This window comes from Bacillus tequilensis KCTC 13622 (assembly GCF_000507145.1).
In the GTDB taxonomy this organism is placed as follows: Bacteria; Bacillota; Bacilli; order Bacillales; family Bacillaceae; genus Bacillus; species Bacillus tequilensis.
This window is the reverse complement of sequence record NZ_AYTO01000041.1, coordinates 518,179-573,833: the sequence shown is the minus strand read 5'-3', so window position 1 is coordinate 573,833 and position 55,655 is coordinate 518,179. Positions and strand designations below refer to the sequence as shown.

Below are 55,655 nucleotides of genomic sequence, written 5' to 3'. Positions count from 1 at the left end.
AGAAAATCCAAGCTGTATCATTAAAAGCATGCCTTTCACTTTTGCAGACCTCCAAATCTATAAACATAGGAAAAGCAAATATATCCTACCATGATATGGTTATGCGGGGCAATTTCTCTTTGTGTTCTTACATGCAAGACAAAAGCCTGTTTTTCTGTTTGATTTTGGCTTATAATACCTGATGATGGAAAAGGTGTTCGGTTTTATAGATTGGAGATTCTGTTGTATTTCTTAGCAATTTTACTATTGTACTTTAGTTTACACCCGATAGCTGGCTGGGGGACGTGCTGTCTTTTCGTTTATCGGTTTATTTTTTCTTGTATTAGCTTTAAGAAAAAAGCGCATTTTCCCGATTCACTTATTAAGGATATATTTTTTTATGCCATTATTCCGCCGCTTAGTTTATCGCAAAAGATATGCTTTTACACTCAAGCGGTTTTCATCTGTTCGCCTGAGCTTTGCAAATGGCTTGTTAAACAAAAACTAGGATTTCAGTCAATCAAAACGCCCAACGCTGAGGACACGGTATGTACCTAGCTGCATTTTATTTCATCTGTTATTTTGTATTTCAGTAATCATTTTCAAGAAAGCGATGGTATTTCATGAACAAAGAAACGCTAAAAAACATACTTATGATTTTTTCCATATGCGTAAGCCTTAGAGAAACCGATGGTATGCGCATTGCTGATAGCTGGATTTTGAGTGAGATTGTCCGATTTTTGATTTGCATGGCTGTGTTTTTTGCCGTGACATTTCTATTAGATGCTGTTTTTCCAAACAAAAAAGAGTCACATTAAATGTGTGACTCTTTTTTCATCATTTGATCAAAAACATCACAAATGTATCAATCATCATGATCAAAAACAGCAAGCAAAAATAAATGAGCGAGTAGATAAACATATCCTTTGCCCATCTCACGTCATCGTCTGTTTTAAATCCTTGGATGCTTTTTTTGATCCATATGCCTCCGAGAACCAAGGCAGCTAAGAAATAAAAGGGGCTGATACGGCCGGTGCCGAGAGAAAAAGGCAATAATAGCGTGACCGGCACAAGAACTGCAATATATCGCATCATTTTTACTTTCGTTACTTGATTCCCTTTTACAACAGGCAGGAGCGGAATACCCGCTGTCCGATACTCCTCTTTGCGTCTGATCCCAATCGCCCAAAAATGCGGGGGCTGCCATAGAAACATAATCGCATACAACAGCACCGCAGCCGTACTGATTTCTCCGGTTACGGCACAGTACCCCATTAACGGCGGCGCGGCTCCCGGAAAGCTTCCGACAAATGTGCTCCACACAGAGGTTCGTTTCACCCATACTGTATAAATAATCGCATAAAAAATAAAAGCGGCCAGTCCGAGAAGGGCAGTTAATAAATTGAGGGAATACAGCATTGCGAGACCTGCGATCCCTAAAACGGAGCCATAGGTTAAAATCATGGCTGGCGGCATTTTTCCAGTGACTGAGGCTCTGCTGCGGGTGCGTGCCATTTTTGCGTCCATATGCCGATCAAAAAAGTTGTTATAAACAGTGCCGGAAGCCATGACAAAGGCGGTTCCAAGCATTGCTGTCACCATTGTCATCAAAAAAAACATTCCGGTTAATGGTTTTTCTGCGCTTGTAAACGCGATCCAAAATCCGCCAAAGGCTGCGATCGAGTTTGATATGATAATGCCGGGTTTTGCAAGTTTGATAAAATCATAAACTGTTACCCGGTTCGAAGCTTTTATGTATTTCGTTTCAGATATAGCGGCAGAATCTCTCGTATTCTCCAAAAATAGACGCCTCCCCCAAAACTGCATGCTTTTGTTATCGTAACAAGAGGATTAGGGAATCACAATTATTTCCTATATTTGTCATGATATTGTCATTTTTGAATTAAAAAATGGGGAGCTGGACTGCCCCCATTTTGGCAAACGGCACTTAGTACCCGTATCCTCCGCCGTATCCTCCGCCATATCCTCCGCCGTAACCATACCAAGGGTAGTAAGGCGGGCGTGGACGCGGGTAATAGTAAGGCGGACGCGGATAAAACGGATAAAACGGTCTTGGGTAATAATAAGGCGGTCTCGGGCGCGGATAATAATAAGGCTGTCGTTCATCATAAGGTGTAATTTGTTCAAATTCATTTAAAAGATAATCCAAGAGGAAAACCTCCCTAGTTTTTTGTCTCCATTTACCATATTCTTGATGTGTGAGTTGGGTGTATGTACAATCGTGAAATCGATTGTTTTGAGGGTGAAATCCATGAAAAAGGATTGACAAGAACTTCTAAATCTCATAGTATTACAAATGTGAAATGTATGTTACTTTAATATTACAAAAATATTTCAAATAGATGCAGTTCTATCTGATGAAGAATAAATCGAAATGGTTACGAAAGAAGGAGTTTTGGTTGTTGGCAAAAAGAATTAAATGGTTTTATGTATTGATAGCAGTTGGATGTGTGGCGGGCCTTATCGGCTTTTTTCATAATTCATTGGAAAAAGAAACGGTCATGAATAAAGTGAAAACTGATTCTCAGTATGGAAATGTCGAGATCGCAACGCTTGTGAATGACGGGAAAACGTTCAATTATGCGGTGAACTATCCCGTTTTCAAAAATAAAAAAATGGATGCGGCATTAAAGAGTTTCGCAGAGAAAGAGGTTCGCCAATTTCAGAAGGAAACAAAAGATGTTGATCAGGAGCATACGACAAAGCGAAACGAGTTAAATATTGATTATAAAATTGTCCATTATGCCAAGCAGACGGTAGCGATTGTGTTTCATGAATATAAATATATCGGCGGCGCACATGGACAAAATGTGACAAAAACGTTTAACTATGATTTTAGTAAGCAAGCTTTCCTTTCAATTGATGATATATTCAAAGAGGACGCCGACTATTTACATAAGCTTTCGCTAATTGCTTATCATGAGCTGAAAAAAGATAAAGCCATTGCTGCGGACGATGCGCTGTTAAAGGAAGGAACGGCACCGAAAAAAGATAATTTCAGCCGCTTTGCCATCAAGGAAGATTATATCGAATTTTATTTTGATACATATCAGGTCGCAGCAGGCAATCTAGGAGAGCAATCGATTGCCATTAAGAAAAGCCTTTTGAAAGATATCATGAAAGAACAATATATTGATAAAGAAAAAAACAAAAATAAAATCAAAGAACAAAAGCCGAAGCATGAAGTGATTTCATTACCTAAAGAGGAAACAATTGATCCAAACCAAAAAGTCATTGCGCTTACTTTTGACGACGGCCCGAATCCTGCGACAACAAACCAGATTCTAGACTCCTTGAAAAAATATAAGGGGCATGCCACTTTTTTTGTTTTGGGGAGCAGGGTGCAATATTATCCTGAAACGCTTAAAAGAATACTGAAAGAGGGAAATGAGGTAGGCAACCATTCATGGAGCCATCCGCTTCTCACAAGACTTTCAGTGAAAGCAGCGTTAAAGCAGATCAATGACACGCAAGACATCGTTGAAAAAATAAGCGGATACCGTCCGGCGCTTGTAAGACCTCCATACGGCGGCATTAATGATGAGCTGCGGAGTCAATTGAAAATGGACGTCGCGTTATGGGATGTTGATCCGGAAGATTGGAAAGACCGGAACAAGAAAACAATCGTTGACCGTGTCATGAGCCAGGCGGGAGATGGAAGAACCGTCTTGATTCACGACATTTACCGAACTTCTGCTGATGCGGCTGATGAAATGATCAAAAAGCTCACAGATCAAGGCTATCAATTGGTGACGGTCTCTCAGCTTGAAGAGGTTAAAAAACAAAGAGAAGCGAATTAATACGAAAAGGCTGCCGCGGATATTGCCCGTTTGGACAGCCTTTTTTCTATTTAATAAGAGCCTGTGGTGGCCCAAACATTCAGATTGGGTCCTGAATACTTGCCGAAAGCATAGGAAGTCCTTGGATCTAAATCATATACCATTGGTGTATAACACGACTTTTGGCCGGCCACCGCTTTCCCGTTGCCCCCTGCAGAATCACAGTTATATCTCTTTCCGTCCGTGTTTCGGGTGATTTCGGCATTCGCTTCAAAGCCTGTCGTCAATGTATGGTTCATCGTGATTTTTGCCCAAGCCGTTTTACATGTACTGCTGAATTTAAGCTCGACCACTCCGATGACTTGATTGTTGGCATTTACTAAGTTTGAGGATTTTTTTGTAGAGCCGCTGGACGCGCAATCATTGTAATAAGGGCTTTTTCCATCATAGGCATGGGTTTCCGCATTGGCGGGCGCTCCGTTGGCGGCAAAAATAAATAGTACTGCGAATAACACCAATGAAGCCTTTGTTAAAAGTTTTTTCATGTCCTTTATGACCTCCTTCATATGGCAAACAATACATCATACGAAGGAACAATCGAAACATGCATGCTTTTTTGTGAACAATAAAGGCGGCCGGGAGTATGGAGCTCTTGGCCGCCTTTGGCGTGAGATTAAGCTTTTATATCAATGGTTTGTCCGAGTGTCGGATGCTGAATCATCTTCAAGGTTTGATCGGCATTTTGCTGGGCGGTGTCCAGCATTTTTTTCGTTAAAGCGATATCAACATTTTGGGCAAGGGATGCTTGATGCATCGCAACTGATAAAGCAGGAATATCCATCGTTCCACCTCCTATGCCTTACCTATCGGCGGCTCTGGCTGAATTTACAGTGAAAATCGGCTTAATTTCTCTGTTGACCCTTACGCTGCGGCATACCGTATGTTTGTGGCAAGGAGGGAATCAGGATGAATCTTGTAATGGAAAAGACCTTTGAGCAATATGAAAAGCTGTTTTCGATGGAAGAACAGAAAAGAGAGGATGAATTTCGGTATACGATGATGAAACCGTTTGAAAACATGTGGAACGCCATCCAAGTTCCGCTGAAAGCGAAGGAATCAAACGGCTATGATGTGATGATGGCTGTGAAAATGCTTGGCTATTTGGATGTCCGTGATGCTGAAACCGGGCTGAAAGCACTGCAAAAACTACAAAAATCACATGCTGCAGAGACAGCTGCATCTGCGCTTCGTCAATGCATGCGTTTTGCTGAGCGCGGACAGCTGCGGATAAATGCTGACGAGATCAGATTCGGCCTTTACATCGCTGATCCCAAAAGGCTTCAGCTGCAGAAAGGCTACTGCGGGTTTGGCGGGATACCGGGATTTATTCATGTATGGATTGATCCGAACAGTTATAACCTGCCAAGGATTCCATCTATTATTGCTCATGAGTTTCATCATAATTTGCGGTTTTCGTATGCTAACTTTCATCATGGCTCAGTGAGTGTCGGGGATTATCTTGTGATTGAAGGGTTGGCTGAGTCATTTGCCAAAGAGCTGTTCGGCGAGGAGCAGTTGGGTCCTTGGGTCACACGTTTTGATCAAGAAGACTTGCAGTATTCCATTGAAGTCATCCATGAGGTGCTGGATGTAAAAGGCTTCTCGGAAGTAAGCCGTTACATGTTTGGTGATCCAATTGCTAAAGAACAAGGTTTTGAGCCTGCAGGATTATCGGCTTTTGCCGGTTATGCAGTAGGATATCATGCCGTTCAGTCATTTATGGATAAACATCAAGTCACGATAAACGAGGCCACACTCTTGGATACGGAGACCGTTCTTTCTCAGTGCGGGCTGTTTTCTAAATGAAAAAAAGCGTCACATATTGAGACGCTTTTTGATTTCCAAAATGAGCAGCTCTATAACGGTACACGCCGCTATTCCAATTGTATACGCTTCGATATCGCTCCATAAAAATCCGTACCCCAGTACAAGTCCGCCAAGAGAAGTGTCTCTGATCCGATCGATCCATTCGGCGTGATACAGCTGGCTGATTTCAATGAAAAAACAGAAAGAAAGGCTGATAAGGCCCGTTTTCATTGTTTTCATCTTCTGAAATAGAAACCCGCATCCCGTAAAGATCATGGCAGCCCACAGCGAATCTCCCAGATACGTGTTGAGAGTATCCGGAAGAACATAGGAGAACGCTCTGGATCCCAGCCCCAGCCCAATAATCAGTATGGTGAAAGCTGCATATATCCATCGATTTCGCTTCATTGACAATTCATACCCCGTCTCCAATTCATCTCCCATGTATTGTAAGGAATATACCAGTTGTTTGTCCAATAAAAAAGCGGCTGCACAGCCGCGAAAGGGTTTATTTTGCTTTAAGGTTTACATGGTCGGCGGTTTGATCCTTGCCGATTACAAAATGAAGTTCATATCCGCCTGTGTCATAAACATAGTCGATTTCATCGGTAAACGGGACGGTTAACACTCGGTTCGCGGGACCGATTTCATTCCACAGCACTTCCGGGGTAACGCCGCCTAAATTCTGCTGCCGTTCGACCCCGGTCCCAAAGTATCGGATTTCTGAAATCGTCATGTCTTTATGATAGGAAAACCCGTAACCAGGCTGGCCCATATTCCAGGGAAATAAATCAAACCGATTGTCTCCTTCGGCCGGCCGTTCTGGTTCCCCTAGTACAGCGTGGACATCGCCTTTTGTGCTTTTGTTAACAGTTAGGCCTTGCACTTGCTGAGGCATTTCTCCTGTGTAGGCGGTGTTGTAAAGGTTTTTGACAAGCTTAGCGGCTGATTGGTTTTTGTTTTCAGTGAGCGTATTTGTTTGCGTTACGGCTTTTGCCGGTGTTGAAAAGGACGTCGCTCCCAAGCCGGAAAGAGAGCCTGTCAGTGCAGCAGCAGTTAAAACGGATATAGCTTTTTTCATGCTGATCCCTCCTTTTTTGTCTATCATTTCGTTTCCCCGTGTTTATGCAATAAAACATGCGGGTGTGCTTTGTATGTTTTATTGATCTCTTGTAAGGGAACAGAAATGGGTAATTCGGTATATACATAAGCAAGAAAGGGGAATGGAGATGGCTGGACAGAAAAAAATCACAATAAACGGCGTCGAAATGGAAGCGTCCGAAGAGCAGACGGTGCTGCAGCTTTTAAATAACAGTTCAATTGAAGTGCCGCAAGTATGCTATCATCCAAGCTTAGGGCCGATTGAAACATGCGATACGTGCATTGTCAGCATCAATGGCGAGCTGAAGAGATCGTGCTCCGCTGAGTTAAAGGATGGGGACGTCATTGATACACTTTCATCTGATGTCAAAAAAGCTCAGGTCATCGGGATGGATAAGATTTTATATAATCATGAGCTTTATTGCACAGTTTGCGATTACAACAACGGAGGATGCGAAATACATAATACGGTGAAGGAAATGAAAATCAATCACCAAAGCATCCCGTTTGATCATAAGCCTTACCATAAGGATGAATCCCATCCGTTTTACCGGTATGATCCAGATCAATGTATTTTGTGCGGCCGCTGCGTCGAAGCGTGCCAGGACGTTCAGGTCACAGAAACACTGACCATTGACTGGGATCGGAAACGCCCGCGCGTCATTTGGGACAATGATGTGCCGATCAATGAATCGTCGTGTGTGTCTTGCGGCCACTGTTCAACCGTCTGTCCGTGTAACGCGATGATGGAAAAAGGAATGGAAGGGGAAGCCGGATATTTAACAGGCATCAACAACGAAACGCTGCGTCCGATGATCGAAGTCACGAAAGGCGTAGAGACAGGCTACGGTTCGATTCTCGCCATTTCTGATATGGAATCCGCCATGCGTGATGAACGAATCAAGAAAACGAAAACCGTCTGCACGTATTGCGGCGTCGGCTGCAGCTTTGATGTCTGGACAAAGGGCAGAGACATTCTAAAAGTCGAGCCGCAGGAGGAAGCGCCGGCCAACGGCATTTCTACCTGTGTGAAAGGAAAGTTCGGCTGGGATTTCGTAAACAGCGAGGAGCGCCTGACAAAGCCGCTGATCCGTGAAGGCGACCGTTTCCGTGAAGCGGAGTGGGAGGAAGCGTTATCGCTGATTGCCAGCAAGTTCACAGATTTAAAAGAAGAGTTTGGCCCGGATTCACTTGCCTTTATTACCTCTTCTAAATGTACAAACGAAGAATCCTACCTCATGCAAAAGCTGGCCAGAGGGATCATCGGCACAAATAATGTGGATAACTGCTCGCGCTATTGCCAATCTCCTGCGACTGCTGGCTTGTTTCGGACAGTCGGTTATGGCGGTGACTCAGGTTCAATTACAGATATCGGGCAAGCGGATCTTGTTTTGATTATCGGTTCAAACACGTCAGAATCGCATCCGGTCTTGTCTACTCGCATTAAACGCGCTCATAAGCTGAGAGGACAGAAAGTGATCGTAGCCGATATCCGAAAACACGAAATGGCAGAGCGTTCCGATTTATTTGTTCAGCCGCGTGCCGGATCGGATATCGTCTGGCTGAACGCCATCGCCAAATATTTAATTGAAAACGGCAAAGCCGATGAACGCTTTCTGCGTGAAAGAGTGAATGGCCGGGATGAATATGTGAAAAGCCTGGCACCATATACCCTTGAATATGCTGAGGAGAAAACCGGAATTGATCAACAAACCTTGATCCAAATGGCGGAGATGATTAGCCAAGCTGACAGTGTGTGCGCATTGTGGGCGATGGGCGTGACACAGCATATTGGCGGAAGCGACACGAGCACGGCAATCTCAAATCTGCTGCTTGTGACAGGAAACTACGGGAAACCGGGAGCAGGCTCCTATCCATTGCGCGGCCATAACAACGTGCAGGGAGCAAGTGACTTCGGAAGCATGCCTGACAAACTGCCGGGCTATGAAAATGTAACCGACGAACAAGTCCGCCATAAATACGAGCGGGCGTGGGGTGTGCCGCTGCCGAAGGAGCCGGGCATGACCAACCACGAAATGATCGAAAAAATCCATTCCGGCCAGCTGAAAGCGATGTATGTCAAAGGTGAAGAAATGGGTCTGGTCGATTCAAATATCAATCATGTGCACGCCGCCTATGAAAAGCTTGATTTCTTTGTGGTGCAGGATATTTTCCTTTCACGTACAGCCGAGTTTGCCGATGTTGTTCTTCCTGCGAGCCCGAGCCTTGAAAAAGAAGGAACCTTTACAAACACTGAGCGCCGGATTCAGCGGCTGTACCAGGTGTTTGAACCGATGGGGGAATCAAAGCCGGACTGGCAGATTATTATGGAGGTAGCCAATAAGCTTGGCGCCGGCTGGCACTATGAGCACCCTGGAGACATTATGGAGGAAGCGGCTAAGCTGTCGCCGATTTATGCCGGCGTCACCTATGACCGTCTTGAAGGCTATAACTCCCTGCAATGGCCTGTAAGCGCTGATGGAAAGGATTCACCTTTACTGTTTACCGAGCGCTTTCCATTTGCGGACGGCAAAGCCATTCTCTATCCGGTTCAATGGACAGAGCCTGAGGAATTCGGTGAGGAATATGATATCCACGTCAACAATGGGCGGCTCTTGGAGCATTTCCACGAAGGGAACTTGACCTATAAATCAAAAGGGATATCGAAGAAAACGCCGGAAGTGTTCTTAGAAATTTCTCCTGAGCTCGCGGCAGAAAGAGGGATTCAGGACGGCACTCTTGTCAGACTCACATCGCCTTTCGGAAATGTGAAAGTGAAGTGCCTGATCACAGATCGTGTCAAAGGGAAGGAAGTATACCTGCCGATGAACGATTCGGGAGAAGCCGCGATCAACCTGTTGACAGGCAGCCATGCCGATAAAGATACCGATACGCCTGCATACAAAGAAACGTCAGCCAAATTGGAAATTTTGAAGCGCGAAGGAACCAATCCGCTGCCTAAGATCAATCATCGCAACGGCAATCCGCAGCCGCAAATCGGTGTGCAGGTACAAAAGAAATGGGCACGGAAGGATTATATTTTTCCTGGCGACGCAGTGAAAAGGGGGATTGGGCATAATGGCTAAAGCGATTAAACGGATTCAGAAAATCGAAGTAACGGAAGAGGATCAGCGAAAGCGTGACCTGCGGGAGATTGAAGATGCGCTAGTTGATCACAAAGAAGCGATTCTTGAAACCTTGCATATGCTGGGCCATATGAACGAGCGCGGTGTCCTGCCATTGCTCCGCGGCCTTTTTGGCCAAGGGGACAAAGTTCTTGATATCCTGGTGAAAAAGGCAGATACAGAGGAAACAGCCAACACGATGAAAAATCTGCTGCTTCTGTTTGGGACGCTCGGCATGCTGGATGTGAAACAGCTCGAGCCTCTCATTTTGAAAGTGAATGCAGGTGTGGCAAACGCTGTAGAGCAGAAAAACAGCGAAGAAAAGACAGGTTATTTTGATATTATCCGTTCGCTCAAAGACCCGGAAATCAACAAATCCATTACATTGCTCTTTTCGTTTTTAAAAGGAATGGGACAAGACACCAATGAGCTGGAACGGACAACACAGCCTCCGGAGCACCAAAAACACCATCAGGAACCCCGAGAAAAAAGAGGAATGAATAAGCGAGATTGACCACCCGCCCGAGCCGGCTGCTGCCAGCTCGGGTTTTTTGATGAAAAGGTCTAATGAACTAGTAAAAAGTATTCATATTCTAGAAATAAGTAAGTTTGTAACGGATGAAATAGAAATAATTGATGCTTTCTTACCTGTTGAGAAAAGGAAAAATCTGATTATAATAGAAAACGATTACTTTAGATGGGGGAACGATCATGAAAAAAGTCTTATTGCTATTATTTGTCTTGACGATCGGGTTTGCACTTTCTGCGTGCAGCCAATCAAGCGATGCGTCTGAAAAGGAAAAGCCGAAAGAAAAAAAATCACAGGAAGAGCTTGAAAAGGAACTTGATAAGGAACTGAAAAAAGGCGGTGAGCCGAAGATTAAAAAAGATGATCAAATACATAAAATTGGAGAAACGTTTAAAGCAGGACATACGAATTTTACAGTGAATAAAGTTGATAGAGTGCAAAAAGGTGAATATTCCGAATTGGGAGGAGCTGTAGACTCGAAGCCAAAAACAATAAAAGATAATGAGGAACGGCTCATTATAGAAGTTACGATAGAAAACATAGGGAAAGATTCAATGCAATACAATTTTCTCGGGTTAGACTTAAAAGACAAGAACAATAAATCAGTCCGGCCGGTTTTTTCAATAGAAGAGAAGAGCAGGATCCTGATGACAGGAACACTGACATCAGGGAAAAAGGTTACAGGTGTACTCAGTTACGTCATCCCTAAAGGAGAACAGAAACATTACACACTGGTATATAATCCGTTTTTAGCTGATACAAATAGCAGTAATACTGAAGAGAGAGTAAAGGACGATATGGATTATTTGGTGAAGTTAGATTAGAACTTGATTTGCAGCTGCACGTTTTCATTAGTGAAACGTGCATTTTTTATAGTGAAAATTAACATGAAAGGATGAGTGATAAGAATGCAAACCAAATGGCTGGAACGGGCCCAGCGGATTCAGGCGATCGCGCAGGCGGGGCTTGCTTTTTCCAAGGATGTATATGACAGGGAAAGGTTCGAAGAGCTGATGAGGCTAAGCCAAGAAATGATGGCGGATTACTCGCAGACAGAAATTGAACTTATCACTGATTTATGAGATGGGGAGAGCGGCTATCCAACACCGAAAGCCGATGTTCGCGGCGCCGTATTTCAGGAGAATCAGATTCTGCTTGTCCGGGAGAAGCATGATGAGCTGTGGTCGCTGCCGGGCGGGTTTTGCGAGATTGGTTTATCACCGGCAGACAATGTGGTCAAAGAAATTAAAGAAGAGTCGGGGTATGATACAAAACCGTCTCGATTGCTGGCTGTGCTGGACAGCCATAAGCACCCTCATCCGCCGCAGCCCTATCATTACTATAAGATCTTCATTGAATGCAGCATAACCGGCGGGCAGGGGGAAACCGGGATTGAGACAAATCATGCCGCTTTTTTTCCCGAAGACAGGCTCCCGCCGCTCTCACCGAAACGTAACACACCTTCACAGCTCAGCATGCTGTTTGACTTTCTCCGCCATCCGGGCAAGAAAACGATATTTGACTAAACAAAGAAAGAGCCTGAAAGGCTCTTTCTTTGTTATAGCGCAATATGTTTTTTACTGGAGAGCTTCAGAAGGGTCAAAATAGAATCGGCTTGTTTATGGCCGAGCTGTTGCTTTAATTTATTTTCTTCAACAAATCGGCTGCCGTAAATCTCGACAGAAGCCTTGTCGACGATAGTATGCCAGTTTTCCTGATTTTTTCCTTCAACAAGCGGTTTTCCATGTCTCTCAGAAAAAGAGAACACAAATAATACAAATGCGAGGGAAAGCAGGGTGCCGACAACTATTTTTTTGAAATCAGTCTGTGCTGTCATGTTGTTCTCTCCTTCACCTTTTACTTTCTATTCAATCACAGAATCAGCCTGCTTAATATAATGGAAAAGTCATTTTTTTAGGTTAGTGCTATTGATTGAGAGTAAGGGTGTTTTTTTTGGGTGTGTGTGCAATTGAATGCATATTGAATATGTATGTTTATGCCTAAGGTCACGTTCTGAGCCAAAACGGCAGCGCTGAATAGAAAAAAATTGAGAGATTATGGTAAGATGAACGAAATTCGAGAGGGAATATATGATGCCTGCATCGGACATCGTGATCGCCTGCCTGCTGTTATCAATCTGTCTATACTTACTTGTCCCTCTCTTTTTTGAAAGCGGGAGGTGAAGAAGAACGTCAATTGCTGAATTCTTTCAAGAGGAGTGACAATACATGAATGTGTTAAACCGCCGGCAAGCTTTGCAGCGTGCGCTGCTCAATGGGAAAAACAAACAGGATGCTTATCATCCGTTTCCGTGGTACGAATCGATGAGAAAGGATGCGCCTGTTTTCTTTGATGAAGAAAGCCAAGTGTGGAGTGTTTTTCTTTATGATGATGTCAAAAAAGTCATTGGGGATAAAGAGCTGTTTTCCAGTTATGTGCCGCCGCAGCAGTCCAGCTCTATTGGGAATTCCATCATTAACATGGACCCGCCAAGGCATACGCAAATCCGTTCTGTAGTAAATAAAGCCTTCACACCGCGTGTGATGAAGCAATGGGAACCGAGAATTCAGGAAATCACAGATGAACTGATTGAAAAATTTCGGGGGCGAAGCGAATTTGACCTTGTGCACGATTTTTCATACCCGCTCCCGGTTATTGTGATATCTGAGCTGCTGGGAGTGCCTTCAGAGCATATGGATCAGTTTAAAGCATGGTCTGATCTTCTGGTGAGCACACCGAAGGATAATAGTGAAGAAGCGGAAAACGCCTTTTTGGAAGAACGAAACAAGTGCGAGGAAGAACTGGCGGCGTTTTTTGCCAGCATCATAGAAGAAAAGCGGAGCAAACCGGGACAGGACATCATTTCCATTTTAGTGGAAGCGGAAGAAACGGGCGAAAAGCTGACCGGAGAAGAGCTGATTCCGTTCTGCACGCTGCTGCTGGTGGCCGGGAACGAAACCACTACAAACCTGATTTCAAACGCGATGTACAGCATATTAGAAACGCCGAATATATACGATGACCTTCGCACCCATCCTGAACTGATGCCTCAGGCTGTCGAGGAAGCCCTGCGTTTCAGGGCGCCTGCTCCGGTTTTAAGGCGCATTGCCAAGCAGGATACGGAGATCGGAGGGCATCTCATTAAAGAAGGTGATATGGTTTTAGCGTTTGTGGCATCGGCAAATCGTGATGAAGCAAAGTTTGACAGACCGCACATGTTTGATATCCGCCGCCATCCCAATCCGCATATTGCGTTTGGCCACGGCATCCATTTTTGCCTTGGGGCGCCGCTTGCCCGTCTTGAAGCAACGATCGCGTTAACGGCTTTGATTTCTGCTTTTCCTCATATGGAATGCGTCAGTATCACTCCGATTGAAAACAGCGTGATATACGGATTAAAGAGCTTTCGTGTGAAAATGGATTAGATAAGGAGACTGGAGATTCATGAAAAAGCACCATATTTCGATGATCAATATCCCTGCGTACGGACATGTCAATCCTACGCTTGCTTTAGTAGAGAAGCTTTGTGAGAAAGGGCATCGTGTCACATATGCGACGACTGAGGAGTTTGCGCCTGCTGTTCAGAAAGCCGGTGGAAAAGCGTTGATCTATCATACTTCCTTGAGTATTGATCCTAAGGAAATCAAGGAGAAGATGGAAAAGAATGAGACGACGCTCAGTTTCTTGAAGGAATCACTCAGCATTCTGCCGCAGCTTGAGGATTTATATAAGGGTGATCAGCCAGATTTGATCATCTATGATTTTGTCGCCCTGGCAGGTAAATTATTTGCAGACAAGCTTCATGTACCGGTTATCAAGCTCTGTTCATCATATGCTCAAAATGAATCCTTTCAGCTCGGAAGTGAAGACATGCTGAAAAAGATAAAAGAAGCAGAGGCTGAATTTAAAGCCTACTTGGAGAAAGAGCAACTGCCGGCTGTTTCATTTGAACAATTAGCTGTGCCGGAAGCCTTAAATATTGTCTTTATGCCAAAGTCTTTTCAAATTCAGAACGAGACGTTTGATAACCGCTTCTGTTTTGTCGGGCCATCTCTTGGAAAACGGACGGAACAAGAAAGCTTGTCGATTGAAAAGGATGATCGCCCGCTTATGCTGATTTCCTTGGGTACGGCGTTTAATGCATGGCCGGAATTTTACAAGATGTGCATCGAGGCATTTAGGGATTCTTCATGGCAAGTGATCATGTCGGTCGGGAAAACGATTGATCCTGAGAGTCTGGGTGATATCCCTGCTCATTTTACCATTCGCCAAAGCGTGCCGCAGCTTGAGGTATTGGAGAAGGCCGATTTGTTTATTTCTCATGGCGGGATGAACAGCACGATGGAGGCAATGAATGCCGGTGTGCCGCTAGTTGTTATTCCGCAAATGTTTGAGCAGGAGCTCACCGCAAAGCGTGTCGATGAATTAGGGCTCGGCATTTATTTGCCGAAAGAAGAAGTGGCGGTTTCTAGACTCCAGGAAGCGGTGCAGGCCGTATCCGGCGATCGAGAGGTGCTCAGCCGCGTCAAGAATATGCAAAAAGATGTAAAAGAAGCAGGCGGAGCGGACCGTGCGGCTGCTGCGATTGAAGCGTTCATGAAAAAATCTGCTGTTCCCCAATAAATCAAAAAAACCGAAATCGAACATTCGATTTCGGTTTTTTGTTAAATGTTTTTTTTCATCCCGCATCTTCGGCATTCTCTAAGGAATTTTCCGCCTTTTACAGAGCTTTTGAACAGTGTGTAATCACAATTGTCACAGCGCCCGCTGCGGGCGTCCGGATATTCATTAAATTCGTAAACGATCGATGTATCGTAGCCTTTTGTTTCATATTCTTCTTTTTTTGTCTCCATGATCGATCCTCCGTTAGCAAACGTGTCTGCTGTTTATATTACAGCAAGCTGCAGGCGTATTCAAATGGATTTTAGAGGCTTGAGTTTATCTTGATTTCTCCCTTGGTTTACGCCACAATAGCTTTATTACATAAAAAAGCCTATGCAAAGAGGAGAGGAAACGGGTATGGGAAAAGGGTTACATGGTAAGCGCGTGGCGATCGGGGGCTCCCGAAAAACCGAAGAGATCAGCACGATCATTGAAAAACAGGGCGGAACTCCTGTCATCCGGCCTCTCCAAGGAACGGTTTACTTAGCAGAGAAGCAGGTGGAGCCGGACTTGCGAACGTTTGTCGAGGAAAAAGCTGACTGGGTCATTTTCACGACAGGCATCGGAACGGAAACTCTTGTCGATATAGCAGAGAAAATCGGTCTGAAAGATGAGTTTCTGCAGGCAATTCGCCAGGCGAAAGCGGCATGCCGGGGATACAAAACGCTGGCTGCGCTGAAAAAGCTTGGGATCACACCTGAAGCTTCGGATGAAGACGGGACAACAAGAGGTTTAATTCGTTCCTTGGAGCCTCATGACTTTTCAGGGAAAAAAGTCATGGTACAGCTACATGGAGAAAAAGCGCCGGCCCTCATGGCATTTTTTGAAGAAAAAGGCGCGTCTGTCCTGCCGATTCTGCCTTATCAGCACATCCCGCCAGAGGAGGAAACGGTGGAGCGGTTATGCCGAGAGCTGATGGGCGGCGAGATCGACGCTGTTTGCTTTACAACAGCCATTCAGGTTCGTTCTCTGTTTGATTTTGCCAAGGAGCGCGGCTATATCAATGAAGTGAAGGCTGTATTCGAAGAGCGCGCCATCGCAGCGGCTGTCGGAAAAGTGACCGCTGAAGCGCTGCGGGAAGAAGGCATCACGAGGCTGCTTGCGCCGGAGATTGAGCGGATGGGCGCGATGATTGTTGAGCTGTCCAAGTATTATGAAGAAAAGTCATAATCAGACCAAAAAGCCGCTTTCTAAGGGAAAAGCGGCTTTTGACTGTCACCCATTTTCCTTCAGCTGCTGATGCGCGGTGAATAATGACGGGGATGTCAGAGCGCTTAAGATTACACATGTCAGCGCGGCGGACGCCATCGTGGTAAACACGATCAAGAGCTGAAAGCGAACCGCTTGAATCGGGTCCGCTCCGGCTAGAATCTGGCCCGTCATCATGCCTGGAAGCTGAACAAGCCCCAGCGTTTTCTGGCTTTCCAGCGTCGGGATCATACTCATTTTCATTGCGGAAGTAAGAATACGCTGTATGGATTGCTTCGGTGTGCCGCCCAGAGACAATATTAATTGAATTTCTTCTTTGCGAATGCCGACTTCTGCGCTCAACCGGTTTAAAAACAAACTTGAGAGCACCATCGAATTTCCGATGACCATCCCGCTGATCGGAATGACATAGCGGGCCGTAAGCGGAATGATGTGAAGAGACAGCAGAATTCCTTGCGTTACAATTTCTACAATCGCTAACGCGGCGAACACTCTCCAAAACGAACCGATTGTATTTTTCTTTCGTTTGATGACATTTTGCGCCGCCACCGCCAGCATTAACAGCACCATCAGCAGGATAAAAACAGGATGGTTTCCTCGAAAAATCAGCGAGAGTACATAACCGATGATAAGCAGCTGCACCGCGGCCCGGATGGTGGCAATGATCATGTCTTTTTCTACGCCGGCTTTAAAGGATTTTGATAAAAACAAGGCGATCAAAACAAAGATCATCGTTAAAGAGAGAGAAAGGTAATCCATTATCGGGTTCCTCCTTTCAAAAACTCCTTGGCGGCTTCATGCTGCGGAGCGGAGAAAAATGCTCCGGTTTCAGCGATTTCCAGCAGCCGGCCATCCGCCATAAACCAAATGGTATCGGCTACTCGTTTTGCCTGCTCCATATTATGAGTGACCCACATGACTGTCCATTTTTTCTCTCGATGATGACGTTTGATCAGCTCTTCAATCTCAAAAGCAGAAACTGGGTCCAAGGCCGACGTGATTTCGTCCAGCAGCAGAATAGAGGAAGGGTTTGCGAGCGTTCTGGCCAGTGACAGCCTTTGCCGCTGTCCGCCCGATAAGTCCCTCGCACTTCTGTCCAACAGCTCTGGCGGCAGCCCTGCAAGAGAAGCGAGCTCTTCAGGAGGGTATAACTGGGATTGATGCAGCCTTTGGACAAGACTTAAATTGTCACGCACTGTCCCGTCGAGGACGGGCGCAGATTGAAACGCAAGGGCAGCGGTTCGCCTCAGCTTATTGACATTCCATTCTCGGACTTCCTTTCCGTATATGTTGACTTCGCCGCTGTCAGGCGTTCTCATTAAATTGCACATGGACAGGAGGCTGCTTTTTCCTGAACCGGAAGGACCTAAAACGGCGACGATTGCGCCCTGGCGAATGTCTCCGCTGACATCCCGCAGTACATCATAAGTTTGTCAGTCTTGTTCATAGCTTTTTCGGACTGATCTGAAGGAGATGGCTGGTATGTTTTGTGTTTGATCGTTTGCTTCCATAACAATAATCACCTTTCAATATAAGTAGGCTGACAAGATATTTAACTATCACGTGTAACAGATTCTTAGTAGCACAAATAAAGGAGAACAGATTTTCACCCATACTCTTGCAGCTGCTACGCAGTCAGATTTGACTGTGCTTTCTTTCTCCGCTTTCTCGGCTGTGATGTAAAGGTATGTAATACCATCCCCGCAATAATAATGAATAAACCGGCAAATGATAAAAGGGACGGGAAAACGCCTGACAGAAGAACAATTTCGCCAAGCAGCGCGAAAATCACTTCACCGGATTGAGTGGCTTCAACGGCCGCGAGTTTTTGCGGGCTGTCTCTAACCATATCAGTGGCCCAAAAAAATAAAACAGTCGCAATGATGCCTGAGCTGACGGCCACGATAAAGGATTGAACGGTTTGACCCGCTGTCGGCAGGCCGTCTGACCACCAGCCGTAAGCTGCTAATAGAAGCCAGAACGGAAGGCTTGCCAATGTCATTCCAAGCACACGCTGAAATGTATCAAGCCGGCCTCCGTATTGTTCAAGCATTCTCCGGTTTCCTAACGGATAGGCAAAAGCCGCAATAACAACCGGCAGCACACTGAAAAGCAGCATCTTCCCTGAAAGCGATTCGGCATGCTGAAGCTGAATCAGCGCCGCTCCGATCAGGATGATCATGGAAGTGCCAAGTGAAACAAGGGGAATCTTTTGCCGAACAAGCTGCGGCCCGCCCGGCATGTCTTTTTTGACATGGAAAAAAGGAGATAAGAGCACACCGGCTACAATGGTAATTTGCCAAGTTCCGGCTACAAGCCATCCGGGACCATATCCTGCCGCAAATGTGATCGGCGCGTAAAAAAGCACGAAGCCGACAAAGCTCCATTTAATCCAAAAGATCGGCTTTTTCCGCATCTCTTGTAAGAGAGGAGCGAACGTCCCTCTCATGATGACAATCAAACATAAAAACGGCGCCATAAAAATAAAGCGCAGCGAAGAGCTCCAAAGCCAGCTGCCCCCGGCCAACTCCATCGCTCTGTTTAAAATAAAGGTAACGGCGAAAAAGAGTGAAGCTAATATTCCGATAACGATTGCTTTCATGATATCCCTCATTTTGGCATTATTTTTTATACTATACTATTCGGTATCATGCAGGGCAATGGAATCGTGAGAAAAACAGCATGTTTTGCGAACCGCTATGTGTGGAAGACAAAAGAAGGAGGTGACATTGATGGAAGCAAAGACACAGACGTACTTCTTTCAGGATGACGGCAGAATTCCGAATCACCCTGATTTTCCGCTCGTTGTGTATCAAAACGCGCTCAAAGACACCGGCGAGGCAGAGCGGATTGTCAACCGTCATGGCTGGTCAAACAGCTGGTCAGGAAGTGTTTTTCCATATCATCATTATCACAGCAATACGCATGAAGTGCTGATTGCAGTCCGGGGAGAGGCCATGATTCAGTTTGGGGGAGAAAAAGGGTCCGCCATTCCTTTTAAATCGGGCGACGCCGTTGTGATCCCAGCCGGAGTCGGCCATAAAAAAATAAGCGCAAGTCCCGATTTTATGGTGATCGGCGCCTACCCGGAAGGCGTTCAGTATGATTTGAAGACGGGTGAGCCGGATGAGCGGGAGGAAGCGCTGAAACAAATCAAGCAGGTCTCATTGCCGGCTAGTGATCCGGTCACAGGAAGAAGAGCTCCTCTTTTGGCAATATGGGTCAATTGAAGGGGGGAGAAAATTGTTGGATTGTCAATAACTAGTACTGCAGAAACGTTATGACACGGGCTCCATATAAATTAATTTCATAATCGAAGCAATTCACGTTCAAATTTTGTTCAAAAAGTGTTATCATATAGAAGGTAATCGAATTGGAGTTTTTTATGTTTGCTATTTTCAGAGAGAGTAAAGGATTTTGACTTATTCAATTGTTTATTTTTGAGATAAAAATAATACTGAATATGGCAAGATGAAAAACTGGGTAGTAAACATATATTTTTGTAAATGATTGTGCACGAATTCACAATCCTTATTCTTATGCCTTCAAGCGTAAGAGCAGGGAGAGGCACTACCCTTTCCAAAAAAAATCAGCAAACTGCTTATAGTAAAGGAGAATTGGATATGCCAGAAACAATCGATCAAACAAACGCGTCTGTCAGCCAAAGCCAGCAAGATCTTATTGATCAGCTGTTAAAGCCAGAAGTTCAAGAATCACTGACTGTTTTAGTTGACCAGCTTCCAAAGCTGACTGAGTTAGTGAATATTTTAACGAAGTCTTATGATTTCGCTCAGTCTGTAGCAACTGACGAAGTGCTAAAAAGCGACACTGTCGGTGCGATCACAGAAATTCTTGAGCCTGTAAAAGACACAGCGAAAGAAGTAGCTGCGACTGCAATCGAAGCGAAAGACCGCGCGGATGCAAGCAACGAAACAATTGGTCTTTTCGGCCTGTTGCGCATGCTGAAAGATCCTCAAGCTCAAAAGCTGTTCCGTTTTGCTAACAGCTACCTTGAAGTTTTGAACGAACGCGAAAAACAAAAATAATCTCAGATTCAAATTGATATAAAGGACGGAGGATATACGATGTCAAAACATATTGTCATTCTAGGCGCTGGTTATGGCGGAGTTCTTTCTGCTCTAACAGTTCGCAAACATTATACAAAAGAACAAGCACGCGTGACAGTGGTAAACAAATACCCAACTCACCAAATCATTACGGAATTACACCGTCTTGCAGCAGGCAACGTGTCTGAAAAAGCGGTTGCAATGCCACTTGAAAAACTTTTCAAAGGCAAAGACATTGATCTTAAAATCGCGGAAGTAAGCTCTTTCTCTGTTGATAAAAAAGAAGTTGCGCTTGCTGACGGTTCTACATTATCTTACGATGCGCTTGTTGTAGGTCTTGGTTCTGTAACGGCTTACTTCGGCATCCCGGGCCTTCAAGAAAACAGCATGGTATTGAAATCAGCTGCTGATGCGAACAAAGTCTATCAACATGTTGAAGAACGTGTGCGCGAGTACTCTAAAACGAAAAATGAAGCTGATGCAACAATCCTTATCGGCGGAGGCGGCTTAACGGGTGTTGAGCTTGTCGGTGAGCTTGCTGACATCATGCCAAACCTTGCGAAAAAATACGGCGTAGACCATAAAGAAATCAAATTGAAACTGGTTGAAGCAGGTCCGAAAATCCTTCCTGTTCTTCCGGATGATCTTATCGAACGTGCGACTGCAAGCCTTGAAAAACGCGGCGTTGAGTTCTTAACAGGTCTTCCTGTTACAAATGTAGAAGGAAACGTCATTGATCTGAAAGACGGATCTAAAGTCGTTGCCAACACATTTGTTTGGACTGGCGGCGTACAAGGCAACCCATTAGTCGGTGAATCAGGTCTTGAAGTGAACCGCGGACGCGCGACAGTAAACGACTTCCTGCAATCTACATCTCATGAGGATGTCTTCGTTGCCGGAGACAGTGCAGTTTACTTTGGTGCAGACGGTCGTCCATACCCGCCAACTGCACAAATCGCATGGCAAATGGGTGAGCTGATCGGTTACAACCTATTCGCTTACTTAGAAGGCAAAACGCTTGAAACATTCAAGCCAGTAAACTCTGGTACACTTGCAAGCCTTGGACGCAAAGACGCGGTTGCCATTATTGGTGCTAATTCTACACCGCTTAAAGGTCTTCCTGCTTCCTTGATGAAAGAAGCAAGTAATGTACGATATTTGACACATATTAAAGGACTTTTCAGCCTCGCTTATTAATCCTTTTTGTCGACTTGGACATTGCAGAAAGCGTTCCTTTTGGGACGCTTTCCGGCAATGTCTTTTTTGTTTATTTGCTAACCTTAACATTTTGGAATCGAATGAAAGACGGTGGGGACATGGAGCCCTTATAGGCGAAAATTTTTTGTTGGAAAATGAAATCGCTATCACCCTCTATCATAAAGATGCGAAAGACATGCCGATTATTGATTATCACTGCCACTTAAGCCCGAAAGAAATCTATGAAAAAAAGACTTTCAAAACATTACGAAAGCCTGGCTGTATAGGGATCATTACAAATAGCGCATCATGAGAGCCAATGGAATTGAAGAGACATATATTGCAGGCGATGCGGCAGATGAGGAGAAATGTATGGCACGGGCAAAAACTGTGCCGATGGCGAACGGCAATCCGTCTCATGATGCTAACGCAGGCCTTTTTTTAGCGAAGGATGATGTGTTGCGGGAGTTTATCCATTCTATGATTGAGGTGGCGAGCGCAGGCTTGTAAACCATCAGAGAACTTGCCATTTTTACATCGGGTGTGACGTTGTAATGAAAAAGGCTATCCTCCGAGGGGACAGCCTTTTTTATTAAATCAGTTTTAAGCCGCTGATCAAAATGATGGACGCCATAATAAATTGCAGCGGGCGCGGGGAGAATCGAGGCGAGAGGTGGCTCCCGATCAGCACGCCGGGAATCGAACCGAGCAGCAGGTTAGCTGCCAGCATGTAATCCACGCTGCCAAAGCTTGCGTTCAAAATGCCTGCTGCCGTAACGAGAAGAAAAGCATGCGCAATATCGGTTCCGACAATCTGTGACGCTTTCATGTTGAATAAGTAAATCATGGCAATTGCAAATAATGACCCGGAACCAATTGATGTTAATCCCACGATAAATCCAAACACAACACCAATAAGAATCGTCAGTGCCCGCTTGTTTTCAAGCGGCATCAGCTGCCAGCGGTTCGGACGAAGTTTTCGGTCCAAAAACAAACGCACGATGATTGAGATGGCAACCAGGGTTAACACATAGCCAAGAGCGTGCTTAATAATGTCTTCCTGATGCTGATGAAAGGCGGGGAACAAATGCAGTATGCCAATGGCTAGCGAAGCACTCGGAATACTGCCGATGGCTAAGTATTTGACCAGCTTAAAATTAATCGTTTTCTGCCGCCAATGGGAGGCGACGCCAAACAGCTTGGTAATCGAGTTATATACAAGATCCGTACCGACCGCAATGGAAGGATTAATTCCAAGCACAATTAAAAGGGGAGTTAATAAGGCTGCTCCGCCGACTCCTGTCAATCCGACTAAGGCTCCGACAAACAAACCCATCAATATGATGCTTACACTCATGATAAAGGCCTCCTGAAAACCCGACTATTTTTATCAGATTATATATGATTAGGTCATGTTAATCAATTAAATTTTTTGAATTTTTGCACGTCTGATGCTTGAAATTTTGGTTTGCTCAATATCTTTATTCATGAGCCCTTTAATGAGTGTCTGGACGAAATCTGGCAGTGAACGGAAGGCATAAAAAAAAGATACCCATGAACAGGTATCTTTTTCTTGTTTACGTTACATGCGCTGCTGATAGAAAGGAAGCTCCGTGTGGCCCATTTCCCGTACATAAACAAACAGGTTGCCTTTATGGTGTATTTCATGCTCCATTGCGAGCTGAAGCAGCGCGCTGCCTGTGACTTTTCTGCCGAAAGCGGCTGTCAGATCAATTTCTCTGTTCAGCTGTTCTTCAGTCAGCTGTTCAAGGATAGCGGCCGTTTTTTCTGTATATGTTTTTGCCAGAACATTGAGATCTGTTTCTGTTTCTTCCTGCTTGTTTTGAAATGGTGAGCCATTGCCCTCTTTAATGACATTGGCAAACAGGTGGAAAGACGTAAGAATGTGTTTGACCAGCTCTTCCGCTGACATTGACGTTTCAGTCGGCTTGTAGCTGTAATGGTCTTTGCTGATTTTTTCAGCCAGCTCATTGGTCACGTTTCGATGGGATAAAAAATGGCTGACAATTTGAGCGGATTGGCTCATGATGATCTCCTCCATATGTAAAAATAAATGGTGCAATGAAATCCTATATCAACGGTTAGCATTTCACAAGTAATATGCTGTGGTTGAAACAAAATACTGTGTGAGGCACTCCTGCATGTATTCATTTTGTTGCGGTTAGCCGAAATTCGACAATTGCGGTTATTTTGCGTTCTTCTTTTTCTTGCAAATATGATAAAATATGACATATCCTGGGTAGGTCAAAAAGGGGGGATTAATTGAGGATGAAGCAGACGATTCCGTCCTCTTATGTCGGGCTTAAAATTAATGAATGGTATACCCATATCCGCCAGTTTCACGTGGCTGAAGCCGAACGGGTCAAGCTCGAAGTAGAGAGAGAAATCGAGGATATGGAAGAAGACCAAGATTTGCTGCTGTATTATTCTTTAATGGAGTTCAGGCATCGTGTCATGCTGGATTACATTAAGCCTTTTGGAGAGGACACGTCGCATCTTGAATTTTCGGAATTATTAGAAGACATCGAAGGGAATCAGTACAAGCTGACAGGGCTTCTTGATTATTACTTTCATTTTTTTCGCGGAATGTATGAATTTAAGCAGAAGATGTTTGTCAGTGCCATGATGTATTATAAACGGGCAGAAAAGAATCTTGCCCTCGTCTCGGATGATATTGAGAAAGCCGAGTTTGCTTTTAAAATGGCCGAGATTTTTTACAATTTAAAACAAACCTATGTTTCGATGAGCTATGCCGTTCAGGCATTAGAAACGTACCAAATGTATGAAACGTACACCGTCCGCAGAATCCAATGTGAATTCGTTATTGCAGGAAATTATGATGACATGCAGTATCCAGAAAGAGCATTGCCCCACTTAGAACTGGCTTTAGATCTTGCAAAGAAAGAAGGCAATCCCCGCCTGATCAGTTCCGCCCTGTATAATCTCGGAAACTGCTATGAGAAAATGGGTGAACTGCAAAAGGCAGCCGAATACTTTGAGAAATCTGTTTCTATTTGCAAGTCGGAAAAGTTCGACAATCTTCCGCATTCTATCTACTCTTTAACACAGGTTCTGTATAAACAAAAAAATGATGCCGAAGCGCAAAAAAAGTATCGTGAAGGATTGGAAATCGCCCGTCAATACAGTGATGAATTATTTGTAGAGCTTTTTCAATTTTTACATGCGTTATACGGAAAAAACATTGACACAGAATCAGTCTCACACACCTTTCAATTTCTTGAAGAACATATGCTGTATCCTTATATTGAAGAACTTGCGCATGATGCTGCCCAATTCTATATGGAAAACGGACAGCCCGAAAAAGCACTTTCATTTTATGAGAAAATGGTGCACGCACAAAAACAAATCCAGAGAGGAGATTGTTTATATGAAATCTAAATGGATGTCAGGTTTGTTGCTCGTTGCGGTTGGGTTCAGCTTTACTCAGGGGATGGTCCATACAGGAGAAACAGCAGGCACAGATAGCAACACATTTCATATTGCGGCACGCAATCAAACACGATGATGACAAAAAAAGACCCTCTGGGGTCTTTTTTATTTCAGCTTCCATTCCTTTATGATCAGTTCAGAAGAACCTCTTACCACCAGCGGATCGGCATGTCCCAATTTCGCTGCCTCTTTTTGCGAACCTGCTTCGGTGACGTACGTTCCGCCTGTGGCGTCGCTGAAAGGCCCGAACATCAGGCGGTCCAAAAACCATAGTGTCCGGCTACATGCTCTTGATTGAATTGTTCTGTTCTGGTTGTCAGCATTAAGCACGTATTCAAGATTGTTTCCTTCTTTTGAATCTCAGTTTAGCACAATTATCCATATCACGGTGACGGATGATACAAGTTTTTCGTCCTACGAATGCCACCTATTGATGAAAAAGAAAAAGGAGAGATGATAGGTGAGCATTCAAGTGAAGAAAAATTTGGTTTCTGAGGCGAAATACGCGCTGAAGTGCCCCAATGCAATGTCCGCTGAATACATTACCATTCACAACACGGCAAACGATGCGTCAGCTGCTAATGAAATCAGCTATATGATTGGGAACACCAGCTCGACAAGCTTTCATTTTGCAGTCGATGATAAAGAGGTGATTCAAGGCCTGCCGCTTAACCGAAACGCCTGGCACACGGGTGACGGCACAAACGGCCCAGGAAACCGAAAATCAATCGGCGTTGAGATTTGCTACAGCAAATCGGGAGGTCCAAAATATGAAGCTGCCGAAGCCTTGGCGATTTCATTTGTTGCGCAGCTTTTGAAGGAGCGCGGCTGGGGAATCGATCGAGTCAGAAAGCATCAGGACTGGAATGGGAAGTACTGTCCTCACCGCATTTTATCAGAAGGGCGCTGGGATCAAGTGAAGGCGGCAATTGAGAAGGAATTAACAGGTGCAGTATCAGCGAAAAAGGCTCCAGCCTCTGAATATCATGTGAAAAAAGGGGACACGCTGTCAGGTATTGCCGCAGCGCATGGTGTCAGTGTGAAAACGCTGCAAAGCATAAATCATATCACCGACCCGAATCATATTACAGTCGGACAGGTGATTAAACTGCCGCAGGCGGCATCTTCTTCTAAAAGCCATGCCGCGTCTTCCTATCCGCTTCCATCCGGAGTGATCAAAGTGACAAGGCCGCTTACGAAAGGGACAAACGTAAAGCAAGTGCAGACCGCTTTAGCTGCCCTTTATTTTTATCCTGATAAAGGTGCGAAAAATCACGGCATTGACGGCGTCTATGGTCCGAAAACAGCAAATGCGGTAAAACGTTTTCAATCTGTCAGCGGATTGACGGCAGATGGGATTTACGGTCCGAAAACGAAAGCTGAAATTGAGAAAAAACTGTAATGAATTTAATAAACGGAAGCCTGACAGCTTCCGTTTTCTTCTTACATACAAACTGCAGCAAGCACCTTTTGAATATCATAAATGCCTTCATCTTTTTTAAACTGCTTGGAGACAGCGGGAAGCTCCGCGCCGGAAATCCAAATTTTCAGCTCTGAATCAAGGTCAAAGCGGCCGGCGGTTTCCACGCTGAATCTGGAAATGCTTTTGTACGGAATGGATTGAAACTCCGTTTTCTTGCCTGTGATGCCCTGCTTATCGACAAGAATAAGCCGTTTGTCAGTAAAGACAATTAAATCGCGAACCAGCTTAAACGCCGCATCGATCTCCTCACCCTCCAGTAAAATATGGGCCAGCTCTTCTTTCGCCGCAGCCGTTGACAGTGTTGACGCATTGCCGAGTAATCCATCAAAAAATCCCATGTTTAAACCTCCTAATCTGTAATCTATTAAATCATACGATAAAAAGGTTTTCATTCATAGATGAGTAGAGTAAACTGGTGCTGATTGGTAAAGGAGAGCATCTAACATGAAAGATATGTATGACGGCTTTGCAGCCCTTTCTGCTTCTGAATCGGAGTACCGGATTATTTATGAGGAGAAAACCGGAAGTGAGCACATCGTCCTCAGTCCCCACGGCGGAAGAATTGAGCCTGGCGTCAGCGAGCTTGTGCGAGCATTTTCCGATCAATGCTCGATTTATTTATTTGAAGGTGTAAAGCAGCGAAACAACCGTTCTTTGCATCTGACAAGCACTCGTTTTGACGAGCCGATCGCTTTAGAAAAAGTGAACGCCCACCATTACGCATTAGCCATTCATGGGTATCACGATCCAAAAACACCGCATACATTGGTCGGGGGCGCGGATCGAAAAAAGGCCAAGCTTATTTGTGATCGGCTGAATGAAGCGGGTTTCAGCGCCGAGCTCACGAGTGAGAAAGACCGACTGGCTGGTGTGCATCCGAAAAATATTGTCAATCGGACAAAAAGGGAAATGGGACTGCAGCTGGAGGTAAGCACGGCCCAGCGAAAGGCGTTGTTCCGCAATTTTACCTGCCGTAATGAAAGCTACACACAAAACGATTTGTTTTGTCGATATGTGGAAGCTGTTAAGCGTGGTTTTTATGGTTGAATGAACGGACCTGCACGATGTGCTCATTCCTTCATAGGAAATGTTGTGCGATCGTGTGGGGGAGGAATGAAGATGTTATACCACATGAAAGAACTTCAATATCAAGCTAAGCCAGCTCATCCCGATCCGGTTTATACGAAAAAGCGCCAAGAAGTGCCGGGCGGCCGATCCGGTGAGATCAGCTTTATAATGCGGTATTTGTTTCAGGGTTTTTCCTGCCGTGCAGATGCGAATAGAAAAATTTCTTTATGATGTCGGGACAGAAGAGATCGGGCATGTGGAAATGCTTATAAAAGTGAACCTGCTGTGGCAGAAGTGTTGTCAGGAATGATCCTCAGCATGCTATTGTGTTCGGTTTGGGTGCGATGGCTATCCGGGGAATGCAAAATACATTATCTCAAGCGGAAATTTGAACCTCAGGTATTCGCGCCAACTTAAATGTGGAAGCACATGGACGCCTTCAGGTGACACGGCTTTATGCCATGACTGATGATCCTAAGGTGAGAGATATGCTGTCATTTTTGATTGCGCGGGATACTTATCATCAAATATGTGGTATGAAGTCTTTAAAGAGCTGGAAGAAAGGCATTCCTGTGTGAGCTCACAAGGCAGATGGGCTCATGGCGAAGCCTGTGACGGCCGGGGCGAGTTCAGTTATATACAGCTGCTCCGATTGCGGTTCGCATTGCGTTCATCTTAAATCGCCGCTAATGCGGCATTCCTCCGATGTCAAAATATGAATGCCTATGCCGGGCTGGGGGCAGTGTTCCCAGCCCTTTTTTTATCAGCTGTTTTTGCCGATATGATATAACGCTTTTTCTTCGGCAACCTGCAAGTGCTGCTGATCGCTTTCCTCGTACGCATTTGGCCGCTTGTGTGATAATAAGTAAGCAAGCCGCTTCTGAAATTGAATACCTGCTTTACGCCGTTCAAACATGTCAAGTCTTTTTTCCGCAAATTCCTTTGTTACTCGGAAAACCGCTGCAATTGTCGCGAGCGCCTGGCTTCTCCATTGCGGCAATTCAATCTGCAACAGCATAAAGGTTGGCACACAGAAGTGGTACATAAATTGATTCGCCTGAAATTCCTGCAGTTCCCGAAAGAGCTTGTTCATCTGAAAATGATTGCCCGCATGCTTTAACACATGGCACAGTTCATGGCCAAAATCCTCCCATTGCTCTTCACGTGATTTTCTTTGGTTCAATACGATACTGTACATGCCGTCGTGTTTGACCATCATGCTCCCCGTATCCTCGAAATGAACCCAAATATCCAGGTCCTTTGCGATTTTCAGCATGTCAATGTGATGGGGGGAGGTGATGCCCAGCCGGCTGTATAAATTTTTTACGTATTCCTCCAGATGTGATAAGTAATCGCCCAATTGAATACTCCCTTTCGAACGTTTGTTCTGTTTTTGGCGAGAAAGAAAAGCCCATAAAGGACTAGAAAGTATGTTGAAATCTTTCCCTTTTCTTTAAAAAATAAACACTTTTTTCTTTATATCGGTCTATTTTTTATATGTTTTAGAGAACAGAGACAGATTATTTATTTTTCGGTTTGCGGTTTTTCTCTTTTTCTTTTAAATAGTTGATAAATTCGATGGCCTGCTGTTTGCTTTCTGGGGAAAAATCCTGCATATCACGGTATGCAACCTGCAAGTCGGGATCTGAAAACATATCGTCGTCGGATTTTTTGTCTTTTCCTGTTAATAAGTAATCAGTGGTTACTTGAAAGTAATCAGCCAGCTTTTGGAGTGTGTCGTAATCAGGTTCGCTCCGCCCGTTTTCATAGTGGGAATATCGCGCCCGTGACACACCGATATGAGATGCGATTTCTTCCTGTGTCCTTTTCCCTCTGAGACTCTTCAATCTGCCGCCTATCATACTATGACCTCTCTTTTTTTAACTCCCTAAGTTACTTATGATTATAGATACAATCCGTATCAAAATAAAGTAATGATAAAAAAAGTATCAAAAATTACTTGATGATACAGAATGTATCGTTTATACTTGGTAACAGTTGATACAAAATGTATCGAAAAAGATCAGGAGAGTGATTCCATGTATCCGATTCACATTGTTTTTAGTGACAATCCCATAGATCAGCGCCATCTCGGACAATCCGGCGGCACCATTTCGTTTACGGCTTGCGGCCTTCCGGTGTTTCGCTTTGAAACGCAAGAACAGCTTCAAACCTACATGATGTTAAAAGGGGAATCGGCAGCATATGAAAACCGATAAAAGCTATCCTTTTCCTATATATTCAGGGCTATTGAATTCAGAACATTATGACAAAATAGGTCCTGCGCTATGGCTGTTTCTCTGGTTCATCAGCTCAACAACAAAAGAAATTGAAAAAGACGGTGTAAGCTGGGGAATCGTGCTTGGCCATAAGCCGTTAAAAGCGAGAGAAATGGCGGCTGTCTTCGGCGTAAGCGAGAAAACCGTCAGAAGATGGCTGGAGCTTCTCGAAATCCATGAGTACATTAAGGCTGTCCGTGCGCCATATGGACTGATGATTTCGGTAAAGCATTCCAAAAAATTCAGCTTCAGATCGGACAAAATCGCACAACGGAGCATAAAGGAACGGTCATTTTTGCCGCAGGCACCGGACACAGATGTCCGCTCAGATAAAGATAAAACAAAAACATATACTGCTGCTGATGATGCAGTGGATTACATTGCGAAGCGGTTTACACAATTACGGTCGGCTCAAGAAGGACGCACCGTGTATCCTTCCTCAAGAGATTATCAAGCCATCGCCCGTATTGTTGCCATCGGCGTTCCTGTGACGCAAACAATCAAATGGCTTGAGGAATGCTTTCAAGCCTTTGAAAACCGGCGTACCGCCGCTTCAGAAACAATCAAGGCCTTTCGTTACTGCTCAAAATTCATTGAAGACCGTTTTTTCGCGGAACAGGCCAAAAAGAATACAGCAATTCAACAAGAGAGGATGGAAAGTGATGACAAAACGAACAATCGAACACATTTTGGACGAGCTGAGAAGAGGGAGACGTCCATTACTGGCGGACAAACCGGCCGAATCAGACGCAAGCCGCTATGATTGCCCGCGATGCAAGGATCAAGGAGGCTATCTCATCCGGCAGAACGGCCTGGAGGTTTGGACGATGTGCAGCTGCATGGCAGAACGGAAAGTGAAGCGGATGCTTAGTGCCAGTGAGATTACTCACGCCTTCAGACAGCTGGGCTTCAAAGAATTCCGCACGGAGGGAAAGCCGCAGGCCATAAAAGACGCGTTTGAATGCGCAAAAGAGTATGTGGCGGATTATGAACAAATCAAGGGCAGCCGGAAAAACAGCATCGCCCTTTTAGGACAGCCCGGATCAGGGAAAACGCATCTTTTGACCGCTGCAGCCAATGAATTGATGAAAACACGCCATGTGCCGGTCATCTATTTTCCATTCGTGGAAGGCTTCACCGATCTGAAAAATGACTTTGACCTTTTGGAACAGAAGCTGAGCCGAATGAAGCAGGCAGATGTGCTGTTTATAGATGACCTATTTAAACCGGTTAACGGCAAACCGCGCGCTACAGATTGGCAATTAGAGCAAATGTATTCGGTACTTAACTACCGCTATTTAAATCATAAACCGATTTTGCTTTCGAGCGAGCTGACGATTGAAACACTTGTCCGGGTCGATGAAGCGCTCGGCACGAGAATCTACGAAATGTGCAGCGACTATTTAGTGATTATCAAAGGAGCAGCATACGAGCTGAACCATAGATTGGAGGGCGTCAGATAATGTGCGAGCTTTGTCAGACAAAAAAAGTGATTGTGGAGCATACCGAGATTGGTGCCGTTTTTCATCCATGCCCGAACTGCCGGTCCGGCACTGATTTAACGCCTGTTATTCGAAAGCTGGAGCAAATGCTGACAGCGGGAAAAGCGAGGCTGAATGTCCGTGATTAAACAGCTGACTGCTCTAATCGCTTTGCTGTTTCGGGCAAAGCAAACAGAAAAAAACATTGAACAATGGTATAAGGACGACGGGAAGTGAAAGTGTTGGCAAAAACAAAACAAGCAGAGAAAAGCCCTGCGCCGTGGCGTGCTGTCCCGTGCGGGGATACAAAACCGATCTATATTTATTCAGCTTACAGCGAAGAAGAAAAAGAAAGATTCCCATATTCAAACGGGCGGCTGATCGCCGCTGTATTTGACCTCAGCTCGTATTCGCAAAAAAGCAATGCCGCGTTGATGGCGGCTGCGCCCGAACTGCTGGAAGCGTCTCAAGCAGCTCTTGAATTTCTGAGAGGGAATTCTGTTCATTCAATGGAGCATATTATTCAGCTATTAGAAAAGGCCAAAAAAAGCGCTGAATCAGAAAGAGAGGAAAAGATATATGATGAATCCTAAAAAACTGCTGCAAATCGATTCCATCACGCTGGAGAGCCAGCTGGAGGAAGGCAAAATCCGCGTCATTATAGTGGATGGCATCAAGCAAGAAGCATGGATCACAGAAGCGCCGGAGCATGGAAAAACGCTCGTCGAAACGAGAAAGGGTGACCTTGCCCGTGTGGAATTTGAAATCGGCTACAAATTAAATTAAAGCGAAAACAGAATACGTCCAAGACGGAAAGCCTGCGGACACTGATCAACTGCACAGCATTTGTGCGTTGATTGGTGTCCGTTTTTTATTGCCAAAAATAAGGAGGATTATAGAATGCAAGACTTATTATTTGAATATAAACGCACGCTCAAACAAACAAGAACACAATATAAAACGTTCGCTGAGGCGGATGAATCCGTGCTCTCAGCTGAAGAGCTGAAGGATAAAAAAATCATCAGAAATATGATTACTGATCTTGAATATGTAACAGAATGGCTTGAAAAAGGAAGACAGCCCGGCATCAGACGGGCGATTGACCGGCGTGACGCCTACCAGCGGCTGATGATCAAAGACCCGAGAATCATCGAATCATTTTCCAGCGCTATGATGTTTGAGCCGGACGGCCAGGTATCAGAAGAAGACAGAGAGAGAATCCAAGAAGCATTATCCCTGTTGACGGACAGGGAAAAAGAAATGTTTTTGCTGCACAAGGTAGAATGCTTTTCCTATGAGCGGATCGCTGATCTTCTCGGCGTAAAAAAATCCACTGTGCAAACAACCATCAAACGGGCGATCATAAAGATGCAAAGACAGCAGGAGGAAATGAATCGATCGCTTGCCTGAAAGCTTGTCATACGTTTGCCACCTATAAGTGAATAGAGCATGACACATAAGCGGCTGGCAAGATCAGCCGCTTTTATGAATAGACATCCATGCTGGAGGTGGCGGTGATGCCGTAGCATGAAAACACAACAGCGCGAACAAGCATTAGCAATCTATCAACAACATCAGGGAAAGATCACAAATCGAGCGATTGCGGACATCATTGGTGTTTCCGCAAAAACAATCGGCATATGGAAAAAACAAGACAAATGGAAAACGGCCTTGTTTTCTGAAGCTGGAAATGAACCAAAACAGCGCCGGATAGACAATGATGAATTAAATGAACGCCAGCGGCTGTTTTGCCTGTATTACGTCAAAAGCTTCAATGCCACACAGTCAGCAATCAAAGCGGGCTATTCTCCGGACAGCGCCCATGTGACGGGCAGCCGTCTGTTAAAGAATGAAAAGGTCGCTGTTGAAATCAAACGCATTAAAAAAGAAATGGTCAATGAAATGTTTATTGAAGCGATGGACGTGCTGCAGGTTTATATCAAGATCGCGTTTGCGGATATTACGGACTATGTGACCTTCGGAAAAAAAGAGGTCCAGGCTGTCGGGAAATCAGGTCCGCTGTTTGATGAAGATGATAACCCGATTATGAAGGAAATCAGCTTTGTCGATGTCAAAGACTCCGGGCTCGTGGACGGCACCATTGTGACGGAAGCAAAGCTCGGCAAAGAAGGCATCGCCATCAAACTGGCCGATAAAATGAAGGCGCTCGAGAAGCTGTCCTTATATTTTGATTTGTTTCCGGATCAATTTAAACAAAAAATTGAAAACGAGAAATTGAAGCTTGCCAAACAAAAAGCGGAGAAAACGGATGACAGCCAAGCGCCGATTGAAATCATGATCAAACGAAAAGAGGACAAGTCATGATTGTCAAAGAAATCAACCCTCATTTCGAAGATTACGTGTTCAATTGGGAGCAGACGTACCAGTTTCTCGTCGGCGGCTACGGCTCATCCAAAAGCTATCATACGGCATTGAAAATCGTGCTAAAGCTGCTGGAGGAAAAACGGACCGCCCTTGTCATCCGCGAGGTGTTCGACACCCATCGGGATTCAACTTTCGCCTTGTTTCAAGAGGTGATTGAAGAGCTTGGCCTCACAAAGGCTGTGGCATCCCTTTCTTCTCCGCTCCAGCTGCGATTTCAAAACGGCAGCCGGATCATGTTCAAAGGCATGGACAATCCGGCGAAATTAAAATCGGTTCATAACATTTCATTAATATGGATTGAAGAGTGCTCAGAAGTGAAGTATGAAGGCTTCAAGGAATTAATCGGCCGTCTTCGCCATCCTGAGCTGAAGCTTCATATGATCTGCACCACCAATCCTGTCGGCACCTCCAATTGGACGTACCGGCATTTTTTTCGTGATGAACGAAATAAACGGTTTGTACTGGATGACAGCGAACTTTACGAAAAGCGGACGATTGTGAAGGGGGATACGTATTATCATCATTCCACAGCAAACGACAACCTCTTTCTCCCGAAAAGCTATGTGAAGCAGCTTGACGGACTCAAGGCGTATGATCCTGACCTGTACCGTATTGCCCGCAAAGGACGATTCGGCGTCAACGGAATCAGGGTGCTGCCGCAGTTCGAGGTGCTTTCGCATGATCAAGTAAAAAAATGTATCGGAGCCATCAGCAAGCCGATTTTTCGCACAGGCATGGATTTTGGATTCGAGGAATCCTATAATGCCGTCGTCCGGCTTGCTGTCGACCCAGAAAAAAAATATCTCTACATTTATTGGGAGTATTATCAAAACAAAATGACAGATGACAGGACCGCTGAGGAGCTGCGTGAGTTTATTGACACACAGGAATTGATCAAAGCCGACTCCGCTGAGCCGAAAAGCATCCAATACTTCCGCCAGCAGGGCTTTCGAATGGTCGGAGCCAGAAAGTTTCCCGGCTCCAGGCTTCAATACACGAAAAAGGTGAAACGATTCAAAAAGATCTTCTGTTCGGACCGCTGTGAAAATGTCATCTATGAGCTCAAGACGCTGACGTACGCAAAAGATAAAAACGGTGCGCTGATAGAGGATGATTTCACGATTGACCCGCATACGCTATCTGCGATTTGGTATGCGCTTGATGATTATGAGGTGGCTGATATGAAAGAGACAGCACACAAACGAATTCGGCCGAACAGGGAAAGGAGGAGGTCATAAATGATACACAATCAAACAGTCAGAGCGACAGTATTTAAAGCCAATGCCGCCGCTCCTCAGACAAAGCAAATCTATGAAGATGACTTTTCTGAGCTATACGGAGAGGATATTATCGCACCGCCCTACAATATCACTGAGCTCAAAACCATTGCTGAGTACTCGACGATTCTTCAGCAATGCATTGATGCGTACAGAGTCAACATTACAGGCTTTGGCTTCGATGTTGAGTACACGTTTGATGTCAACGCTACTGACGTCGACCAGACCAAAAAGAAAAGAGCGGAAAAAGACTGGGCCAGACTTGAGGCATTTTACAAATGTCTTCATTTTGACGAATCGGCTGAAATGATTTTAGGCTATGCCATCGAAGACAGAGAAAAAACAGGTAACGGCTTTATGGAAGTGCTGCGCGACGGGATGGGAAAACCGGCCGGCATCGAATATTTAGATGTGAAAAATATGCGTGTATGCGGAGCCGGCGAGCCTGTTGAAGTATCTTTTATGTATGAAGAAAACGGAAAAATGAAACAAATCAAACGGCAAAAACGCTTTCGGAAATTTGTGCAGCTGATCAATGGAAAGAAAGTATTTTTCAAAGAATACGGCGATCCGCGCAAAATGGACATGCGCACAGGTGAATATGTGAGCACACTGGCAGAGAAGTATCAAGCAAATGAAGCCATTCACCTCAAAATCGGAAGCGGTGTATACGGCGTGCCTCGCTGGGTTGGCAATATCGTCAATTTGTACGGAGCACGAAAAGCGGAAGAGCTCAATTTTATGTATTTTAAGCAGGGCCGTCATGTACCCGCTGCCATCACAGTCGAAAACGGGATGCTGTCGGAAGCTTCTTACCGGGAGCTCCAAGAGTATATGAATGACCTTGAAGGCGTGGAAAACGCCCATAAATTTCTCCTGATTGAAGCGGAAGGAATCGCGAAAGAGAAGGATCTCCACGGGGGCGAGGATATTACGCCGGTGTCCGTGGAAATCAAATCCTTGGCGGAAATTCTCCAAAACGACGCCTTGTTTCTTGAGTACGATGAAAAAAGCAGAAATAAGCTCCGCTCGGCGTTCCGCCTCCCGCCGCTGTACACAGGCGAAGCTCAGGAATACAACCGGGCGACAGCTGATACCGCCAGAAAAATTACGGAGGAGCAGGTTTTTCAGCCGGAGCGAAAAACGCTCGTAAATAAACTGAACACGCTGCTTTTGCCGGAGCTGAATATCCATGACGTCAGGCTGACATTAAAAGGACCGGACTTTCGCGATCCGCTTGAGATTGCGAAAGTGCTCGGTCCTTTTATTACAGCCGGAGCCGTTTCGCCGAATGATTTACGCGACCTTGCGGGGCGGGTGCTTGGCAAAACGCTTGAGGAATGGCCTGAGGAAATCTATAAACGGCCCGCAGGACAGGATGCGGAAAAGACAAATCTGGCTGCGCTCATGCAGGAGCTGAAAGAAAGCATCGAAGCTATCAAAACGTCCTGAAGGGAGGTGAATCAAGCAGGTGGCGCGGGAATTAAGAAATGCGAAAATCAGCTTTGTCAGTTATGTGGACAAGGCAGCTAACCAGACAGAATTTTTCTTTACGAAGTCAGCCGGACCTCCGTCATTTGAAAAAAAGGTTCGGGTATTTACTAAGAGTGAGCTGGATGAACAAAAGCTCGTGTACGGAATCGTGTATGAGCCTGATGTTCCTGATGCCCACGGCGATTTCATGACCGCCGAGGAAATTGAAAAAGCGGCCCACGGCTTTCTCGCGGAGGCGCGGGAGATTGATATCAATCACAGCTTTGAGGGCGGAACCGGCGTCGTAGTCGAGTCATATGTGGCGCCCGATGATTTTATGATCGGATCAAAGCAGATTACAAAAGGCTCGTGGGTGCTCGTGACAAGAGCGTCTGACGAGGTGTGGGAACAGATCAAGGCTGGAATCATCACCGGCTACAGCATGGCGGGCACTGCTGATGTGTATGAGGAAGAACCGGTTGAAAAAGCGGGATTCTTCAGTGTATTTAAGCAGATGCTGGCTGACAAAACAGGAAAGGAGACTGAAGAAATGAGAAAAGAAGACATGAAAGAATCATTCGAGCATGCGCTTTACCCTCTGCTCAAACGGCTTGAGCGGATTGAAAAAAACACAGACACGGAGGAAAAGCCTGAGCAGACGGGTGATGACGAGCGTCTGAAAAAGCTCGTTGAGGATATGCTTGCCCCGCTGATCGAACGCATCGAGGCGTTGGAAAAAGCGCGAGGCGCGTCTAAACAGACAGCGGACGAAGCGGGCAGCAATACAGAGCAAGTCAAAAAATCTATCTGGAGCGGACTGCTGTAAACCAGTCAAAGAGGAGGAAATCAATTGAGAAATCAAGATATCATTCGGAAAGCGGAAATGTCGCTTTCTGCTTTAAAAAGCGGCGGACTCATGAACCCTGCGCAAGCATCGGCTTTTATCCGCATGGTGCAAAACACGCCGACCATTTTCAGTGAATCCCGCGTGATTCAAATGGAAAATGACTCGCAAAAATTTGAGAAAATCGGCTTCGGCCAGCGTATTCTGCGGGCTGCTCAAGAAGGAAAAGCACTGTCAAACGACGAGCTGACAGTTCCGACGACAAGCACTGTTCAGCTGAACACGAAGGAAGTCATTGCGGAAATCAACATTACGTATGACACACTCGAAAACAACATTGAAAAAGACGGCCTGCAGCAGACGATCATGCAAATTTTAGCAGAGCGTGCAGCCGTTGATATTGAAGAGCTGATTGTAAATGGCGATACAGCATCAGCTGATCCGTATCTGGCGCAGCTGGACGGCATTCGCAAGCAAGCGGTGTCCCACATCGTTGACATGAACGGTGAAGAATTGTCCAGAGCGACATTCAAGAAAGGCTTAAAGGCTGTTCCGCCGAAATATTTGCGTATTCCTCAGGAGTTCAGATTTTATACGTCTCACGGCTTAGAAGTTGAATGGAAGGACCGCGTGGCGGACCGCCAGACAAACCTAGGGGACCAGGCTGTTCAGGGCGGCTTATCAACAGCGTTCGGCGTACCGGTGAAAGGGGTATCCAATATCCAGCCGTACACAGTCGGTGAGGGAGACGCGCAATATGACGCTTCTGATATCATTCTCACACATCCGAAAAATATCATTCTCGGCTTCTCCCGCAATATCCGAATTGAAGTCGATAAAGACATCCGCTCCCGTAAATTCATTATCGTCTTAACGGCCAAGCTCGACAGCAAGTTCGAGGAAGAGGATGCCTGCGCGAAATTAATTAACGTAAAAGAATAATAGAAACGGGGTGGTCAGCTCATGCTCATTAAACCGACTGACGTAGCCTCCTATTCGATCTATGATCGAGTAAAAAACAGACCGGAGGAACTGCTGGCCCAGGATATCATCGAGGCGGAAGCAGAAGCGGCTCTGATTACAGGGCACCGCTTTGAAGACAGTGTGTATGATCCGCTGCCCGACAAGGTGAAATTGGCTTTAGTAAAGCTTGCCCAGTATTTTGCACTTGTGAATAGCGATGAATCAGCCTCATCAAGCTATCAGTCTGAAAAAATGGGCGATTATTCCTATACGGTTTCCGGAGAAGGCGGCATTCAGCGGCCGGAGGTGTATCATTTGCTCGAAGAGTTTATTACGCCGGGCTATGTCCCTGAGTCCTCCAGACTGAAGGTGAGGTCTTTATGAGCTATCAGCACATGCTCATTCACCGCTGCGACATTTATCATGAAGAGGCTCAAACGCCGTCTGCTGGCCGGTTCGGGATTCCGGCGGATAAGCTGCAGCCGGTCATTTCATATCCTGACACACCTGATGAACAAGATGTCCCTTGTTATTTTACAGAAAAAACGCAGCAGCTGATCCAGAAGGAGCCGAATCAAACGGTATATCATAGCTTTCTCGTTCATTTTCCGTTGTCCGCGGACATCCGCGTGAACGATAAAGTCATTTGGGAGAATCATAACTATAAACTAAAGCTGCCGAAAAGGATCAGGCATCATCATTGGGAAGTCATCGCAGTCAGGGATGAAAGCCTATGAAAATAGCGGGGCTGAAACAGCTAAACAAGTCATTAAAAGAAGCGGCCTCAGGCGCCTTTTCTCAACAGGCATCCCGTTGGCTCGAGGAGTGCGGGCAAGATTTTCTGGAGATCGTTCAATCTGAACTCATCAGCACACAAACGATTGATACAGAAAAACTGCTCAGCTCGTTCGAGAAAGGCGCAGAGGATAATATCTGGATTGTGCAAAGCGGCGGGCTTTCGCTTGAGGTCGGCACACAGCTTGATTACGCCTCATTTTTGAATGACGGCCATTGGACGTCAAAAGAAAATGTGAGGTGGGTGCCTGGGCGTTTCCAAGGCTCACAGTTTATGTATGATCCAGCGGCTTCAACCGGAATGGCGCTCAAGAGAAAATGGATCCCGGGCACGAGCTACTGGGATCATGCGTTGCTTTTATATGAAAAGCTGTTTGAAAAATCGCTTGAAAGCAAGTTGCGCCAGTGGCTGAAGAAGCTGTAAAGGAGGAGCAGGATGAACAGTGAAACAGGATCGATCATGGCGTTTTTGTACAGCCAGTGGTCTGTTCCCATTTATGAACACGAGCTGCCTGATCAGTTTCAGGTACCGTCATTATATGTCCCGTCGCCATCTGTTTTTGAGGAAACAGACACGGTCTCCACATTTAAAAAAACTTACAGTCTCAATGTCAAGCTGTTTCATCATGACTCCCTTCAGGCGCTGGATGAAGCGGACAGGCTCGCGGATGCTATCAGAGAAGCGAGAAATATGGTTCCGCTGCTCAGTGAATTTGGTGAGAAGACGGGGGATATGGTTCGCATCACCCGAATGGAGACAAGAATTGGGGACAGGGGCGAGGCGGTCATGGTGATCAGGTGGAGCAGCCGATATTATTATCACAAAACAGAACAGCCTGTCTTACAGGATATCGACATGAACAGCGGGGTGAAATAAGCGGTGGCAAAGGACAAACAACAGAAGAAGGCTGTACATACAGAGAGCCATGAAGCTCTTTTTGATACAGCGGATTTGACTAAGCACGCGAAGGAATTGTTCGGCGTTAAGCCGGATATCCTTCAGGGGGCTTTATTTGGCGTGGATCAAACACGTATGACGAAATCAGAAGCGAAACAATTGATTCAAACATTTTTAACTAAGGAGGTCATGTCATCATGAATGGCGGAACATTTACAACAGGTAAAGAAAAAGAACGTGCAGGCATTTATTTTAACTTTAAAACGACAGCACAGGAGCGGGTGTCACTAGGTGAACGGGGGACAGTCGCACTTCCGGTCGCATCAAGCTGGGGCGAAGCGAAAACGTTCGTCTCCATTTCCAGCGTCGAAGATCTTAACAAAAAAGTGGGCCTCAGCATTGATGACCCGTCTTTATTGCTATTGCGTGAAGCAAAGAAAAACGCGAAAACGGTATTGATGTACCGTCTAACCGAAGGTGTCCGAGCGTCTGCTTATATTGCAGAAGGCGTCAAAGCGACTGCTGTATACGGCGGATCAAAAGGAAATGACATCATCATCCGTATTAACCCCAATGTGCTGGATGCCGCTGCTTTTGACGTGACAACGTATATGGATGAAGCAGAGGTTGATAAACAGACCGTCAAAAAGGCTGAAGAATTAAAAGCCAACGGTTATGTCACCTTTACCGGAACAGGCGATCTGTCTTCGACAATTCCGCTCACTGGATCAGAAGAAGACACTGCAGCTGAAACGCTGAATGCATCAGCCGGAATCCGTTTATCCGGCGGTACGGATAAAGCCCCTGTCAACTCTGACTATACAGATTTCTTAGCCGCTGCTGAGACGGAGAGTTTTGATGTGATTGTGCTTCCTGTTGCGGAAGGTGATCAGCTGAAGGCGACATTTGCTGCTTTCATTAAGCGTCTGCGCGACGGTCAAGGCCAAAAAGTGCAAGGGGTCACAGCCAATTATGCTGGTGACTATGAAGGCATTATCAACGTAACAGAAGGTGTGCTGCTGGAAGATGGCACGGAGGTTACACCGGATAAAGCGACAGCTTGGGTAGCTGGAGCGAGCGCAGGAGCAACCTTTAATCAATCACTTACATTTGTAGAGTACGAAGGCGCCGTTGATGTATTACACCGCCTTGACCACGATACGATTGTTGAACGTCTGGGCAAAGGCGAATTTTTATTTTCATTCGACGCCCGCGATAAATCTGTCAGCGTTGAAAAGGACATTAACTCACTCGTTACATTCACAGCTGAGAAAAACAAAAAGTTCGCGAAAAATAAAATCGTCCGTGTCCTGGACGCTGTGAATAATGATTTAACACGCGAGCTGAAAGCCTTAATTAAATCAAGAAAAGGCAGCGGAAGCGATATCCCGGCGTCTGAAGACGGACTGCAGTATGTGAAAACGATGATCACGCAATACATGACAACACTTCAGGATGCGGGCGGTATCACCGGCTTTGATTCTGATGGAGATATCACCATTTCAATGAATGAAGACCGTGACGGCTTCTTGATTGACCTGGCTGTACAGCCTGTCGACGCAGCAGAAAAATTCTACTTTAATGTGGAGGTAAACTAATATGGCATTAAAAGCTCAAAATACAATCTCAGGAAAAGAAGGCCGCTTATTTCTCGATGGCGAGGAAATGGCGCACATCAAAACGTTTGAAGCGAACGTCGAGAAAAACAAGTCTGAAGTAAACATTATGGGCCGCCGCATGACAGGCCATAAAACAACAGGGGCAAACGGAACTGGAACAGCAACGTTCTATAAAGTCACATCAAAATTCGTGCTCTTGATGATGGATTATGTCAAAAAAGGCAGCGACCCTTACTTCACACTCCAAGCCGTGCTTGATGATAAATCCTCCGGACGAGGCACAGAGCGCGTCACGCTGTACGACGTCAACTTTGATTCTGCCAAAATCGCAAGTCTTGATGTCGATTCAGAAGCGTTAGAAGAAGAAGTGCCATTTACATTCGAAGACTTCGACGTGCCTGAAAAGCTTTCTGACACGTTTTAATCAAAACTAAAGTAGCCATATGCAGACCTTTCTCAGAAAGGTCTGTTTTTACACATGATGAAATCAATCAAAAAGAGATAAGGGAGTTTTTTACATGAGCGAGAAGAACGAAAACGTATATGATCTTTCCTTTTTTATGCCGGGAAAAACAATTGAAGCCGAAGAAATCAAAGTACCGATCTCAAAGCGTTTTGTTGATAAAAAAGGGAATGTCATTCCGTTTATTTTAAAACCAATTACAACCGAACGAATTGATGAATTGGAGAAAGAAAATACCACATTTAAAAATGTGAAAGGCCGCGGCCGTGTGAAAGATTTAGACTCCCAGCGCTTTTATGCGAGAATTGCCATCGAATCTACTATTTATCCTGATTTTCGTTCAAAAGATTTAAGGGAAGCTTACAAAACAGCGGATCCAGTAGAAGTGGCGAAACGTGTACTATCTGTGGGGGGAGAGTATGCAAACTGGCTGAATAAGGCTATTGAAATCAATGGGTTTGAGGATGATCTTGAAGATCTAGAAGAAGAAGCAAAAAACTAGTAAAGGATGGCGATAAGGAAGCTGTGTATTTGTACTATGCAATGCATGAGCTTCATTATTCGCCATCCCAGCTTCTTGAATTATACGAAGCACCAAAACATTTCAAAGCTCTTTTATTTGGGTTGATAGGTTATAAGCTAGAACGATTAGAAAAAGAATCAAGGAGAGGAGGGAACTAATATCGCAAAATTAACAGCTCGTTTTGATCTCGAAGACAAGGTATCTAAAAAACTAAAACGGATACATAAAGGATTCCAAGAGGTCGAAAAAAAAGTCAAAACCATTAATCGGCAAATCAAAATCAGTATCAGAGCAGAAGATCAGGCATTTTACCGGCTGAGAAAAATAAATGACTACATCATTTTAAAATTCGCGAAATCACTAGAAATCAAAGTTGTACTTGATGATCAAGCAACTGCAAAGCTGGAAGCGATTGAACAAAAACTAAAACGCCTGCCGAAAGAAACCAAGCTGACTGTATCTTTGGTAGACAGGACAAGAACTGCATATAAAAAAATAAAGAAGATGCTATCTAATCAAAAGCTATCATTTCTTTTGGTTCCAGATGACAAGGTTACGTCAACAGTTAAAAAAATGATTGGTTATATCAAGAAAAATTTAAAAAACGGTTATACTGTTAAATTAAAAGTCATCGATGAAATCACCAAAACCGTTAATCGATTAACAGCACTTTTGAGGAAATTTGAAAAAACGTATTCTGTAAAGATTGTTGTTAAGTCAAAAGTATCAGACAAAATCAATAAAAAAGAAAGCCCGATTAACAAAGAGACATCTAAGAAAGAATCAGACAAATCCTCGGATAAAGGGTCTGATAAAAGCTCAGATCAAAAACCTGGATGGGTCGGAAAAATAAAAGGTTGGCTAAAGGATTGGTGGACCAAATCCGCTTGGCCTTGGATTAAGGATACACTCAACGAAATCGGAAAAGCTTTTTTAGATCGTTTCAAAGAGAGATTATTAGAAAAGCTGAAAAATGATGTGTTCGATAAGATCATTGATAAAATTCTAGGCCCTCAAAAAAAGAAAGATTCAGGCGAGGATTCTGAAAAAGATAAAAAAGTCCTTAATCGTAATACAGGCGGAAATTGTTGTTGCGGCTGCTGTGAAGACGGAGGTATCAGTCCGGGCACTAAAAAGAAAAAAACGTATAGAAAAAAGAAAAGCCCGACAAAGGCTCCAAACAGAACGCTGAAGGTTCCTGGAGAAGTGATAAGAAGACGCCAGGGCGGCACATCTGGTGAAAGTGCCCCTCGGACTTCAGGTTCGAAGGTAAAGAACTGGCTTGGAGGATTAAAATCGCTAGGAAAGGATTCATCCAAACTAGGAAAAGCGTTCAGAGGCATGGGAAAGGCTGTTCCATACGTAGGATCTGCTTTAGCGATGTTCGATTTAGCTGGAATCAATAAAGATAATGCTGGCGAAAAGGTTGGTTCAATCGGAGGACGCATTGTCGGCGCCGAAGCAGGTGCAACTGCCGGAGCAGAAGCAGGTGCGACAATTGGATCCTTCGTTGGTCCGGAAGGGACAGCAATTGGAGGCGCTATCGGTGGAATCGGCGGCGGTTTAGTAGGCGCTATCGGCGGAGAAGAAGCAGGTAAGAACATTGGTAAGATGTTTGATACGTCTAAGTTAAAGGAGAATATAAGCAAATCACTTTTTAACAAAGAGTGGTGGAGTGGAAAATGGGATTCAATCTCTGATACAGCCAATGGGGCAATAACTTGGATTGAAGATACATGGAGTAAAGTTTCAACTTGGTTTGACCAGTATGTGTTTACGCCTATTTATAATGTAGCTGTACCCGTAATTAATTTTATAGTAGGTCTGTTTGCTTATGCTTGGGATGGCATAGTGGCAGTATGGAATGTTGTCTACCCATGGTTTAAGGATAACGTGTGGGATCCAATAAGCGGAGCGGTTACTACTGTGGCTACAACGATATGGACAGGATTATGTAACGCTTGGACTTTTATTTCTGGAATATGGTCTACTGTTTCTACGTGGTTCATGGACAATGTATGGAACCCTGTGAGTGAAGCAGTATCAAATGCGGCAACATGGATTTGGAGTAAGATTAACGATGCATGGACTACTATTTCTGATGTTTGGTCAAGCGTGTCAAATTGGTTTTATGATAATGTATGGAACCCGATAGTCAAAAAAGTAGATGATATTAAAACTTCGATAAAAGAAAAATTTGATGATGCAAGGAAATTTTTTGAGGATGCATGGGATGGAATTGAAACTTGGTTTAATGAACATGTGAAAGATCCATTGGTTAAAGTATCAGAGGCAATTGCTGAGAAATTTTCATGGCTATTCGATATAAAAGATGCAGTTGGAGGTTTCGTTGCAAAAGTAATACACAGGGGAGAGGAAGTTACTCACCTCAAGAAAAAACCAAGCAAAAAGGATTCGAAAGAGAAGAAAACTAGTTCTAAAACTACTACTAATAACATTTTTGCTCAGTCTCCATCAAATAATAATATGACTGTTTTTCAACAAGCGCTGAATCAGAACGCCACAGGCGGCTATATCACCAAACCGACTATCTCGTGGATCGGTGAAGCCGGCAAGGAATTCGTTATCCCGGTTGATAACAACCGAGGTCGAGGCAAAATGCTTCTTTCACAAGCAGCGTCTAAGCTCGGTATGCAAGTCGTAGACGACATGGGAGCCGCTTCATCTTCAGCTGCAAGTCCGGTATCGGTTTCAGGAGGAGCAGCTGCTGCCAGCCCGTTATCAGGATCAGCCTCTCCGTCAATGGACACTGCAAACCTTACAGGCCAAGCGTCCACACTCGGACAGCAATTTTCAGAAGGCTTTGATAAAGGCATCAGCAATCAGCCGGTCAAAATGGAAGACTGGAAAAAGAAAAACATCAATACGCCATTTACACAAATGATTTCTGCTTCACCAAACTACGGAAAACAAATGGTGAGCGGCTATACTAAGGGGCAAAACGGCACTGCAACCGGAACGGACGGCTTTTTGCAATCTAAGGTCAAAACACCATTCCAAGCGACTGTGAACAAATCATCATCATGGGGCACAGGGACGGTCAAAGGCTTTGCGCAAGGGCAAAACTCAACCCAAACAGGGACCGCGCAGTATGTAAGCTCACATGTTGACAAACCGTTCCTGCGTTCAAAAGACACATCCAATAGCTGGGGGTCCGGCTTGGTTGGAAACTTTGTGACAGGCATGAATTCTAAATCCAATGAAGTGAAACAAGCTGCAAAGGATATGGCGAAGCGAGTGGAACAGGCTTTCCGTGAGGAATTAGATATCCATTCACCTTCCCGTGTCATGATGAGCTTGGGGCGTTTTGCCTCTGTGGGTGTTGTAAAAGGTCTAGATTCTGTCGATGTGAAAAAATATGCTGAAAAACAAGCTGGATCACTGGCAGCTGCTTATTCAGGAATGGGTGCAGTAGGCGGAAATGTGAAACAGTGGCTTATGGCTGCAATGATGGCCACAAAGACACCATTGAGCTGGCTCTCGGGATTAATGACGATTGCACAGTATGAATCAGGGGGCAACCCTAACTCTATTAACCTGTGGGATAGCAACGCGAAGGCGGGAAACCCATCACAAGGACTCATGCAGACCGTTCCGACCACATTTAATGCTCATAAAGCACCGGGCATGGGTAACATTCGAAATCCGATTCATAACGCTGCTGCCGCAATCGGCTATATCAAAAGCAGATACGGATCAATTGATAATGTACCTGGTATTAAAAGTCTTAAACGTGGCGGTCCCTATGTCGGTTATGCCAACGGCGGGCTGATCACAAAAGAACAAATCGCCCGTGTCGGTGAAGGAAACAAGCGAGAATGGATCATTCCGGAAGAGCGGGGCATACGCGGCCGCTACCTCCTTCAGAGAGCGGCACAGGCTCTTGGTATGGAAGTGACAGATCCATCTCAATCCCAGCAATCTGAGCTTTCATCAGGGCAAGTTTCAGCTGTTACTTCAGCTAGCCGGCCGGCGGCAGCGGTTTCCGGATCAAAAGAGATTTATATTCAATTTAACGGTGACCAGCACTTCCATAATGGACAAGATGCTGAAAGCCTAGCGGCGAAAATCAAACAGGCGCTCATAGACGAGCTGCAAAAGGATATCAATATTGGAACGAAGGGAGTCGTTGCATTTGACTAAATCCGTATATGAATTTTGGATTTCACAAGGGAAGGACAAACTGCGGCTCCCCGTTCTTCCCGACCAGTTAAATATTTCAAATACGGTTCAGAATGAAACGGTTAAAGTAGCCAAGTTTGGTGACCTTACATTTATTGACGAACAGGGAGCAAAAGAAATTTCGTTCTCTTCGTTTTTTCCGAAGAAATACAGCCCGATAGCTGAATATCAAAACTTCCCATCCCCGGAAAATGCGATAACAAAAATTGAAAAATGGATGAAGGCCAAAAAACCGGTTCAGTTTTTGATTACGGGAACTAAAGTGAATGTAACATGCAGCATTGAAGGTTTTTCCTATAGCGAAGGCCAGCAGGATATCGGCGATCGCTCGTTTGATATTCAATTAAAAGAATACAAAACCGCTTCCCCACGGAAAATCAAGCAGAAGAAAAAAACAAAGGCAAAACGCCCGTCGAAGGCTTCTCCGAAAACCTATACAGTGAAAAAGGGAGACACGCTGTGGGACATTGCCGGCAGATTTTATGGGAACAGCACGCAATGGCACAAAATTTGGAACGCCAATAAAACAGCAATGATCAAACGAAGCAAACGAAACATCAGGCAGCCGGGCCACTGGATTTTCCCCGGCCAAAAATTAAAGATACCGCAATGAAACAGGTGAAGTATGATGATAGAACTGTTCGTTATTAAAGACACAGAGTGGCTTGAGCTGGTAGCTGAAAGCGTATCACTGGAAGGACATCGTTATCAGGCGCCGCGCTCCATTGAAGCGACCATTGTCATCAAACAGGGTAACCAGACATATTACAGCGTCTCAGAAGGAGATACGGTCTTGTTTAAATGGAAGGGAAAAGAGCTTTTTCGGGGCATTGTTTTTGCGAGAACCCCGGATGAGCATACGCTTGCTTTCAGCGCATACGATATGCTTCAGTATCTGGTCAAAAACCAGGGTGTGTACGTCTTTTCCAATCAGCGGGCTGACCAGATGATCAGAAGAATCGCCAATGATTTTCAAATACCGACTGCCTCGATTGCGAACACAGGCCATACAATCAAAAGCCTTGTCATTAAAAATGATACGAGCCTGTATGACATCATCTTAAAAGCGCTGAAACAGACGAAAAGCCAGACAGGACGGCATTACCAGCTGTATTCGGAAAAAGGAAAGCTCGGTTTGCGCGCGTGGCCAGATCCGTCAGAAGTATGGGTGCTCGAAACCGGCGTCAATATTACGGGCTACCAATACAGCACTTCTATAAATGACACTGCAACACGGGTGGTGCTCCGCCGGCAGAAGGACAATAAGACGTATAAAGCGTCTGCCAAAGACAGTTCAGGCTTAAATAAATACGGTGTGCTTCAATATACGGAAACGGTCACAGATGACATCAACCAAGCACAGCTTCAGCGGCGGGCAGATGTGCGTCTTGCTGAAAAAAAGGGCGTGAAGAAAGAACTGAAAAATATTCAGGCGGTCGGCATTCCGGAAGTGCAGAGCGGACTGCCTGTCTATATATCCATTCCGGAAGCGGGAATCAAAAAAACCTATTGGGTAGATACAGACCGGCACGAATTTAAAGGAACGAAACATACGATGACCATTGATGTTGTCGAAAAGAATGCGATGCCGGAAGGAGCGTCCTGATGAGGTTAAGTGAGGCTATTAAACACTTGGCAGTCGGCGCAGTTGGCGCTGAGTCTCCGGTGGAGCTGCTCCCAGCTGAGGTGGTTTCGGTTTCTCCTGTTGAGATCAAGTTAAATGAAAACAGCAAACTGATCATACCGGCTGACGCCCTCATCATCCCAAAACGGATGCAGTCCGGAGGAGACGATGCACTCGAGCCGGGAGACCGTGTTATGACAGCTGCTCTGACTGGCGGGCAATCGTTTTTTATTTTAGATAAAGTATAGACAAACCGCTTCAGCTAGAAGGGGTTTTTTATTTAGTTTGTTATAAAGGAGTGGGCATCATGGCCCTGACACCGGAAGTTGAGTTTGAGGATTTTGAAGATGACAGTGAAGTCATTGAAACCTCGCAAACGTACAAAATCGATTTTGAAAACGGAAGAATTACAAATGAGCTGATTACCGGTCTTGAAGCGATCAGACAGTTTGTGTATATCGCCTTACAGACAGAGCGCTATGCGTATTCCGTATACAGCCATAATGTCGGCAATGAACTTCAGGACGTGCTGACAGATCATGAGACGACTGATGCTTATAAAAAAATGGAGATTCCGAGGCTGATAGAGGAAGCGCTCGTTTATGACGACCGGATATCTGCTGTAACAGATTTTGAGATTGAAAAACAAGGCGATGTGTTTCATGTTTCCTTCGTGGTGGAGACAGATGAAGGGACGCTTGAGATTGAGGAGGTGATTGGCGAAGATGTTTGAGGATCAGACCTTTGAGGAGATTATGGAGCGTATGCTGAACAGCATCTCCGCAGATATTGACACAAGAGAAGGCAGTGTCATTTATAATGCGTTAGCCCCGGCGGCGGCCGAGCTTGCGAAGTCATATATATGGCTGGATACTGTGCTAGAGCTCGTCTTCTCCGATACCGCGCAAGGGGAGTTTTTAGACCGGCGCGCAGCGGAAGCTGGGATTGAACGGACAGCCGCGACAAAGGCGGTCAGAGCGGGAGAGTTTACGTCTGGTGTGACCATTCCGGCCGGCTCCCGCTTCTATGTGGATAATCTTTATTTTCAATATACAGCAGATGGGACGCTCGTCTGTGAAACACCTGGTGAAGCAGGAAACGCCAACCTGACCGGACGCAATTTACTGTCACTGGATACCATTCCCGGATTAGAAACAGCCATTGTCAAGGAAATCCTCATTCCGGGCCGCGAGGAAGAAGGAGACGACAGCTTAAGAGAGCGGTATTTTACAAGGGTTCGGCGTGAGGCTGTCAGTGCCAATAAAATGCATTATAAAGAGTGGGCTGAAGAAGTGGACGGTATTGGGAAGGCGAAAATTTTCCCGCTTTGGAACGGGGACGGCACGGTCAAAATTGTCGTCACGAATGCCAAGCTCGAGCCAGCTTCCGATATCTTAATTCAAAAAGTGAAGGATTATATCGATCCTGAACCGGGACAGGGTGAGGGGCAGGCGCCAATTGGAGCCGTTGTCACAGTGGAAAGCGCGGTCTGGAAGGAAGTTGAGATTTCTGCCGAAGTGCTGCCTGAGATCAATCACTCGATTGATGAAGTCAAGGCGGAAATTGAAGAAGGCGTTTTAAATCTTTTTAAGAAAATGGCGTTTGTAGATAACGTCATCCGTCTATCGCAAATCAACAATATTGTTTATAATTCACCGTCAGTCAGTGACTACGCCAATATTCAAATCAATGGCACGTCTGAAAATCTCGTGCTGAGCGACGTGGAAATTCCTAAGCTTGGGCAGGTGAAGATCATTGAGCAAACAAGATGACATGACAGCGTACCTGCCGCCATTTCTCACCAGCCTTAAAGAAATGGCCGAGCTGCTGAAAGCGGAGGCACCTGAGTTTGACAAACAGAATAACAGCATATTTGATCTGACCGATCAATTATTTGTGCCGACGGCGACATGGGGGCTCAGCCGCTGGGAAAAGATTTTAAATGTCCCGCGGGAATCAGGCGACAACGACGAGATCAGAAGATTGCGGCTTATTTCAAAAATGTCGAACATCCCGCCAATTACTTACAAGGCCATTGAGCAGGCGGTGAACCGCTTTTTGATAAATCCGTCTGCGCAGGTCCGTCTGCTTCCCGGCGAATACAGATTTAACGTCGATATCAATGTTGATGACCTTCAGCACATGAATGAGCTGATCGAAACGATAGAAAACATGAAGCCCGCTCATTTGGCGTATACGCTCAGAGGCGGATTGAATGAGACGCTTCAAATCAAAGACACAGTCATCCTGAATCACCGCAGATACCGAACAGCCAGTGAGCTGAAAGTCGGTTATTCGGTCACCCTTAACAACAATGAGGTGGTTTTAACTTGATTTCAACCATATACAGAGAACGTACAGCGGCAGATCTGAAAAGCAGAATTGATCACGTGCTGCTTAACGGACAAAAAACAGAAATAACAGCACTCGCCATTGACGGAGCGACAGTCACCGTTCTGACAAAACGCGAAGAAGACATTAAGCATATCGAAACGGTCCAAATTTTTGACGAGCTGGGCAACATCATTACAGAAAGAAAAACAGACCTGGACGTCAGCGAAAACCGAACACTCGATTTCAGATTTACTTTTGAGGTGGTGTAAACATGGCATACGATGAAAAAACAGACTGGCTCCCGGACGATCCGATCAACGAAGACGACGTCAACCGCTGGGAAAAAGGAATAAAAGACGCCCACACAGACCTGGCTGCCCACAAAAACGACATGAACAACCCCCACAACACAACAAAGGCGCAAATCGGGCTGGGGAACGTGGATAACGTGCAGCAGGCGGCGAAGAAGGATTTTGACAAGCATATTTCAGATGAAACCATACACATTTCATCCAGTGAGAGAACAAAGTGGAACAACGCACAATTAACTAAGTTAACTGATGAAAAAGGAAAATATCTAGCAAGCATCCAAAACGGTCTGGATTTTCACAAGATTGTGGAAGAATTGGATCAAACCTTTTTCTTTTATACTGATAAGACGGGAATCAATACCCCACCGTTTGCCACTAGAGGATTGTATATTGGCTGCAAATCTTATGGAGAAGCTTTGGCAATGGATTATGAAGGAGGTACATGGCGAAAAACCCTGAATGCTTCCGGCTGGACTGATTGGGTTCAATTAGAAACTTCAGAAGGCGCTCGATTTAAGGTGAGGAGCCATGAAGAAAAAACTGAAATACATGTAAATAAAAGCGATAAAGATAAATGGAATTCGGGACAGTTATTTAAAGTAACTGCCGATAACGGGACACAAAAAATTAACCTGTCATCTGGATCTTTTTATGATTCGCTCAAAGATGTTGGGACTGTTACTTTCTATGGAACAAACGCGGTCACAGATAATCCGTCAAACGCAAGTCTTCGAGGTATGCAATTGGTCGGTCAGCTAGGAATAGGCATTGGATATGCTGTGGATGTGAGAGGTAACGCTTGGTGGTTTTTCTATAACGCTAACGATAGTGCGATCAATTGGTATCAAATTGAGTCTACAACGGAGGCGCAGTCAAAGATAGATGGACATGCCAATAAAACAGATATCCATGTAACACAATCCGATAAAGACAAATGGAATAATGCACAACTATATAAATTAACTGATACTCAAGGCTGCCGGACTAAAATCCCAGATGGGACTGACTTATTAACGCTGCCATCTGGCTTTTATTATGCATTAGGGAATGTCATAATAAACAATCCTGTTTCAGGAGATGGATCATGGTATAACTATGATGTAATCGAAACAGGGAGTAGCGGGCGAAAAACAATTTTGGCCTCTAGAAGTTATGACGGAACTTTTTGGACGGCAACGATCCATACAGACGGCGTGTTTAAAGGTTGGAATAAGATCGAGACTGAGGCAAGTGCTCAAACCATAGCAGATAAAGCGCTGGCTGATGCAAAAAACTATGTTGACACAAATTATACAAATCAAAAGTTAACTGTACTTACAGGCTCTAGTGCAATTCAAGACGCAAGAACTGGAGGTAATGAATATCCCCAAGGGCTAACACTAATGGATGTTGGTCAAGGAAATAAGACGGGTTATCCACTTGGTTATGGAATTGTGAAAAATGAGAAATATCATGATTATAGGTTTACTCAATATTTTTATGGTGGAGGAAACGAATCTGGCAGTTATTTTGATAGTACTGGTACATGGTTACGCCACTGGTGGAGTGGTTCAGGCTGGACGGCTTGGCATAAAATTTCTGGATTTGCACATGCCAATATTCGGGCCAACAGCATACAATATTTAAATAAAGCTAACCATACAAAAATTCAGTTTGAACGCAAAATAAAAGATAGTCACAATGCTTTTGATACAAAAAATAGTAGATTCGTTGCCCCTAATGATGGAATGTTTTTAGTAGGAGTTGGGCTGTATATGATAAATACACCGGCTTACATCAATTTTCATCTGAAACTCTATCTAAATGGATCATTGTATAAACCAATTGACCATAAGAGAGGGGACTTTGTTGATAAGCAAAATGAAATGTACCTTGGATTAAATGGTAATGTAACCGTTCCTATGAACAAAGGTGACTATATAGAGATCTATTGTTATTGCAATTATAGCGGTGATGATAGAAGAGGTGTATCCGATTTTAACGAGCTATACAACTATATAGACGTCCAAGAACTTGGAGGACTTAACTATCCTACAGTATAAGATAGGAGGCAAAATGATGATCGCAGAAGCAATCATGTTTAAATACCCCAGTGCAGACCCAACAAGAGATTTTATCGTTCAAAATGACGGGGAAGGGTCTTATATAGCTGAATGGAACCTGCGTGCCCCCATCCCGACCCAAAAAGAACTCGAATCCTGGTGGGAGGAATCACAAAAAAACCCGCCGTATGAGCCGCCTGATCAGGTGGAGCTGCTCGCTCAGCAATTGTCACAGGAAAAGCTGGCACGCAAGCAGCTTGAAGAATTGAACAAAACTTTAGGAAGCGAACTGGCAGATATAAAGCTTTCACTACTTTCCTTGAAAGGAGATCATGCTGAATGAATTATTGGGTGCTTGCCCTCTATTACGAGTGGGCGACAACAGATATGGTGAAACAAGCTCTAGCATATAAAGACTGTTCGATTGAGGATCTGGCAGAAGGTGTGAACAAACGATTGATTACATCCGACCAGTATAAAGAAATTACCGGTAAAGCCATGTAAGGCTTTTTTATTTTGCCTGTTTTGAGATCAAAAGGAGGATGAAGATAGTGAAGTATCAATATGAATTTCCTCTCGATAAGACTGGAAAAGCTGGAGCTGTAAAGCCCTATAGAGGAGGAAAAAATGACTTTGTGACACCTGTTTCGAACTTATCTGGTGTTGCGGAGATTTTAACAAACGCTGCTTTAAAGGCGACTGAGGCATACAGCCAGCTCGGGCAAGACCGGCTGGGCGCAGTTCTGATTTCGAAGGTAAAGAGCTGGGCGTATGCAGATCGTGAAGGCACGCTCTTCATAGAAGAAAGCGACAATAATAATGCTTGGACGACGACAGCAGCAGTGAATGTCGCAGCAGGTATCCTGACGGAGACGGACTGGGTGTATCTTTCTAAACGCTATTACCGCTTCCGCTATGTGAACGGGAATCTTCAGCAATCAGAGTTTGTCTTGTATCAATCAGTCGGCGCAGGAGAAATGGACGTGCGAGTAAGTAAAAAAGCCCCTTTGCAGATTGATTTTTCAGAGATTCAGACAGATGATGGACGGCTGAAAGTAAAAGCCGGCAACACATTTGACCATGTCTTTCACGAAAATGCTGAGTCCGCCGGCGAAGGCGCCGCTTTATCCGTGGGTAGCGCCGCTCATTTACTCGTTGAAGTATACGGCACAGCGGAAACGAGTGAGGTCAAATTTTGGGGCAAATCGGTGTCAGGACAGAAACGTCCGATCAGAGGCGTGAGATCTGATGATGCTTCCGCTGCCTCAGGTACGTTAGGGAAAGCTGAGGCGTGGGCCTTTGAAATTAAAGGGTTTAAGGAGATCATCATGGAGATCGCCGGTATCACCGGCGGGACTCTATCGATAAAAGGAACCGTAAATTCGTAACCATTTCGGACCTCGGAAGGGAGGTGATCCGCATGTAAAGGAGGAGTGAATATGCAGCAAGAGACAGATGTGAATGTATTTCAGCAGGATTTAGCAGACATGAAAGGCGAGCACAAAGCGCTTGAGCAGAGGGTTTCCGCATTAGAACGCGTGTCTGACCGGCAAGACCAGCAAATCATGACGCTGAATGAAAAATTAAACAAAATTGAAGAAAATACAACATGGATTAAACGCACCATCACAGGTGCTATTATTACAGCAGTTTGTACAGGGATCATCGGTGGAACGATCGCCATTATGTACAACCTGCTGCAGCATTAAAGGGGGATTTTCATGAAAACGTTTGACAAGGGCACGGTCATCAGGACGGTGCTTCTTTTGGTTGCGTTAATCAACCAGACCATGCTGATGCTTGGCAAATCACCATTGGATATTCAAGAGGAGCAGGTCAATCAGCTTGCTGACGCCCTTTATTCAGCAGGTTCTATCGCCTTTACAATTGGAACGACACTTGCCGCTTGGTTTAAAAACAACTATGTAACAGAAAAAGGAAAAAAACAGCGCCACTTGTTAAAGGAAAATAATCTGACGAAATAAGGAGAGATGAAAATGGTTAACATTATTCAAGACTTTATTCCAGTCGGTGCAAATAACCGTCCTGGCTATGCAATGACGCCGCTTTACATTACCGTGCACAATACAGCGAATACCGCAGCAGGAGCGGATGCTGCTGCGCACGCCCGCTATTTGAAAAATCCTGGTACGACGACAAGCTGGCATTTTACTGTTGATGATACAGAAATTTATCAGCACTTGCCTTTAGATGAAAACGGCTGGCATGCGGGAGACGGAAATGGCAGCGGCAACCGGGCCTCTATCGGAATTGAAATTTGCGAAAATGTCGATGGAGACTTTGCAAAAGCAACAGCAAATGCCCAATGGCTGATCAAAACATTAATGAGTGAGCACAATATCAGTCTCGCCAATGTTGTCCCTCATAAATATTGGTCTGGGAAGGAATGCCCGAGCAAGCTGTTGGGTACGTGGGATTCGTTCAAAGCGGGGATTGGCGGAGGCGGCAGCCAAACCTACGTCGTGAAAAAAGGTGACACACTTACATCCATAGCGAGAATGTTCGGGGTTACTGTTGCTCAGCTGCAAGAGTGGAACAATATCGAAGACCCCAATCTCATTCA

At 45.0% G+C, this 55,655-nt stretch carries 67 protein-coding genes and 5 pseudogenes (2 of these 72 only partly in view); 54 read left to right on the top strand and 18 right to left on the bottom strand.

Annotation, left to right across the window (positions count from 1 at the left end; all coding sequences use genetic code 11):
* The 3 genes from V756_RS0121185 to V756_RS0121170 all read right to left on the bottom strand — a co-directional run.
* Positions 1-39: the beginning of a YjdJ family protein gene (locus V756_RS0121185; protein ID WP_024716431.1), read on the bottom strand. It extends 333 nt beyond the left edge of the window; only the first 39 of its 372 coding nucleotides appear in the window; it begins with the start codon at positions 37-39; its stop codon lies off the left edge, out of view.
* Positions 40-816: 777 nt separating this feature from the next.
* Positions 817-1,806 (bottom strand): heme o synthase, encoded by a 990-nt coding sequence (cyoE, locus tag V756_RS0121175; protein WP_081719944.1) that lies wholly within the window; start codon positions 1,804-1,806, stop codon positions 817-819.
* Positions 1,807-1,927: 121 nt separating this feature from the next.
* Positions 1,928-2,149 (bottom strand): hypothetical protein, encoded by a 222-nt coding sequence (locus V756_RS0121170; protein ID WP_024716429.1) that lies wholly within the window; start codon positions 2,147-2,149, stop codon positions 1,928-1,930.
* A 250-nt stretch (positions 2,150-2,399) separates the two neighbouring features.
* Between V756_RS0121170 and V756_RS0121165 the strand changes: the two genes are divergently transcribed.
* Entirely contained in the window at positions 2,400-3,800 is a 1,401-nt protein-coding gene (locus V756_RS0121165) for a polysaccharide deacetylase family protein (protein ID WP_024716428.1), read from the top strand.
* A 50-nt stretch (positions 3,801-3,850) separates the two neighbouring features.
* Here V756_RS0121165 and V756_RS0121160 read toward each other — a convergent pair whose 3' ends face one another.
* Both V756_RS0121160 and V756_RS01000000122980 read right to left on the bottom strand, forming a co-directional pair.
* Positions 3,851-4,324, bottom strand: coding sequence for a YjfA family protein (locus V756_RS0121160; protein ID WP_032682204.1), 474 nt, complete (start codon positions 4,322-4,324; stop codon positions 3,851-3,853).
* 128 nt (positions 4,325-4,452) lie between these two features.
* Positions 4,453-4,620: a YjfB family protein gene (locus V756_RS01000000122980; protein WP_032682202.1), complete on the bottom strand. Its 168-nt coding sequence runs from the start codon at positions 4,618-4,620 to the stop codon at positions 4,453-4,455.
* A 125-nt stretch (positions 4,621-4,745) separates the two neighbouring features.
* Here V756_RS01000000122980 and V756_RS0121150 point away from each other — a divergent pair, with 125 nt between their 5' ends.
* The gene (locus V756_RS0121150) at positions 4,746-5,645 is read left to right on the top strand and encodes a DUF2268 domain-containing putative Zn-dependent protease (protein ID WP_024716426.1); all 900 of its coding nucleotides are present in this window, start codon (positions 4,746-4,748) and stop codon (positions 5,643-5,645) included.
* Positions 5,646-5,654: 9 nt separating this feature from the next.
* On the opposite strand, the gene V756_RS0121145 is transcribed toward V756_RS0121150, so the two are convergent.
* Positions 5,655-6,053, bottom strand: a complete 399-nt coding sequence (locus tag V756_RS0121145; protein WP_024716425.1) for a ribosomal maturation YjgA family protein — start codon at positions 6,051-6,053, stop codon at positions 5,655-5,657.
* A 100-nt stretch (positions 6,054-6,153) separates the two neighbouring features.
* A complete protein-coding gene (locus V756_RS0121140) occupies positions 6,154-6,726 on the bottom strand; it encodes a YjgB family protein (protein ID WP_024716424.1) in 573 nt (190 codons plus the stop codon).
* Between the two features lie 148 nt (positions 6,727-6,874).
* Between V756_RS0121140 and fdhF the strand changes: the two genes are divergently transcribed.
* The 4 genes and pseudogenes from fdhF to V756_RS01000000122970 all read left to right on the top strand — a co-directional run bounded on the left by fdhF (position 6,875) and on the right by V756_RS01000000122970 (position 11,926).
* A complete protein-coding gene (gene fdhF, locus V756_RS0121135) occupies positions 6,875-9,832 on the top strand; it encodes a formate dehydrogenase subunit alpha (protein ID WP_024716423.1) in 2,958 nt (985 codons plus the stop codon).
* Positions 9,825-10,385 carry a helical membrane plugin domain-containing protein gene (locus tag V756_RS0121130; protein WP_024716422.1) on the top strand — a complete coding sequence of 187 codons (561 nt, stop codon included), beginning with the start codon at positions 9,825-9,827 and terminating at the stop codon, positions 10,383-10,385. The genes fdhF and V756_RS0121130 overlap by 8 nt, the downstream gene beginning before the upstream one ends.
* A 197-nt stretch (positions 10,386-10,582) precedes the next feature.
* The gene (locus tag V756_RS0121125; protein WP_024716421.1) at positions 10,583-11,224 is read left to right on the top strand and encodes a DUF4352 domain-containing protein; all 642 of its coding nucleotides are present in this window, start codon (positions 10,583-10,585) and stop codon (positions 11,222-11,224) included.
* A gap of 75 nt (positions 11,225-11,299) precedes the next feature.
* Positions 11,300-11,926: pseudogene (locus V756_RS01000000122970) on the top strand (NUDIX hydrolase).
* 32 nt (positions 11,927-11,958) lie between these two features.
* On the opposite strand, the gene V756_RS0121115 reads toward V756_RS01000000122970, so the two are convergent.
* On the bottom strand, positions 11,959-12,237 hold the full coding sequence (locus V756_RS0121115) for a hypothetical protein (RefSeq protein ID WP_024716420.1): 279 nt from the start codon (positions 12,235-12,237) through the stop codon (positions 11,959-11,961).
* A gap of 391 nt (positions 12,238-12,628) precedes the next feature.
* Between V756_RS0121115 and yjiB the strand changes: the two genes are divergently transcribed.
* Together yjiB and V756_RS0121105 are read left to right on the top strand one after the other, a co-directional pair.
* Positions 12,629-13,825, top strand: coding sequence for a monooxygenase YjiB (gene yjiB, locus V756_RS0121110; RefSeq protein ID WP_024716419.1), 1,197 nt, complete (start codon positions 12,629-12,631; stop codon positions 13,823-13,825).
* Between the two features lie 19 nt (positions 13,826-13,844).
* Positions 13,845-15,023 (top strand): macrolide family glycosyltransferase, encoded by a 1,179-nt coding sequence (locus tag V756_RS0121105; RefSeq protein ID WP_024716418.1) that lies wholly within the window; start codon positions 13,845-13,847, stop codon positions 15,021-15,023.
* A 41-nt stretch (positions 15,024-15,064) separates the two neighbouring features.
* Here the strand turns inward: V756_RS0121105 and V756_RS0121100 are convergent, their stop codons facing one another.
* The gene (locus tag V756_RS0121100; RefSeq protein WP_003232781.1) at positions 15,065-15,253 is read right to left on the bottom strand and encodes a DUF8096 family protein; all 189 of its coding nucleotides are present in this window, start codon (positions 15,251-15,253) and stop codon (positions 15,065-15,067) included.
* A gap of 166 nt (positions 15,254-15,419) precedes the next feature.
* Here V756_RS0121100 and V756_RS0121095 point away from each other — a divergent pair, with 166 nt between their 5' ends.
* Positions 15,420-16,232, top strand: coding sequence for a uroporphyrinogen-III synthase (locus tag V756_RS0121095; protein ID WP_024716417.1), 813 nt, complete (start codon positions 15,420-15,422; stop codon positions 16,230-16,232).
* Positions 16,233-16,277: 45 nt separating this feature from the next.
* Here the strand turns inward: V756_RS0121095 and V756_RS0121090 are convergent, their stop codons facing one another.
* The 3 genes and pseudogenes from V756_RS0121090 to V756_RS0121080 all read right to left on the bottom strand — a co-directional run bounded on the left by V756_RS0121090 (position 16,278) and on the right by V756_RS0121080 (position 18,873).
* Complete coding sequence (locus V756_RS0121090; protein WP_024716416.1) at positions 16,278-17,030, bottom strand: ABC transporter permease; 753 nt, start codon at positions 17,028-17,030, stop codon at positions 16,278-16,280.
* Positions 17,030-17,782 (bottom strand): annotated as a pseudogene (locus tag V756_RS01000000122965) (ABC transporter ATP-binding protein). The gene V756_RS0121090 and the pseudogene V756_RS01000000122965 overlap by 1 nt, the downstream one beginning before the upstream one ends.
* A 116-nt stretch (positions 17,783-17,898) precedes the next feature.
* Positions 17,899-18,873, bottom strand: a complete 975-nt coding sequence (locus V756_RS0121080; protein WP_024716415.1) for a DMT family transporter — start codon at positions 18,871-18,873, stop codon at positions 17,899-17,901.
* Between the two features lie 130 nt (positions 18,874-19,003).
* On the opposite strand from V756_RS0121080, the gene V756_RS0121075 reads away from it, so the two are divergent.
* The 4 genes and pseudogenes from V756_RS0121075 to V756_RS1000000123780 all read left to right on the top strand — a co-directional run.
* On the top strand, positions 19,004-19,501 hold the full coding sequence (locus V756_RS0121075) for a cupin domain-containing protein (protein ID WP_024716414.1): 498 nt from the start codon (positions 19,004-19,006) through the stop codon (positions 19,499-19,501).
* 393 nt (positions 19,502-19,894) lie between these two features.
* On the top strand, positions 19,895-20,317 hold the full coding sequence (locus V756_RS0121070) for a DUF1641 domain-containing protein (RefSeq protein WP_024716413.1): 423 nt from the start codon (positions 19,895-19,897) through the stop codon (positions 20,315-20,317).
* Positions 20,318-20,356: 39 nt separating this feature from the next.
* Positions 20,357-21,535, top strand: a complete 1,179-nt coding sequence (locus tag V756_RS0121065) for an NAD(P)/FAD-dependent oxidoreductase (RefSeq protein ID WP_024716412.1) — start codon at positions 20,357-20,359, stop codon at positions 21,533-21,535.
* 130 nt (positions 21,536-21,665) lie between these two features.
* Positions 21,666-21,958 (top strand): annotated as a pseudogene (locus tag V756_RS1000000123780) (glucuronate isomerase); the annotation flags it as partial.
* 169 nt (positions 21,959-22,127) lie between these two features.
* Here the strand turns inward: V756_RS1000000123780 and V756_RS0121050 are convergent.
* Entirely contained in the window at positions 22,128-22,892 is a 765-nt protein-coding gene (locus V756_RS0121050; RefSeq protein WP_024716410.1) for a sulfite exporter TauE/SafE family protein, read from the bottom strand.
* A 225-nt stretch (positions 22,893-23,117) separates the two neighbouring features.
* Complete coding sequence (locus V756_RS0121045) at positions 23,118-23,582, bottom strand: DinB family protein (RefSeq protein WP_024716409.1); 465 nt, start codon at positions 23,580-23,582, stop codon at positions 23,118-23,120.
* A 236-nt stretch (positions 23,583-23,818) separates the two neighbouring features.
* On the opposite strand from V756_RS0121045, the gene rapA reads away from it, so the two are divergent.
* Positions 23,819-24,955 (top strand): response regulator aspartate phosphatase RapA, encoded by a 1,137-nt coding sequence (gene rapA, locus V756_RS0121040; protein ID WP_081719943.1) that lies wholly within the window; start codon positions 23,819-23,821, stop codon positions 24,953-24,955.
* A complete protein-coding gene (locus tag V756_RS0121035) occupies positions 24,945-25,082 on the top strand; it encodes a PhrA family phosphatase inhibitor (RefSeq protein ID WP_024716407.1) in 138 nt (45 codons plus the stop codon). Before rapA ends, V756_RS0121035 begins: the two co-directional genes overlap by 11 nt.
* 29 nt (positions 25,083-25,111) lie before the next feature.
* On the opposite strand, the pseudogene V756_RS01000000122955 reads toward V756_RS0121035, so the two are convergent.
* Positions 25,112-25,344, bottom strand: a pseudogene (locus tag V756_RS01000000122955) (YciI family protein).
* Between the two features lie 122 nt (positions 25,345-25,466).
* On the opposite strand from V756_RS01000000122955, the gene V756_RS0121025 reads away from it, so the two are divergent.
* Positions 25,467-26,408: an N-acetylmuramoyl-L-alanine amidase gene (locus V756_RS0121025; protein WP_024716406.1), complete on the top strand. Its 942-nt coding sequence runs from the start codon at positions 25,467-25,469 to the stop codon at positions 26,406-26,408.
* Between the two features lie 41 nt (positions 26,409-26,449).
* Here V756_RS0121025 and V756_RS0121020 read toward each other — a convergent pair whose 3' ends face one another.
* Positions 26,450-26,827 carry a PH domain-containing protein gene (locus tag V756_RS0121020; protein ID WP_024716405.1) on the bottom strand — a complete coding sequence of 126 codons (378 nt, stop codon included), beginning with the start codon at positions 26,825-26,827 and terminating at the stop codon, positions 26,450-26,452.
* Positions 26,828-26,933: 106 nt separating this feature from the next.
* On the opposite strand from V756_RS0121020, the gene V756_RS0121015 reads away from it, so the two are divergent.
* Positions 26,934-27,536, top strand: a complete 603-nt coding sequence (locus V756_RS0121015) for a poly-gamma-glutamate hydrolase family protein (RefSeq protein ID WP_024716404.1) — start codon at positions 26,934-26,936, stop codon at positions 27,534-27,536.
* Positions 27,537-27,608: 72 nt separating this feature from the next.
* Positions 27,609-28,119 (top strand): annotated as a pseudogene (locus V756_RS1000000124040) (manganese catalase family protein); the annotation flags it as partial.
* Between the two features lie 201 nt (positions 28,120-28,320).
* Here the strand turns inward: V756_RS1000000124040 and V756_RS0121005 are convergent.
* Both V756_RS0121005 and xre read right to left on the bottom strand, forming a co-directional pair.
* Positions 28,321-28,917, bottom strand: a complete 597-nt coding sequence (locus tag V756_RS0121005) for an ImmA/IrrE family metallo-endopeptidase (protein WP_024716402.1) — start codon at positions 28,915-28,917, stop codon at positions 28,321-28,323.
* 160 nt (positions 28,918-29,077) lie between these two features.
* Positions 29,078-29,419 (bottom strand): HTH-type transcriptional regulator Xre, encoded by a 342-nt coding sequence (xre, locus tag V756_RS0121000; protein WP_024716401.1) that lies wholly within the window; start codon positions 29,417-29,419, stop codon positions 29,078-29,080.
* Positions 29,420-29,596: 177 nt separating this feature from the next.
* Here xre and V756_RS0120995 point away from each other — a divergent pair, with 177 nt between their 5' ends.
* The 36 genes from V756_RS0120995 to V756_RS0120815 form a co-directional block, all read left to right on the top strand.
* Positions 29,597-29,776 carry a YjzJ family protein gene (locus V756_RS0120995; RefSeq protein ID WP_024716400.1) on the top strand — a complete coding sequence of 60 codons (180 nt, stop codon included), beginning with the start codon at positions 29,597-29,599 and terminating at the stop codon, positions 29,774-29,776.
* On the top strand, positions 29,763-30,599 hold the full coding sequence (locus tag V756_RS0120990; RefSeq protein WP_024716399.1) for a hypothetical protein: 837 nt from the start codon (positions 29,763-29,765) through the stop codon (positions 30,597-30,599). Before V756_RS0120995 ends, V756_RS0120990 begins: the two co-directional genes overlap by 14 nt.
* Positions 30,499-31,299 carry an ATP-binding protein gene (locus V756_RS0120985; protein ID WP_081719941.1) on the top strand — a complete coding sequence of 267 codons (801 nt, stop codon included), beginning with the start codon at positions 30,499-30,501 and terminating at the stop codon, positions 31,297-31,299. The genes V756_RS0120990 and V756_RS0120985 overlap by 101 nt, the downstream gene beginning before the upstream one ends.
* Complete coding sequence (locus tag V756_RS01000000122945) at positions 31,299-31,466, top strand: hypothetical protein (RefSeq protein ID WP_032682200.1); 168 nt, start codon at positions 31,299-31,301, stop codon at positions 31,464-31,466. Before V756_RS0120985 ends, V756_RS01000000122945 begins: the two co-directional genes overlap by 1 nt.
* Before the next feature lie 84 nt (positions 31,467-31,550).
* Positions 31,551-31,910, top strand: a complete 360-nt coding sequence (locus tag V756_RS0120970; protein WP_024716397.1) for an XkdD/Y8K6 family phage-associated protein — start codon at positions 31,551-31,553, stop codon at positions 31,908-31,910.
* Entirely contained in the window at positions 31,897-32,103 is a 207-nt protein-coding gene (locus V756_RS0120965) for an XtrA/YqaO family protein (protein WP_024716396.1), read from the top strand. Before V756_RS0120970 ends, V756_RS0120965 begins: the two co-directional genes overlap by 14 nt.
* Before the next feature lie 114 nt (positions 32,104-32,217).
* Positions 32,218-32,727, top strand: coding sequence for a sigma-70 family RNA polymerase sigma factor (locus V756_RS0120960; RefSeq protein ID WP_024716395.1), 510 nt, complete (start codon positions 32,218-32,220; stop codon positions 32,725-32,727).
* 117 nt (positions 32,728-32,844) lie between these two features.
* Positions 32,845-33,642 (top strand): phage terminase small subunit, encoded by a 798-nt coding sequence (gene xtmA / locus V756_RS0120955; protein WP_024716394.1) that lies wholly within the window; start codon positions 32,845-32,847, stop codon positions 33,640-33,642.
* A complete protein-coding gene (locus V756_RS0120950; RefSeq protein WP_024716393.1) occupies positions 33,639-34,940 on the top strand; it encodes a PBSX family phage terminase large subunit in 1,302 nt (433 codons plus the stop codon). The genes xtmA and V756_RS0120950 overlap by 4 nt, the downstream gene beginning before the upstream one ends.
* A 3-nt stretch (positions 34,941-34,943) precedes the next feature.
* On the top strand, positions 34,944-36,431 hold the full coding sequence (locus tag V756_RS0120945) for a phage portal protein (RefSeq protein ID WP_024716392.1): 1,488 nt from the start codon (positions 34,944-34,946) through the stop codon (positions 36,429-36,431).
* Positions 36,432-36,450: 19 nt separating this feature from the next.
* A complete protein-coding gene (locus tag V756_RS0120940; RefSeq protein ID WP_024716391.1) occupies positions 36,451-37,278 on the top strand; it encodes an XkdF-like putative serine protease domain-containing protein in 828 nt (275 codons plus the stop codon).
* Between the two features lie 24 nt (positions 37,279-37,302).
* Complete coding sequence (locus V756_RS0120935; RefSeq protein WP_024716390.1) at positions 37,303-38,238, top strand: phage major capsid protein; 936 nt, start codon at positions 37,303-37,305, stop codon at positions 38,236-38,238.
* 21 nt (positions 38,239-38,259) lie between these two features.
* Positions 38,260-38,643 (top strand): protein YqbG, encoded by a 384-nt coding sequence (gene yqbG / locus V756_RS0120930; RefSeq protein ID WP_024716389.1) that lies wholly within the window; start codon positions 38,260-38,262, stop codon positions 38,641-38,643.
* Positions 38,640-38,996, top strand: a complete 357-nt coding sequence (locus tag V756_RS0120925; protein ID WP_024716388.1) for a YqbH/XkdH family protein — start codon at positions 38,640-38,642, stop codon at positions 38,994-38,996. The genes yqbG and V756_RS0120925 overlap by 4 nt, the downstream gene beginning before the upstream one ends.
* A complete protein-coding gene (locus tag V756_RS0120920; RefSeq protein WP_024716387.1) occupies positions 38,993-39,478 on the top strand; it encodes an HK97 gp10 family phage protein in 486 nt (161 codons plus the stop codon). The genes V756_RS0120925 and V756_RS0120920 overlap by 4 nt, the downstream gene beginning before the upstream one ends.
* Positions 39,479-39,490: 12 nt before the next feature.
* The gene (locus V756_RS0120915) at positions 39,491-39,931 is read left to right on the top strand and encodes a phage tail terminator family protein (RefSeq protein WP_024716386.1); all 441 of its coding nucleotides are present in this window, start codon (positions 39,491-39,493) and stop codon (positions 39,929-39,931) included.
* Positions 39,932-39,934: 3 nt separating this feature from the next.
* Complete coding sequence (locus tag V756_RS0120910) at positions 39,935-40,153, top strand: YqzN/YkzM domain-containing protein (RefSeq protein WP_024716385.1); 219 nt, start codon at positions 39,935-39,937, stop codon at positions 40,151-40,153.
* Complete coding sequence (locus V756_RS0120905; protein ID WP_024716384.1) at positions 40,150-41,550, top strand: phage tail sheath family protein; 1,401 nt, start codon at positions 40,150-40,152, stop codon at positions 41,548-41,550. The genes V756_RS0120910 and V756_RS0120905 overlap by 4 nt, the downstream gene beginning before the upstream one ends.
* A 1-nt stretch (position 41,551) precedes the next feature.
* Complete coding sequence (locus V756_RS0120900) at positions 41,552-41,995, top strand: phage tail tube protein (protein WP_024716383.1); 444 nt, start codon at positions 41,552-41,554, stop codon at positions 41,993-41,995.
* Between the two features lie 94 nt (positions 41,996-42,089).
* Positions 42,090-42,536, top strand: coding sequence for a phage tail assembly chaperone (locus V756_RS0120895; RefSeq protein WP_003232676.1), 447 nt, complete (start codon positions 42,090-42,092; stop codon positions 42,534-42,536).
* Positions 42,537-42,565: 29 nt separating this feature from the next.
* On the top strand, positions 42,566-42,715 hold the full coding sequence (locus tag V756_RS01000000122935; protein WP_081719940.1) for a hypothetical protein: 150 nt from the start codon (positions 42,566-42,568) through the stop codon (positions 42,713-42,715).
* Position 42,716: 1 nt separating this feature from the next.
* A complete protein-coding gene (locus V756_RS0120885) occupies positions 42,717-46,721 on the top strand; it encodes a transglycosylase SLT domain-containing protein (protein WP_024716382.1) in 4,005 nt (1,334 codons plus the stop codon).
* Positions 46,714-47,373, top strand: coding sequence for a LysM peptidoglycan-binding domain-containing protein (locus V756_RS0120880; protein ID WP_024716381.1), 660 nt, complete (start codon positions 46,714-46,716; stop codon positions 47,371-47,373). Before V756_RS0120885 ends, V756_RS0120880 begins: the two co-directional genes overlap by 8 nt.
* 15 nt (positions 47,374-47,388) lie before the next feature.
* The gene (locus tag V756_RS0120875) at positions 47,389-48,366 is read left to right on the top strand and encodes an XkdQ/YqbQ family protein (RefSeq protein WP_024716380.1); all 978 of its coding nucleotides are present in this window, start codon (positions 47,389-47,391) and stop codon (positions 48,364-48,366) included.
* Positions 48,366-48,632 (top strand): DUF2577 family protein, encoded by a 267-nt coding sequence (locus V756_RS0120870; protein ID WP_024716379.1) that lies wholly within the window; start codon positions 48,366-48,368, stop codon positions 48,630-48,632. Before V756_RS0120875 ends, V756_RS0120870 begins: the two co-directional genes overlap by 1 nt.
* A gap of 59 nt (positions 48,633-48,691) precedes the next feature.
* Positions 48,692-49,117 (top strand): DUF2634 domain-containing protein, encoded by a 426-nt coding sequence (locus V756_RS0120865; protein WP_024716378.1) that lies wholly within the window; start codon positions 48,692-48,694, stop codon positions 49,115-49,117.
* Positions 49,110-50,156 carry a baseplate J/gp47 family protein gene (locus V756_RS0120860; RefSeq protein ID WP_024716377.1) on the top strand — a complete coding sequence of 349 codons (1,047 nt, stop codon included), beginning with the start codon at positions 49,110-49,112 and terminating at the stop codon, positions 50,154-50,156. The genes V756_RS0120865 and V756_RS0120860 overlap by 8 nt, the downstream gene beginning before the upstream one ends.
* A complete protein-coding gene (locus V756_RS0120855; RefSeq protein ID WP_024716376.1) occupies positions 50,140-50,718 on the top strand; it encodes a YmfQ family protein in 579 nt (192 codons plus the stop codon). The genes V756_RS0120860 and V756_RS0120855 overlap by 17 nt, the downstream gene beginning before the upstream one ends.
* A complete protein-coding gene (locus V756_RS0120850) occupies positions 50,715-50,987 on the top strand; it encodes a hypothetical protein (RefSeq protein ID WP_024716375.1) in 273 nt (90 codons plus the stop codon). The genes V756_RS0120855 and V756_RS0120850 overlap by 4 nt, the downstream gene beginning before the upstream one ends.
* Before the next feature lie 2 nt (positions 50,988-50,989).
* Entirely contained in the window at positions 50,990-53,071 is a 2,082-nt protein-coding gene (locus V756_RS0120845) for an XkdV family phage structural protein (RefSeq protein WP_024716374.1), read from the top strand.
* A gap of 13 nt (positions 53,072-53,084) precedes the next feature.
* Positions 53,085-53,414 (top strand): XkdW family protein, encoded by a 330-nt coding sequence (locus V756_RS0120840; RefSeq protein WP_024716373.1) that lies wholly within the window; start codon positions 53,085-53,087, stop codon positions 53,412-53,414.
* Positions 53,411-53,575 carry an XkdX family protein gene (locus V756_RS0120835; RefSeq protein ID WP_024716372.1) on the top strand — a complete coding sequence of 55 codons (165 nt, stop codon included), beginning with the start codon at positions 53,411-53,413 and terminating at the stop codon, positions 53,573-53,575. The genes V756_RS0120840 and V756_RS0120835 overlap by 4 nt, the downstream gene beginning before the upstream one ends.
* A 44-nt stretch (positions 53,576-53,619) precedes the next feature.
* Positions 53,620-54,459 (top strand): phage-like element PBSX protein XepA, encoded by an 840-nt coding sequence (gene xepA, locus V756_RS0120830; protein WP_024716371.1) that lies wholly within the window; start codon positions 53,620-53,622, stop codon positions 54,457-54,459.
* A 51-nt stretch (positions 54,460-54,510) separates the two neighbouring features.
* On the top strand, positions 54,511-54,780 hold the full coding sequence (locus V756_RS0120825) for a hemolysin XhlA family protein (RefSeq protein WP_024716370.1): 270 nt from the start codon (positions 54,511-54,513) through the stop codon (positions 54,778-54,780).
* Positions 54,781-54,792: 12 nt separating this feature from the next.
* Positions 54,793-55,056, top strand: a complete 264-nt coding sequence (locus tag V756_RS0120820) for a phage holin (protein ID WP_024716369.1) — start codon at positions 54,793-54,795, stop codon at positions 55,054-55,056.
* A 12-nt stretch (positions 55,057-55,068) separates the two neighbouring features.
* Positions 55,069-55,655: the 5' portion of an N-acetylmuramoyl-L-alanine amidase gene (locus V756_RS0120815; RefSeq protein WP_024716368.1), read on the top strand. It continues 307 nt past the right edge of the window; the window shows 587 of its 894 coding nt (coding positions 1-587); its start codon is at positions 55,069-55,071; the stop codon falls past the right edge of the window.

What these genes read in the sequence shown, in the direction of transcription:
- V756_RS0120820 (WP_024716369.1), top strand. Translation starts at nt 54,793, where the DNA reads ATGAAAACGTTTGACAAGGGCACGGTCATCAGGACGGTGCTTCTTTTG.
- V756_RS0121070 (WP_024716413.1), top strand. Translation starts at nt 19,895, where the DNA reads ATGCCAGAAACAATCGATCAAACAAACGCGTCTGTCAGCCAAAGCCAG.
- V756_RS0120895 (WP_003232676.1), top strand. Translation starts at nt 42,090, where the DNA reads ATGAGCGAGAAGAACGAAAACGTATATGATCTTTCCTTTTTTATGCCG.
- V756_RS0121115 (WP_024716420.1), bottom strand. Translation starts at nt 12,237, where the DNA reads ATGACAGCACAGACTGATTTCAAAAAAATAGTTGTCGGCACCCTGCTT.
- V756_RS0120950 (WP_024716393.1), top strand. Translation starts at nt 33,639, where the DNA reads ATGATTGTCAAAGAAATCAACCCTCATTTCGAAGATTACGTGTTCAAT.
- V756_RS0120845 (WP_024716374.1), top strand. Translation starts at nt 50,990, where the DNA reads ATGGCATACGATGAAAAAACAGACTGGCTCCCGGACGATCCGATCAAC.
- V756_RS0121090 (WP_024716416.1), bottom strand. Translation starts at nt 17,030, where the DNA reads ATGGATTACCTTTCTCTCTCTTTAACGATGATCTTTGTTTTGATCGCC.
- V756_RS0120870 (WP_024716379.1), top strand. Translation starts at nt 48,366, where the DNA reads ATGAGGTTAAGTGAGGCTATTAAACACTTGGCAGTCGGCGCAGTTGGC.
- V756_RS0120925 (WP_024716388.1), top strand. Translation starts at nt 38,640, where the DNA reads ATGAGCTATCAGCACATGCTCATTCACCGCTGCGACATTTATCATGAA.
- V756_RS0120995 (WP_024716400.1), top strand. Translation starts at nt 29,597, where the DNA reads ATGTATCCGATTCACATTGTTTTTAGTGACAATCCCATAGATCAGCGC.
- V756_RS0120865 (WP_024716378.1), top strand. Translation starts at nt 48,692, where the DNA reads ATGGCCCTGACACCGGAAGTTGAGTTTGAGGATTTTGAAGATGACAGT.
- V756_RS0121130 (WP_024716422.1), top strand. Translation starts at nt 9,825, where the DNA reads ATGGCTAAAGCGATTAAACGGATTCAGAAAATCGAAGTAACGGAAGAG.
- V756_RS0120860 (WP_024716377.1), top strand. Translation starts at nt 49,110, where the DNA reads ATGTTTGAGGATCAGACCTTTGAGGAGATTATGGAGCGTATGCTGAAC.
- V756_RS0120835 (WP_024716372.1), top strand. Translation starts at nt 53,411, where the DNA reads ATGAATTATTGGGTGCTTGCCCTCTATTACGAGTGGGCGACAACAGAT.
- V756_RS0121140 (WP_024716424.1), bottom strand. Translation starts at nt 6,726, where the DNA reads ATGAAAAAAGCTATATCCGTTTTAACTGCTGCTGCACTGACAGGCTCT.
- V756_RS0120900 (WP_024716383.1), top strand. Translation starts at nt 41,552, where the DNA reads ATGGCATTAAAAGCTCAAAATACAATCTCAGGAAAAGAAGGCCGCTTA.
- yjiB (WP_024716419.1), top strand. Translation starts at nt 12,629, where the DNA reads ATGAATGTGTTAAACCGCCGGCAAGCTTTGCAGCGTGCGCTGCTCAAT.
- V756_RS01000000122945 (WP_032682200.1), top strand. Translation starts at nt 31,299, where the DNA reads ATGTGCGAGCTTTGTCAGACAAAAAAAGTGATTGTGGAGCATACCGAG.
- V756_RS0121105 (WP_024716418.1), top strand. Translation starts at nt 13,845, where the DNA reads ATGAAAAAGCACCATATTTCGATGATCAATATCCCTGCGTACGGACAT.
- V756_RS0121100 (WP_003232781.1), bottom strand. Translation starts at nt 15,253, where the DNA reads ATGGAGACAAAAAAAGAAGAATATGAAACAAAAGGCTACGATACATCG.
- V756_RS0121045 (WP_024716409.1), bottom strand. Translation starts at nt 23,582, where the DNA reads ATGAGCCAATCCGCTCAAATTGTCAGCCATTTTTTATCCCATCGAAAC.
- V756_RS0121160 (WP_032682204.1), bottom strand. Translation starts at nt 4,324, where the DNA reads ATGAAAAAACTTTTAACAAAGGCTTCATTGGTGTTATTCGCAGTACTA.
- V756_RS0121095 (WP_024716417.1), top strand. Translation starts at nt 15,420, where the DNA reads ATGGGAAAAGGGTTACATGGTAAGCGCGTGGCGATCGGGGGCTCCCGA.
- V756_RS0121035 (WP_024716407.1), top strand. Translation starts at nt 24,945, where the DNA reads ATGAAATCTAAATGGATGTCAGGTTTGTTGCTCGTTGCGGTTGGGTTC.
- V756_RS0120825 (WP_024716370.1), top strand. Translation starts at nt 54,511, where the DNA reads ATGCAGCAAGAGACAGATGTGAATGTATTTCAGCAGGATTTAGCAGAC.
- V756_RS0120985 (WP_081719941.1), top strand. Translation starts at nt 30,499, where the DNA reads ATGACAAAACGAACAATCGAACACATTTTGGACGAGCTGAGAAGAGGG.
- V756_RS0120915 (WP_024716386.1), top strand. Translation starts at nt 39,491, where the DNA reads ATGAACAGTGAAACAGGATCGATCATGGCGTTTTTGTACAGCCAGTGG.
- V756_RS0121125 (WP_024716421.1), top strand. Translation starts at nt 10,583, where the DNA reads ATGAAAAAAGTCTTATTGCTATTATTTGTCTTGACGATCGGGTTTGCA.
- V756_RS0120920 (WP_024716387.1), top strand. Translation starts at nt 38,993, where the DNA reads ATGAAAATAGCGGGGCTGAAACAGCTAAACAAGTCATTAAAAGAAGCG.
- V756_RS0120840 (WP_024716373.1), top strand. Translation starts at nt 53,085, where the DNA reads ATGATGATCGCAGAAGCAATCATGTTTAAATACCCCAGTGCAGACCCA.
- V756_RS0120905 (WP_024716384.1), top strand. Translation starts at nt 40,150, where the DNA reads ATGAATGGCGGAACATTTACAACAGGTAAAGAAAAAGAACGTGCAGGC.
- V756_RS0121080 (WP_024716415.1), bottom strand. Translation starts at nt 18,873, where the DNA reads ATGAAAGCAATCGTTATCGGAATATTAGCTTCACTCTTTTTCGCCGTT.
- V756_RS0121150 (WP_024716426.1), top strand. Translation starts at nt 4,746, where the DNA reads ATGAATCTTGTAATGGAAAAGACCTTTGAGCAATATGAAAAGCTGTTT.
- V756_RS0121075 (WP_024716414.1), top strand. Translation starts at nt 19,004, where the DNA reads ATGGAAGCAAAGACACAGACGTACTTCTTTCAGGATGACGGCAGAATT.
- V756_RS0120965 (WP_024716396.1), top strand. Translation starts at nt 31,897, where the DNA reads ATGATGAATCCTAAAAAACTGCTGCAAATCGATTCCATCACGCTGGAG.
- V756_RS0120875 (WP_024716380.1), top strand. Translation starts at nt 47,389, where the DNA reads ATGATAGAACTGTTCGTTATTAAAGACACAGAGTGGCTTGAGCTGGTA.
- V756_RS0120990 (WP_024716399.1), top strand. Translation starts at nt 29,763, where the DNA reads ATGAAAACCGATAAAAGCTATCCTTTTCCTATATATTCAGGGCTATTG.
- V756_RS0121065 (WP_024716412.1), top strand. Translation starts at nt 20,357, where the DNA reads ATGTCAAAACATATTGTCATTCTAGGCGCTGGTTATGGCGGAGTTCTT.
- xre (WP_024716401.1), bottom strand. Translation starts at nt 29,419, where the DNA reads ATGATAGGCGGCAGATTGAAGAGTCTCAGAGGGAAAAGGACACAGGAA.
- V756_RS01000000122980 (WP_032682202.1), bottom strand. Translation starts at nt 4,620, where the DNA reads ATGGATATTCCTGCTTTATCAGTTGCGATGCATCAAGCATCCCTTGCC.
- V756_RS0121020 (WP_024716405.1), bottom strand. Translation starts at nt 26,827, where the DNA reads ATGGGATTTTTTGATGGATTACTCGGCAATGCGTCAACACTGTCAACG.
- V756_RS0121145 (WP_024716425.1), bottom strand. Translation starts at nt 6,053, where the DNA reads ATGAAGCGAAATCGATGGATATATGCAGCTTTCACCATACTGATTATT.
- cyoE (WP_081719944.1), bottom strand. Translation starts at nt 1,806, where the DNA reads ATGCAGTTTTGGGGGAGGCGTCTATTTTTGGAGAATACGAGAGATTCT.
- V756_RS0121015 (WP_024716404.1), top strand. Translation starts at nt 26,934, where the DNA reads ATGAAAGATATGTATGACGGCTTTGCAGCCCTTTCTGCTTCTGAATCG.
- V756_RS0121050 (WP_024716410.1), bottom strand. Translation starts at nt 22,892, where the DNA reads ATGAGTGTAAGCATCATATTGATGGGTTTGTTTGTCGGAGCCTTAGTC.
- fdhF (WP_024716423.1), top strand. Translation starts at nt 6,875, where the DNA reads ATGGCTGGACAGAAAAAAATCACAATAAACGGCGTCGAAATGGAAGCG.
- yqbG (WP_024716389.1), top strand. Translation starts at nt 38,260, where the DNA reads ATGCTCATTAAACCGACTGACGTAGCCTCCTATTCGATCTATGATCGA.
- xtmA (WP_024716394.1), top strand. Translation starts at nt 32,845, where the DNA reads ATGAAAACACAACAGCGCGAACAAGCATTAGCAATCTATCAACAACAT.
- V756_RS0120960 (WP_024716395.1), top strand. Translation starts at nt 32,218, where the DNA reads ATGCAAGACTTATTATTTGAATATAAACGCACGCTCAAACAAACAAGA.